The following is a 57,671-nucleotide window of genomic DNA, read 5'->3' on the forward strand; positions in this document are numbered from 1 at the left end:
CAACGCCGGAGCCATGGTTTATCGCTGGCGCTGGCCGCCGGATGTAAAGAATACGAGTCTTGATGCTGATGCTGATGCTGATGCTGATGCTGATGCTGATGCTGATGCTGATGCTGATGCTGATGCTGATGCTGAAATTTTTACATGGAGTTTTCTATGAGTGACACCTTTTTATCTGAAACGCTGCTAACCCTGTTAGATGGTTCACTGCCCCACAGCCATCTGCATCAGGCGATTCGCCTCTCCAGCGTTGGCAGCAACGGCTGGCCCTATGCGGCTCAGCTCAGCGTGGGGGAAATCATCGCCCTTTCACCGCAGCAGTTGCGTTTTGCCATCTGGCCCGGCTCGACCACCACCGCCAATCTGGCCCACGACGGTAAAATGACGCTGGCGCTGGTGGATGACGGCGCGGTGATTGAGATTCAGGCGCTGGCGAAGAAGCGCGAGGAAACGATTACCGATCTTCAGCTAACGGTATTTGATGCTGCCGTACAGCAGGTAGTGATTCACCGCGCGCCCTATGCGACGGTGACCAGCGGGGTGACGTTCAGTCTGAAGGATGAGGCAGCGGCGATTACACGCTGGCAGCAGCAGATTGCGCAGTTGAAGGCGCTGCCGGGTGGTTGATCATTGCGGGTAATGAAATAGTGAAATCTGTAGCTTGTTAAGTCGCGGGTTAATCCGCGCCCGGTTCCCAGCCTCTGCCGGGGATACCGGACGGTCCTCGCGTCACGCGTTGCGTGATACCTTCGGTTAAAGCATCCGGCCGGTCGGAACGGCTAAGACGTGTCATCCCTGACCCGACCTAGCCTGACGCCAACGTCCCTGTTGGCGTCTCCTGGCCAGCTGCTTTCACCTCAGCGCTGCGGATTGTCCGGTATCCCCGGCAGAGGCTGCGCACCTTCATTTCACTGTTATCGCTGCCCGTTAAACGGTTCAGACTGCAATGTATCGCCTGAAGACCACACCAGAGTTACGGCGCTGACGGGTTACTGCCACGCCGGGCAATCCGCAGCGCTGAACGGAGAGAGGAAGCCAGGATAAGCCCGAAGGACGCGGGCGCAAGGCTCGGTCGGCACACGGATGTGCCGTCTGAGCCGGTCCGACCGGCTGATGAACGACGTGAAGGGACCACGCAGCGCGTGGCGTGAGGACCGCCCGGCGTGGCAGTAACCCGTCCGCGCAGTCACCGCTGCAACAGTCAGCACTGTCACAATGGCACCAGCCAACACAGTCATAGCGATCGCGGCAGATAAAAAAAGGCGGCCGTAAAAACGGCCGCCCTCAACGCTATATCAGAAGCGAACCCTCAGGCCCGCCCCAAATTAAACTAACGCTTACTTACTGTCCGGCAAAGCATAAGCAATCACATGATCGCCCATCTTAGTACCGAAGGAACCGTGACCACCGGCCACGATAACCACGTACTGCTTACCGTTCACTTCATACGTCATCGGCGTTGCCTGACCACCTGCTGGCAGACGCGCCTGCCACAGCTGCTCGCCGTTAGACACGTTAAACGCACGCAGATAGTTGTCGGCAGTCGCCGCGATGAAGAACACGTTACCGGCAGTAGAAACCGGGCCGCCCAGCATTGGCATACCCATTTTGAACGGCAGCGGAACCGGTGAACTGTCGCGCACCGTACCGATACGTTTTTTCCACACGATATCGTTAGTTTTCAGGTCAATCGCTGAAATGTAGCCCCATGAAGGCTGCTTGCACGGGAAGCCCAGCGGAGACAGGAACGGATTCAGCGTCACGCCATACGGCACGCCGTACTGTGGCTGAATACCAGACTCGCTGCCGGTGCCGCCTTTATCGTTCTCGTCCGGTTCCATCGGATTACCCGGACCACGCGGTACCAGGCGGGAAACGAACGGCAGCGCCATTGGGTTAGCCACGGCAACCTGACGGTCGGTGTCAACGGAAATACCGCCCCACTCGAACATACCCAGGTTACCCGGGAACACCAGCGTACCCTGCTCGGATGGCGGGGTGAACGGGCCTTCATAACGCAGCTGATGGAACATCACGCGGCAGATCAGCTGATCGTAGATCGTGGCACCCCACATATCTTTACCGGCCAGATGCTCTTTCGGACGGAAGCTCAGCTCAGAGTATGGCTGGGTAGGAGAAAGGCGATCGCCCTTCGCCGGGCCACCCGGCACCTTCATCTCAGGAGCAGGAACCACCGGCTTACCGCTGCGGCGATCCAGTACGAACAGGTCACCGGTTTTGGTCGGAACGTAGATAACCGGAACCTTGTTACCGTTCTTATCATCAATGTCCGCCAGCGTTGGCTGAGCCGGAACGTCCATATCCCACAGGTCGTGATGCACGGTCTGGTAGAACCAGGCCAGCTTGCCGGTGGTCGCATTCAGCGCCAGCAGGCCGGTAGCAAAACGCTCCATCTCTGGCGTACGGTTGCCGCCCCAGATATCCGGAGTCGACACGCCAATCGGCAGATACACCAGGTCCAGCGAGGCATCATATGCCGCTGGTGCCCAGGAGTTCGGCGAGTTCGGCGTGTAGTGCTGATCCGCTTCCGGCAGCAGGTTTGGATCTTTAGCGCCGGTATCGAAGGCCCACAGCAGCTTACCGGTCTTCACGTCAAAACCACGGACAACGCCGGACGGTTCTTTCGTGGAGTAGTTATCGGTCACTGCGCCAGCCATCACGATGGTGGTCGGGGTGACAATCGGTGGTGAGGTTGGCTCATAGCCGCCCACCTTGTTGAACGGCATATTGCTCTGCAGGTTCAGCTTGCCGTTATCACCAAATTCCGCACACAGCTCACCGGTTTCGGCATCCAGCGCGTACAGGTTACCGTCGTTCACCGGCAGCAGGATGCGGCGTGCGCACAGCGCAGGCTTGGCACCCGCTGGCAGCGCGGCGGCTTCCGGGGTCTGGTAGTAAGACACACCGCGACAGGTCACGTGCTGGAACGTCGGGTCGGTCTTCATTTTCGGATCAAAACGCCATTTCTCTTTACCGGTCGCGGCATCCAGCGCAAACAGCTTCTGGTGCGCCGTACACAGGTAAAGGGCATCACCGATTTTAATCGGCGTTGCTTCGTTAGTGATTTCACCCGGATCGGTTGCGGTTTTCAAATCGCCGGTCTGGAAGTCCCACGCCTGCTGCAGCTCGCCGACGTTCTTATCGGTGATCTGCTTCAGCGGAGAGTAACGGGTACCGCCCTGGGTGCGGCCATAGGCAGGCCAGTCACCGGCAGCAACGCCGTCAGCAGAAGGCGCAGGCTGTTCAACCTGGTCGGTGCTCAGGGTACCGTTCACTTCCTGCGGGTCGTTAAATACCGAGTAAGCCAGTACGATAACCACAAATACCAGCACGCCGGCCAGCGCCGTGCGCGGGAAAGCGCCTTTGCTGGTCAGGCCACGCCAGATAAATGGCAGTACCAGCCACAGGCCGAAGAAGAAGGTCACATCCAGACGCGGAGTCAGCGCCCAGAAATCAGATCCCACTTCCCACAGCGACCAGATAGTGGTGCCGAGCAGGAACAGTGCGTAGAGCAGTAACGCTGCGCCACGACGGCGGAACAGCAAAAAGGCGGTGATCAGTTGAATCACACCGGCAATAATGTAGTAGAGCGAACCGCCCAGTTTAGCTAACCAGATACCGCCAATTAACAGATACAGGCCGCTGAGTACGGCAAATATCGTCGTCAACAGGATCAGGATCCTTGATGCTTTACTTTGCATAATTTGAACCTTACCAATATTTAAAGTCGTCGATTAAGCGTAAGCCTAATCTTTAAAAACACCCGGTTATTGTTTAGCCATCCATCCGGTGTGTTCTGACCCGCCGCTGCCGGTGGCGTGAGCGGGCCGTTTTGGATCCGTTGCCGTTAAAAGACCGGCATAAAAATCAGAACTGATAGGCCAGCGTCGCGCCGCCGCCCCAGTTACGTCCCGGGGCCGGTTCGAAGTAGCGACCGTTGCCTTCGTTAACAATTACCGAGCCGACGTACTGGCGATCGAACAGATTGTCCACGCGTCCGAACAGGTCCAGCGACCAGCGGCTCCAGTTAAAGCGATAGCCGGTGTTCAGGCTGGTCACCGCATAGGACGGGGCCTGGGCGTCGTTGGCGTCATCGGCCTGAATGCTGCTTAAATAGCGAATGTCCGCGCCGGCGTGCCAGCCGGTTTCCGGTGCATACTCCAGCGAGGCGTAGCCCATATTGCGGGCGATACCCGGAAGACGGTTGCCCGCAGGGGTGCAGCTGCCGCTGGCTGAGCAGGTCTCATTGCGGTAGGTGGCATCCAGCAGCGTCCACGCCATTTTCAGGCGCCAGTCCTGGGCGAACTGCTGATCGAAGCCCAGCTCCAGGCCACGGCGGCGGGTTTCACCCGCGTTTTTATAAACCGCGCGACCGTACTGGCTCTTATCCACTACCAGCTCGTTGTCGGTGTTGGTCTGGAAGATGGCGGCGGTCAGCAGGCCGTAACCAATGCGGGTTTTGCTGCCGATTTCAAAGGTATCGCTGGTCGCCGGTTTCAGGCCAAGATTCAGCCCGGTTTCGCTACCGGACGTTGAGCGATAGGACAGCTCGTTGATGGTCGGCGTTTCAAAACCGCGACCGGCGGAGGCGTAAAGATTCCACGCATCGGTCACCGCATAGTTGATCGAGCCCATCGGCAGCAGCTTGTGGTAGCGCGCGCTGCCGCTGTCATCACCGTTGCCCTGAGTAACATAGTAGTCGGTTGAATCAAAACTGACCGTGCTGTAGCGCAAACCGGCATCCAGCGTCCACGCGGAAGAGAGCTGCCAGCTGGTTTGCAGATAAGGGTCGAGATTCCACATCGTGTTCTTCTCGTTGCGGCGCTGATCCCCTTTCTCACCGAACTGCGGTACGTTATTCACCAGGTTATAGTTCTGGAAGCCCTGACGGCGCTCGGTCATGGTTTCATAATCCAGGCCGGCAATCAGCGAAACCGGCATCGATCCCAGCTGGTCATCATGCTTCCAGCGGGTATCAATCCCCTGGTATTTACGCTCCAGCACGATCACGCCGCCGGGATAGGCCGCATTCTGCTGTGTCGCGTAAGGGATAGACTGATACTGGGTGGTGTGGCGCTCGCCGTGCCAGGTGGTCAACGTCAGCTCGTCGTTGTCGCTCATCTGGCGCTGGTAGCGCAGGCCTATCTGCGTCTGGTCAAGGCTCTTACGCGTGTTGTACTGATCCCCGCGCGGAGACTGCTTCGGATTGGCCTTATATTCGGCCTCGCTCAGGCCGCCGGGATCGTTGGCATCCACCGATACGCTGTTAAACATCAGCGTCAGGGTGCTGACGTCATCCAGCCGTACGCCGAGTTTACCGTTGCCGAGGCTCTTCTGCGTCCCGCTGTGATCGCGGAAGCCGTGGGTGGTAAAGCGGGAGCCGGAAATCGTGTAGTTTACGTCCCCGGCCTGGGTACCGTCGCCGGTTGCACCGCTGGCCTTAACGCTGTTGCGCCAGGTGCCGTAGCTGCCGAAGTAAGTGCCCGCTTCCAGCGTGGTAGGCTGGCTACCGCTGGTAGTGTCAATATTCACCACGCCGCCGGAGGCGTTGCCGTAAAGCGCCGAATACGGGCCGCGCAGCACTTCTACTTTGCCAACGGAATTGATATCGATATTCGAGGTCTGGCCCTGGCCGTCCGGCATGGTAGCGGGAATGCCGTCAACGTAGATGCGCACGCCGCGCACGCCGTACATCGAGCGGCTGCCGAAGCCACGCACCGACAGCTGCAGATCCTGCGCGTAGTTCTGGCGGTTCTGAATTTGCAGGCCCGGCACGCTGCCGAGGCTTTCGGACAGGTTCACCTGTGCCGCGCTGTGGCGCAGATCGTCGCCTTCCACCACGCTGACGGCGGCAGGCGTATCCAGCTCGGACAGGCCATTACGGTGTTTGATAACCATCAGGGTAGAATCCTGTCCCTGAGCGGCGGTTGCAGAGGTTTGCGCAAAACTGACGGAGACAGGGGCGATGAAAAACATCGGCGTCAGAAGTAGTACAGAGGTTTTATTTTTATTCACTGGAAAGATTCGGAGTTAAAAAGCACCAAAAAAACGCTCTATCCCATACCAGAATCCCCGCGCCGCAAATCGACTGCGACAAATGAGATTAACCCGGTATTCCCGGAATAAGCACCTGCCTTCCCTGACGAGCTGATGCACAGTCACCGCAGGGCAGACTCGCCAAAAGTATACAACCCCTTGCGCAATTTGCCCGTAAACCGTGCCGTACTGCTTTCCCTGCTCCCCCGCTCTGGGGAATCGTGACGATAAAGAGCGCGTTAAAAAACACTTCAATGTGATATGCGTCACAAAAATCGCAAGGATTGTAGCACTCATTAATTCGTTTGCGAACTATTGTTAACAAAATCACAGAATCGAACCCGCATATTGTTACATAGTGCAGGGTTATTCAGCGGAAAGTGTAAATTTACCGTCGTGCGCAATGGCTTCCGTCCGACATAACCGCCGCGCTATACTCGCGCTATACTCAGGATCCCCCAACCGACAGGATGCGTAATGCCGTACTCATGTCTCAGGCTGATGCCACCGCGCCTATCCGCTGTCTCGTTTATACGGCCACTGTCTGCCGTGCTGGTTCTGCTGCTTGCGGCCTGCTCCTCCGACTATAAAGGGGTGGAATGTAACGGCCAGCGTCAGAGCCTTGAAGGCCAGCCGCTGGGTAACGTGCAGGGGTTAGTCGTTGACCGCTTCAACTCGTTTTCCGTCACCCTGCCCGATTTGACGCTGGACAGCGGCACACTGCAGACCACCAATCGCGAACTGTATATTCCCTCCGCCGTCACCCGCGACGGCTGGCTGGCACAGCGCGTTTCCGATCGGCAGTTCAGTATTATCAACTCACCGCAAAACCAGATGATCACCTTCAGCTGCCCGGCTCCCGGCCAGCTGTAAACCTGAAGGCCATAGTCCGTTTATGAATACCAGCCACTTGATCGCCAATCGCCAGACCTTTTTCGGCAGCGGCAGCCTGCAACAGCTACCGCGTCTGCTGACAGAAACGCCCTTACCGACCCTGCTGTTCTGCGGCAGTTCGCTGCTGCGCAGCGCCGCGTGGGAAACGTTGGAACCGCAGCTACAACCTCTGCTGGTCGGGATTGAAATTGTGCCGCACGAAGCGTCACCCGCTGAAATCGACAGATGGGTGGCGCGCTGGCGTGGCAAAATCCAGCGCGTCGTCGCCATTGGCGGCGGCAGCGTACTGGATGCGGCGAAAGCGGTGGCGGCGCTAAGTCAGCATCCGCTGAACACGCTGCGTTATCTGGAGAAAGTCGGTGACACGGCGGTGAGCGGCGCCACCCTGCCGCTGATTGCCGTGCCGACCACGGCGGGGACCGGCAGCGAAGTCACGCAGAATGCGGTGATCACCGATAAAGCCGAGATCAAGATAAAGGCCTCACTGCGCCATCCTGAATTTGTCCCGCAGATCGCTATTCTGGATCCTGACCTGCTGCGCGGCGCGCCCGATTGGGTGCTGGTCTGCTGCGCGGTAGATGCCTTTACTCACCTGTTCGAGGCCTATTTGTCATCGAAGGGCAATGCGTTTACCCGTCAAACCGCCATCAGCGGTATGCAGGCCTTCGTACGCGGCTGGCCAATGCTGACCGAAAGCGGTTCGCGGGGGGATAACGCGCGTGAGCAAATGATGCTGGCTTCATGGCTTGGCGGGCAGAGCCTGAGTATGGCCGGGCTGGGGGTCATTCACGGCATTGCCGGCGAGCTGGGTGCCATCAAGGATTATCATCACGGCGAGGTCTGCGGCCGCCTGCTGCTGCCGTTCCTCACCCTGCTGGATGAAAGTCCGCATCCACAGCAGGCGCAGCTGATGCAGGAACTGAACATCGCGCTGTTCCGGCAGGCCAGCGATCGTCCGGCAGAGCAGCTAAAGCAGTGGCTGATGGATCACGCCGGTCTGGCCTTCTGGCAGGATCCGCAGCCCCTCTCAGTGGATGAAACAGAGTGGATCCTCGCGCGTTCCAACAGTAAAAACTCACTGGTCAGCTACAGCCGGGAGCAACAGCGCGGGATGCTGGAACAGGCTTATCGCATCGACTAATCCCCAGCGCCGCTGAATCGTGTCTACACTTATTCACCTGACCTAACCGCACAGGAGAATGTGATGAAGATTGATGTAAGCGGCAAAACTGCCATCGTCACCGGTTCCACGAAAGGTATCGGCAAAGGGATCGCGCAGGGGCTGGCCGCAGCCGGTGCGCGGGTCGTTGTTACCGGGCGCAGTCAGCAGCAGGTGGACGCGATGGTAAATGAACTGGGCCACGGCGCGCGAGGCCACGCGCTGGACCTGGGGACCGCCGACGGCTGCAGCGCCCTGCTGGAAGCCGAACCGCAGTGCGATATCCTAGTCAACAACGTCGGCATTTTCCCCGGCGGCGACTTCTTTGAAACCGACGATGCGCTGTGGCAGAGCATCTGGGATATTAACGTCATGTCCGCAGTGCGCCTGAGCCGGGCCTATATGCCGCAGATGATCAAATCTGGCTGGGGTCGCGTAGTGTTCCTTTCCTCTGAATCCGCCATCAATATTCCGGCGGATATGATCCACTATGGCGTCAGTAAAACCGCCCTGCTGGCGCTGTCCCGGGGCCTGGCTAAAGCCGCAGCCGGTACGGGCGTGACGGTTAACGCGGTGCTGCCAGGACCGACGCTGTCCGACGGCTTTGCCGAGATGTTTAAGCAGGAAGTGGCGAACGGCGCGAAGCTGGAAGACCTGGGCGTGGAATTTGTTAAAGCCAATCGCCCGACCTCGGTGATCCAGCGCGCAGCCAGCGTAGAAGAAGTCAGCAATATGGTGGTATACGTCTGCTCACCGCTCTCCTCCGCCACCTCCGGTGCCGCTTTACGGGTAGACGGCGGCGTAGTGGAAACCCCTTTCTGATCCCCAGAGCAACGCTGCCGGTGGTGGCGTTGCAGTTTTTCGTAAAGACCAATTAAAAAAAACGTTAAACCTGCACTCTTCAGATTTTTACCCTTGTTAGCGCCCCGCCCGGAGGCCACATTCCTTCTGTCTGAACACTGATTCAACCGTAAGGAATAACAAGATGAAAAAGACCCTGGTTATGGCTTTATCCGCAATGATGATTGCCACCGGCAGCCTGAGCGCATTTGCCCAGGGGCCGGACAACGGCCGCGACGTACAGCAGCAGCCGATTAAGCACCCGCAGCAGAAACAACAGCAGGGCAACGGCGGGCAGCCGCAGCAAAACCAGCACGCGTACGGCGGCCAGCCGCAGCGCGAAAACAACGCGCGACCGCAGCAGGCATCGCATCAGCAGGCCCACGCGAATAAGCAGGATCGCCAGCAGCCTGACTTCCGTAAAGGACGCCCGCTGCCGCAGCAGTATCGCGGCGCAGGCTATCAGGTTAACGACTGGAAAAAACACGGACTGAAAGCACCGCCGTCGGGCCATCGCTGGATGAACGTGAACGGCAACTACGTGCTGATCGCGATCGCCAGCGGCGTGATTGCTTCGGTGATTGCACACCAGTAAATGCCAGGCAGTGAACTACGCCACTGCCCCGGCTTCTTCCAGCCATCCTACGCGCATTTCAGGCACCGCCCGCAGCAGCCGGGCGGTGTACTCGTCCAGCGGCGCGTTAAACACCTGATCCAGCCGCCCCTGACGCACCACCTTGCCATGGCGCAGCACCATCACCTCATCCGCGACCGCCTGAACCACGTGCAGATCGTGGGTGATAAACAGCATCGACACGCCAGTTTCTTCCTGTAGCGATTTCAGCAGGGCCAGCACTTCACGACCAACCAGCGGATCGAGCGCGGAGGTCGGCTCATCGCAGACAATCAGTTTCGGATCGACGGCAAGCGCACGAGCAATGCAGACGCGCTGTTTCTGGCCGCCGGACAGCGCGTGCGGGTAACGATCCGCCAACTGCGGCGGCAGGCCAACTTTTTCCAGCAGTTCGCTGACCCGCGCCTGCTGCTGTAACGGCGTCAGCGTGGTCAGACAAACCATCGAGCGCGCAATCTGTACGCCAATAGTTAACCGTGGATTCAGCGCGGTATCCGGGTGCTGATGGATCATCTGTACCGACTGAAGCTGCTGGCGAGTACGCTGGCGCAGCGCGGCAGGCAGCAGCTGGCCGTTAAAACGCACGCTGCCGTGCGCGGGGGAAACCAGCCCGCAAATTAACCTGCCCAGGGTCGACTTCCCGGCACCCGACTCGCCGATCAGCGCGAGGGTACGGCCCCGCCCGATGGTCAGCGAGACGTCGTCCAGTACGCGGTTGGCCTGATAGTCCACGGATATCTGTTCGGCGGTGAGCAGCGGCAGCGTGGTGCTGCGCGGCTGATGCGGCTCGCCGTGGCTGTGCAGCAGATCGCGGGTATAGGCCTCCTGCGGAGCAGCCAGCAGCTCGGCGGTGTTACCGCACTCAACTTCCCGTCCGTGGCGCAGCACCATAATGCGCTGGCTGATCTGCGCGACAACCGCCAGGTCGTGGCTGATATACAGCGCAGCCACCCCGGTCAGGCGGATCACTTCGCGGATCGCCTTCAGCACTTCCAGCTGGGTGGTCACATCCAGCGCGGTGGTCGGTTCATCAAAGATAATCAGCTCGGGACCGGCGCAGATCGCCATGGCGATCATCGCGCGCTGCAGCTGTCCACCTGAGACCTGATGCGGATAGCGCTGGAAAAAGTCCTGCGGGTCCGGCAGCTGGAGCTGACTGAAAATCTCAATCGCCCGCACGATGGCCTGCTGGCGGTTCAGGATCCGGTGGCGAATGGCCGCTTCGATGACCTGTTCGCCGATCTTTTTCGCCGGGTTAAACGCCGCGCTCGCAGACTGTGCCACATAGGCAATTTTCGCACCGCGCACGCCGCGCAGCTGGCGTTCGGAAAGCCCGGTCAGCTCGCGCCCGGCAAAGTGGATTTTGCCGCCGCCGAGCTTCATGCCAAAACGGAAATGACCGAGGATCGCCTGACCGATGGTGGATTTCCCCGCGCCGGACTCACCGATCAGCCCCAGCACCTCGCCCTTTTTCAGGGTGAAGGAGATATCCTGCACCAGCACAGCATTACCGGCGGTCACCCGCAGCTGCTCAACGCGTAACAGTGGTTGTTGGCTCATGATTTACTCCTGCCAGCTGCGGGTGTGATGGCTTAACAGCCAGTCGGCAACGCTGTTCAGGGCGATCGCCAGCAGCGCAATGGCCGCACCGGGGATTAGCGCCGCCCAGACGCCAAACAGAATGCCGTCCTTGTTATCGCGCGCCAGCCCGCCCCAGTCGGCGGTCGGTGGCTGAATACCCATGCCCAGGAACGACAGCGCCGACAGGAACAGCAGGATAAAGATAAAGCGCAGGGCAAATTCAGCGATAAGCGTAGTGAGGGCATTTGGCAGGATCTCGCGCCACAGCACCCAGCTCAGGCGCTCGCCGCGCAGCCGGGCAACCTCAATAAATTCCTGCGCCGCAATATCCACCGCCAGCGAACGCGCCACGCGCAGCACCCGGGTGGACTCAAGAATGCCCAGCACCAGTACGATCACCGGGATAGTTTTCGGCAGCATCGCCAGCACCACCAGCGCAAAAATCAGCGTCGGGATCGCCATCAAAATATCGTTGAGCCGGGAGATAAGCTGGTCAACCCAGCCACGGCAGAAGCCGGCCAGGAAGCCGAGAAACGTCCCGACTGCGAAGGCCAGCAGCGTGGCGACGGCGCTGACGCTCAGCGAAGTACGGGTACCCCAGATCAGGCGGGAAAGCAGATCGCGCCCCAGGTTGTCGGTTCCCAGCCAGTTCTCGGCCGTCACCCCGCTCCAGGCGCTGCCTACCACCTGGTCCGGCGCATACGGCGACAGCCAGGGCGCGAATACCGCCACCAGAATAAACAGGCCCAGCCCGGTCACGCCGGGCAGCACCGCAAGTTTCAACCTAAACATCCACATCAATTCCTGGTTAGTCCCGACAGTGTCTACGTTGCCGCACCGCCGGGGTAAAAATCATGCCCACCGATTAGCGGCTGTGACGCAGGCGCGGGTTAGCCAGCAGCGCGACGACATCGGCCAGCAGATTCAGCAAAATATAGATCCCCGCCAGCAGCAGGGCACAGTCCTGAATCACCGGGATATCGCGCTTGCTGATGCTGTCGACCATATACTGACCCAGACCGGGATAAACAAAGACGTTCTCAACAATCACCACGCCGACCATCAGCCAGGCGAGGTTCAGCACAATCACGTTAATAATCGGCCCCCACGCGTTGGGCAGAACGTGCCGGAACAGGATGGCCGAAGGCGACAGCCCCTTCATCAACGCGGTATCCACCCAGGCGGCGTTCTGCGCACTGACCAGCGCGGCGCGGGTCATATTACTCATATGGCCGAGGATCGCCAGAATCAGCGTCATGCACGGCAAAGCGATTGCCAGCAGTCTGTCACCGAGCGGCATATCGTCGGAGATACTGCTGTTGCTGGGCAGCCAGAACAGGGTGATGGAAAACACCAGAATCAGCAGATAACCGGAGAAAAACTCCGGCAGCGAGACGGCAGCGCGGGTAAACAGGCTCAGCAGACGATCCAGCCAGCTGCCCTGATAACGGGCAGAAAGGAAGCCAATCACCAGCGCCAACGGCACGGCCACGATGGCAGTAAAGAAAGCCAGCGACAGCGTATTACCCAGCCGATCCAGCAGCACCGGCGCTATCGCTTCACGGCTGGTAAAGCTGTGGCCGAAATCGCCGTGCAGCACGCCGCCCAGCCAGCCCAGATAGCGGCTCAGCGCAGGCTGGTCGAGGCCCAGCTGAGCATTGAGCGCCGCCACCGCCTGCGGCGTCGCGGTCTGGCCGAGAATGGCTGTTGCCGCGTTACCCGGCAGCAGCTGGATGCCGATAAAGATCAGCGCCGATACCACCAGCAGCATCACCACACCGGCCAGTAGGCGAAGCCCGATTAGTTTTAACAGAGGAAGGTGACCCTTCCCCTTTGTTTCACGCAAATTACTCAAAAGATATCCTGCAAACTGACGCTAAACCGGGCAGCCGTTAGGCGAACCACACTTTTTCCGCAGCGCGGTTGCCGCTCATGGTGAAGCCCGGGATCGCGACAAACCCGTTGATTTTTTTGCTGCTGGCATCCAGCGAGTCGGCATACAACGGAATGATTTCGCTGCCCTGCTCCACCAGCATCAGCTGGATGTCGTGGTAAATCTGACGGCGCTTCTGCTCATCCTGCTCGCCACGGGCAGCGTTAACCAGTTGGTCAAACTTAGGCTCTTTCCACTGCGACTCATTCCACGGCGCGTTACTGGTAAACACCAATGACAACAGCGCATCCGCCGTCGGGCGCAGCGACCAGTTTGAAGAAACAAACGGCTTCTTCATCCAGACGTTATCCCAGAAGGCATCATCCGGCACGCGCTCAACCTTCAGCGGAATGCCGGCGCGGGTGGCCGAGTTCTGATACAGCTGACCAGCATCCACCGCGCCCGGGAAGCCGGATTCAGCGACCGACAGCACCAGCGGGCCGGAGAAACCGGTTTTCTGCCAGTGGAATTTGGCTTTTTCTGGGTCGTAAGGGCGCTGAGGAATGTCTTTCGCAAAGTACGGGCTGGACGGGAAGATCGGGTTGTCGTTAGCCACGGTGCCGTAGCCGCCCAGCACGGTTTTAATAATCTGCTCGCGGTCGATGGCGTATTTCAGCGCCAGACGGCCGTCAAGGGTATTAAACGGTGCCGCCGTTGCCAGCCCCGGGAAGGTGAAAATCTGACTGTCGCGCGAGCGCTGCAGCTGGATATTCGGCATATTCTTCAAGCGGTCAACAATACGCGGGTTAACGCGGTTTATGATATGCGCCGATCCGCTGGCCAGTGCCGCAACGCGCGCGGTGGAGTCATTCATCGCCAGCGTTTCAACGGAATCCACGTGACCACGGGCCGAATTCCAGTGGTTTGGATTGCGCTTCACCAGCGTACGCACGCCCGGTTTGAAGCTTTCCAGAATAAAGGCGCCGGTACCGATGCCTTTATCAAAGTTTTCATTTTCTGCGGTAATGGCGAAATGCACGTCGCTGAGCAGAGCAATAAACTCGACGTTCGGCTCGTTCAGCTTGATCGTCACCTGATTTGGGCTGGTGGCTTCCAGTGACACAACCGGGTCGAGATATCCCTTCACCGACGAGCTGGATTTCTCATCGCGGTGGTGGTTCAGCGAGTAAACCACATCTTTCGCCGTCAGCGTGCGGCCATCGTGGAACTGCACGCCCTGACGAATATTGAGCACCCAGGTTTTGCTGCCGTCGCTGGTTTCCCAGCTTTCAGCCAGGGAAGGAACGATTTTGCCGTTTTCATCCACTTCCGCCAGGCAGTTAAACAGCTGGGAGCCAACGAAATACATATAGGATTCGAACCAGAACGCCGGATCGAGGCGGTCGGTGCTTGAAGCGTTATCCATGCCAACAATCAGATGCCCGCCCTTTTTCGGCGTGGTGGATGGCGCTTCTGCCGCCGTTGCAGCAGTAAATGGCCAACTGGTGCAGGCCGCTGCCACCGAAAGTGCGCCGGTGGTTTTAATAAAGTCGCGACGATTCATGATGTGTTTCCTGATTTTAATTTGTTTTTTTAGTTTTATCTGTCAGTAGCCGGGAGATTACTTCAGCTCTGCCGCCAGCCGCCCGATATGTTCTGGGCCGATACCGCAGCAGCCGCCGACCAGCGTAGCGCCTGCCGCCACCCACTCCTGCGCCCAGTTCAGGTAGCCTTCCGGGTGCGTATCCTTGCGCAGATCGCTCAGCCCTTCGTTGGCCCCGCCGCTGTTGCTGCCGTGGTCAAAGGCGTTAGCGTAAACGCCGATGCCGATTTCCACCCCAAGTTGTTCACGCACGGCGGCGGCCTGTTTCACCGCAGACGACATCACCTCCGGGTGACTGCAGTTAAACAACACATTTTCAACGCCCAGCTCAATCGCGCGAGTTACCGCCGCGCCCACGCTCTCACCGGAACGCAGAGTACTGACGGCATCGTACAGTTCAGGCTCGTCCTGCAGGGTAAATGAAAGCCACAGCGGCTGCGGCTGACCGGCGAGCACGGCGTGAATGGATTCCGCTTCCGCAATCGAACTGGTGGTTTCGCCCAGCCAGAAATCTACGAACGGTGCCTGAGCCGCAACCAGCACGCGGTGGATTGCCTGCGCCTGCTGTTCGTTAAACAGATCGGGGCGATAGGAACCCAGCGCGGGAGGAAGGCTCCCGGCCACGCGTACCGGTGAATTCGCTGCATCGGCGGCCTCGCGGGCGAGTCTGCCAGCCAGTGCGGCAAGGCGCGCGCCGTCGGCGGCAAAACGTTCGTCGCCAATATGGAACGGCACAACCGCGTAGCTGTTGGTGGTGATCGTTTCAGCGCCAGCAGCAATATAGCTGTCGTGGACTTCACGGACGCGCTCCGGTGCTTCATACAGCGCCAGGGCAGACCATTCCGGCTGGCGGAAAGGTGCACCGATACGTGCCAGTTCACGCCCCATGCCCCCGTCCAGAATTTTTACCTGCTGTGCCATTCGGTTGTTCCCGTTAACGAATTTCGAATGACAGCATGCTACATAAGTTGATGGCTATATGTCCAGACGTCTATATGCTAATGAACGGCAAAGTTAAGCAGAAAATGAGTTGCAAGCCGATCTCTGGCTATATTTCTCAATTTAATCAAAACAGGAGCTTCGCCAGCCCCAACCCCAGACCAAGTACGCCCATCTGTGAGGCAAAAACCCACTTAGTTTGCAGCGCCAGCGACCGGTGAAGCTCCGTGCGCAACCCTTCAAATTTAATATCAAACTTGTTTTCCAGGCTCAGCAGATCCGCTTTGGTGGTGTAATTGGATTTAATCACCGCCACATCCGATTTTAATTCCGCCATATCCGTCTGCAGCACGGTGACATCCGCCTGCAGCAGACCAACGTCTTTCTTCAGACCCGTCATATCCGTCTGCAGCACGGCCACTTCCGTTTTTAATCCAGTCATATCTGCCTGCAGCACGCCAACATCTTTCTTCAAGCCCGTCATATCCGTTTGCAGCACGGCGACATCCGTTTTTAGCCCGGTCACGTCCGCCTGCAGCACACCAACGTCTTTCTTCAGCCCGGTCACATCCGTCTGCAGCACGGCCACATCCGTTTTTAATCCGGTCACCTCCGTCTTTAACTCTTTTACATCCTCCTTCAGCACATTCACGTCACCTTTTAACGTGGTGACATCCGCCTTAATGACCGTGACCTCGCCTTTTAACGTGGTGACATCCGCCTTAATGACCGTGACCTCGCCTTTTAACGTGGTGATATCCGCCTTAATGACCGTGATATCCTCTTTCACCGCTGTCACATCCTGCCACAGCGTATCGGCGTTTTTTTCCAACTTAACGACGCGCTCAACCATGTCATGTCCCTTTTCGGTTGGTGATAATTTCATCTGTAGGGATCGTAAGGTAAGCAAATACCGGCTGGCAACACCTTAAAGGGGGCTTTTCTGCGGACCGTCTCGGGAAAAAGGGATGTAACGATATGCAAGCCATCGTTTTGAAAAATAGGGATTAGATGACCCGGTAATGTGTTGCTTTATCAAGTGTGCCAGACGTTTTTTGTCGTCGGTTCGGGATGAAAGGCTGGGGTTGGGGATAATGCAAAACGTCTTTTGTCACAGAAGTGATGTCCAGGAAGTAAAAAACCGGCGGCAGCGACCGCCGGTCAGAATCAGCTTAGTAGTGGCCTAACGCACTGCCCAGAATAATCGAGGTGATTACGCCGGTGGCCGCGGCAATCAGCACATAGTTGCCGTCGATGTAGCCCCAGTACGCACCGCGCGGCGGCTCATACAGACCACGGCGGTTCCAGTCGTTAACCCGGTAGTCGTTGCCGCGGAAATGCGGAGGCAGCGGCTGGCCGCGGCGGAAGTCGTGGCCGTTCCAGGCAAAGCGATCGCGTTCGGCTGGGCGGAAACGCTCATGGCGATCGCGATCGGGTCCGCGATTATCATGACGATCCGGGCCGCCGCGATCGCTGCGATCGTGACGATCGCCCCGGTCAGGCTGCCCGCCGCCCTGCTGATGCCACTGACGTTCCGGACCATTTCCCGGGCCGTCAGCGTGCGAGAAGGTGGAAAAGAAGCTGCTTGCGGTTAATACGCTAAGAACCAGTGCCAGTGTTGCTTTTTTCATCTTGATGCCCTCAATTTGCTCACGACCTGCATACTGTCGTTACCCAGCAATATCGGGCATCCGTCAACACTTCCCTATCTCCCGGACTCCTAATTCCGCCGGATTAGCGGAACTTTTTCTCCGGCCTTACGTATTCTTAACACTGTGGGCGAATTATGGAGCAACGTCGCATACCGCTTAGCTTTCCAGCTGGTAGTCGAGGGTAATTTCGGTGCTCAGCAGCTTGGATATCGGGCAGCCCGCTTTGGCCTGCTGGATGATTTTATCGAACTCATCCTTCGCGATACCCGGCAGCTTCACCTTGCTTTGCAGCGCCACTTTGGTGATGCCAAAGCCGCCATCGACTTTGTCCAGCGAAACGTCCGCCACGGTATCAATACTCTCCGGCGTGAATCCGGCCTCGCCCAGCATCAGCGACAGCGCCATTGAAAAGCACGCCGAGTGCGCCGCACCAATCAGCTCTTCGGGGTTGGTGCCGGGCTTGCCTTCGAAACGGGTATTAAAACCATAGGGCTGATTATCCAGCGCCCCACTCTCCGTGGAGATGGTGCCTTTACCGCGCTTAATATCGCCTTCCCAGTGCGCCTGTCCTTTCTTATGAATGGTCATCGTTATCCTCCGGTTGGTTTTCACAGCTACCAGTATAGTCACTGGCTCAGCGCCCGCAGGAAATCGGCCTGCTTACAGAACATTCTGGTACGTAGAATCGCGTTTTTTTAAACATCATCTGACGGTTACCGTTCACGACTGCTCCTGCCATAGCCGCTGATAAATCCCGCCCTGCGCCAGCAGCTGCTGATGCGTGCCGCGTTCAGCGATCCGGCCATTTCCCAGCACCAGAATCTGACTCGCGTATTCCACGGTGCGCAGTCGATGAGCAATCATCAACACGGTTCTCCCCCGTGCCAGCCGGGTCAGCGCCTGCTGGATATTCGCCTGCGAAAGCGGATCAAGCAGCGCGGTCACCTCATCCAGCAGAATAATCGGAGGATCCTTCAGCATCATCCGGGCAATAGAGAGGCGCTGCCGTTCACCGCCTGACAAACGCTGCGCTCCCTCTCCCAGCGGCGTGTGGTAGCCCTGCGGCAGCTGGCGGATAAATTCGTCGCAGCATGCTTCGCGGCAGGCGGCAACAACCTCGGCCTCCGTGGCATCCGGCCTGCCGAGGCGGACGTTGTCCAGCACCGTGCCATCGAACAGCTGCACATCCTGGAAAACGTAGCCAATACGCTGATACAGCGCCCGGGTACCGATCTGCGCCAGCGGCACGCCGCCCAGCGCGATCTCTCCCTGCTGCGGCTGATAAAAATGGCCCAACAGGTGCAGCAGCGTGCTTTTACCGCTGCCCGACGGGCCAACCAGCGCGGTGACGCTGCCCTCCGGCACCGTAAAAGAGACGCCCTGAATGGTCGGCTGCCGATCGTAGCAAAAATGCACATCGGTAAAGCGGATCTCGTTATTTTCCGGCAGCGGCATGCTGTTCTCATCATTCAGCACCGGCTCGGCCATCAGCGCGCTCAGACGCTGCTGCGACTGGCGCATCACGCTCATCAACGTGAAGTAAGCGGCAGCATCCAGCAGCGGTTCCAGCACCTTGATGGCAACCAGCACAAAGAGCAGCCAGGTCAGAGGATCCAGCGCCTGCTGTTGCAGCAGCACGCCCGCGACGATAAACAGCACCACCAGCCCCAGCTCGGTAAACAGGCGGAACAGCTGCACCGCCCCGGCTCCCCAGGCTTCCAGGCCCATGCTGGCGCGGCGGATCTCACCAAACGCGTCATCAAGCTTTGCCAGCATCCCCTGATGGCGATGGAACAGCCGCAGGGTTTTAATGCCGCCGATAAACTCGATCAGCAGCCCGGACACCCGCAGCAGCCGCTCGCTCTGCCGATGCGTACCGCGCAGTAAAAAACGCGATCCGCCCCACAGCAGCCCGATCGCCAGCGGCAGCGGGGCAATCAGCGCCAGCGTCAGCGGTACATTGATCGCCAGCAGGATCAGCACAAAAATCAGCGCGGTGCCTATCCCGGTCACTACTTCCGGCAGCAGATGAGAGAAAATCTGCTCAACCCGCATCATATGGTCGGTCAGCAGCTGGGTGGTGGCACCCAGCCGGTGGCGCTGAAAGTAGCCCAGCGGCAGCCGCCGCAGCTGCTCTGCCGCCGCTTCACGGTAGCGCTGCATCACCTCGTAGCTGCCGACAAAACAGTAAAGCTGACCGAAGTGCGAACAGAGCAACTGCACCGACAGACAGGCCAGCAGCGCCCCCAGCAGCAGCGGCCAGTGCAACCAGCTTCCGGCACCCGGCGTGATGTCGCCGATCGCCAGCCAGGCAATAAACAGCGGCGCTACGGTGCACAGCTGGGCCATCAGCCGCAGGACCATTCCGATCAACACCTGACGGCGGCCTTCGGCGCTGCGCTGAAGCGGGCTAAGCATTGACATCGATATCTTCCTCTCGGCGGATTTGCCACTGCGCCAGCTGAGACTGGCTGTGCCACATCTGCTGATACAGCGGGTGATCGTTTAACAGCTGCTGATGTGTTCCGCACCCGGTCAGTTTTCCGGCATCCATTACTAGCAGGCAGTCGGCCTGCTGTACGGCAAACAGCCGGTGGGCGATGGTCAGCACGGTCGTGTCCGGACGCTGCTGGCGCAGTGCGCGGTAGAACGCCGCCTCCGTCAACAGATCGGCAAAGGCGGTGGCCTCATCGAGGATCAGCAGCGCCGTCTCCGCCAGCAGGGCGCGGGCGATGGCAATACGTTGCCGTTCACCGCCGGAGAGTCGCGCACCGCCCTCACCGATTTTTGTCGCCAGCGCCTGCGGTAATGCCTCAACAAATGCGCGCCCCTGGGCGATTTCCAGCGCCTGCCACAACTGCTCATCGCTGGCCTGCGGCTGCGCCAGCCGCAGGTTGTCGGCCAGCGTGCCTTTGAACAGAAACACCTGCTGGCTGACCACCGCCAGCAGCGAAGCACGGGTAGCATCATCTATCTCGGCCAGCGCCGTGCCGCCCAGGGTGATTGTCCCGGCCGTCGGCAGCAGCATCCCGGACAGCAGCCCGGCCAGGGTCGACTTCCCGGCGCCGGATGGCCCCACCAGCGCATAAAACCCGCCGGGCTCAAGGGTGATATCCAGCGCATCAATCACCGTGCGCTGCTCATAGCTGAAGCTCAAGTTGCGGGCGATCAAGTTACTGTCACTATGCGAAATGAGAGATACGGCTGGATCGTTAGAGACGACGGACAAAGAAGTTCCCTCTGGGACATCATCAAGAAACGGCACCATTCGGCTCAGACCGGCGAACAGCTCACGGATCAGCGAGCCGAAAAAGGTCACGCGCAGCAGCGGCTTCAGCAGCCCGCTGCCGAGCATCAGGATCAGCAACAGCGCGGACACCGACAGGGTTCCCTGGCTGACGCGCCACAATCCCAGCGGCAGCAGAATAAAGATGCTGGCGTTCAGCACCACCACAAACAGCGACCAGGCCGGAACCGCCCGGCGGGTAAAGCGCATCACCAGCTGATGATAGTCACGCAGGGCATCGTCCAGCAGGCGGAAAGAACGCGCATCCTGGCTGAATGCCTTCATCACCGGAATACCGCGCACGTACTCGACGATCGCCGAATTCAGCCGCTCGGTGGCGAGGTTATAATCCCGCGTGCGTTCGGCCATGCCGCGCAGGCACAGCCGCTGGGCGATAATAGCCAGCGGCACGGTCAACAGCGCCGCCAGCGCCATTTCCCCGTCCAGCCAGAACAGAAACAGCGCGGCAATCAGCGGGCTGAACACTGCAGAGATCAGATCGACGGTGTGGTGGGCAACAAAGTCCTCCAGCCGCTGCACGTCGTTCATGACGATCTTGCGCAGGCTGCCCGCGCTGTAGGGGGCCAGCTGCATCAGCGGCAGCCGGGTCAGGGCCTGGGCAATGCGCAGCCGGGTGTGGTGCAGCACGCGGAACGCCGCCAGATGACTGAAATACCCTGCCAGTGACGCCAGCAGATATTTGCCCACCAGCGCCAGCGCCAGCCAGCCGCCCAGATGCAGCAGCGAACCGCCCTGCTCTACCACGCCCACCGCCCGCCACAGCAGATACCAGGGCAGTAATTCCAGCAATACGCTGCTGGCGGAAATCGTCAGCGCCAGCAGCAGCGTTGATTTTTCCGCAGCAAGAAGCCGCCGCAGCGTCAGCAGCGGTGAAATCGTTTTAACCGTCATAATGTGTCCGCAGTGGAGTTAGCTAAGATCCTGCAGCCAGCGTTGCGCCTGCTGTTCAGCCTGCTGCCCGCTGGCAACAACCTCGTAGGGGTAGGGGATCGTGCGGGTGGTCAGATAGCGCAGCGCTTTGCGCCACAGCGAGCGTCGCTTTGCCTCATCCGGCTCTATCCGAACCGCGCCCCGGCAGAAGCGCTGCTGCGCGGCGCGCGTTTTGCTGCCCCATTTTTTATACAGGCGAAAGAAGTGAGCGGAATCTTTCGGCAGCTCCACGCCGCTGAAAATCAGCACGAACGGCTGCTGGCGATCGAGCACCGCCTGCAGCGCCGCAATGTGCTGCGGCGCATCCTCATCGGCCACACGCTCGGGCATCATATAGTGCACCAGCGGCCAGGCGCGGGTATCAATAACGTGTTCAGACATCTCAGACCTCAGCAGCTAACGAAAAGAAGAAGGATCGTAACGGGCAACAAACAACCGCTGACCGGCGAACGCCATCGGCGAATCCACCTGCGGCCAGCTTTGCAGCAGCGCAAACCCTGCCCGGTCCAGCATCTCCCGACAGCGATGCTCGCAGTGTGCTTCCAGCTGCCCGACGCGCGCATGGGCCTGAACCGCCGCGGGCGTCACCCAGTGCAGCGGCCGTTCAGCGGTATTTTGCAGCAGCATCAGCACCGCACCAGGAGCCAGCCACGGCCGCAGTTCGGCCAGCAGATAATGAGGATCCGGCTGATTAAGCAAATCAATCAGCACAACCGCATCATGCAGGCTGTCGCCGGGCAGCTGGGCGGCCAGCGAACGATCGGTGTCCAGCGGCACCACTGAAGCGGCGACGCGGGCGAGACAGTCCTGCAGCCGCGGCGGCGTCTGGCCCAGCGCCAGCAGGCTGGGAACGTCGCGGCGGGCCTCGTCAAGCAGCAGGGGCAGCACGCTGACGGCGATCCCGGCAAAATAGTCGCTGATGATGCCCGGCAGATGCAGCAGCTGATGCAGATTCAGATCCGGCCGCCGATCCTGCGCCAGCGACGGCGCGCGCAGCCACTCTTCCATCTGCTGCGAACGGCTGAACAGCGCGTCCGCCAGCGGCGTAGCATCATCCAGCCAGTTCATCAACTGGCGCAGTCGGTGGCGTGCGTCGTCGATGCGCTGTTCCAGCTGGTGCTCTGCAGGCGCGCATTGCGCGAGCGTCCAGAAGTCATCGTCGTGGCTGTCCAGCAGCCCTTCATCCAGCAGATGCAGATGCCAGCGCTCAAGCAGATCGTCGAAGCAGGCGGCAAGCCGCAGCTGCTGGCGGCGGTCAGCAATCTGCCAGCGATCCTCTGCACAAAACTCCAGCCGCATCAGGCTGTGCAGCATCAGCAGCGGGGCCAGGCTGGCGCTTTCGGCGAGAAAGGCCGCCAGCGCGGCGCGGCGGCGATCGTCCGGCAGCTGTGAGGCTGCGTTGATTCCGGCACGCAGCCACGCGGGCTGCGGTTGATTGACGTTGCTGTTCATCTTGACTCCCGTGCGGCTAAACGTGTCGTGTCGTGGCGGTTCAGCCCGCCATGCGGACCTGCTGACAGCTGCTGCGATAGCGACCCGGCGGCTGGCCATACTGGCGCTGGAAGAACCGCGTCAGATGGCTGGCATGGGCGAAACCGCAGCGCAGGGCGATATCGCTCAGCGGCAGCGCGCTTTCTTCCAGCAGGTTTTGCGCCAGCTTCAGCCGACACTCAATCACATAATTCCATGGCGTGATGCCAAACATGGCGCGGAAGCCGCGCTTAAACGCCATCAGGCTAAGCCCGGCGGTGCGCGCCATTTCTTCAATCGACAGCGGCTCGCTGGCCTGCTGGCGGATCACATCGCGGGCGGCAATCAGCCGCTTGCGCTCGCGGCTTGGCAACCGGGATGCCGTCGGTTGCGGCCGCGCCTCCTGCTGCGTTTGCAGCTGTCCCAGCGCCAGCCACAGCGCGTTCAGCGCCAGGCTTTCAAGATGCAGGGCCGCCAGTGGCGAGGCTTCATTCCACCCCTGCTGAATCTCCAGCATCGCCGCCTTCAGCGGTTCGGCAAGCGCCGCGCTAAACACCTTTGGCTCATCGCCGGGCACCCGCAGGCCGCACTCTTCCACCAGCGTCAATAGCTCAGGGGAGAAGTCGACGATCAGCAGGTGATAAAAGTGATGCCGCGGGAAAAAATCGTAGCCCTGGCAGCGGCCGCTGGCGCATGAAAGCCAGAAGCTGTCCGCGCAGTAGTGCTGTATCGCCTGCCGGTTGAGGCGGAACCATCCGGCACCCTCACACATAATCACCAGCGACAGGTGGGCATCGCCCTCCCCGCGCAGCTCCAGATCGTCGGCCAGCGTGGCCTGCACCGAAGTTAGGCGGATTTTCGGCGTCAGCTGCCAGCGCCGCATTCCCGACGTTGGCAGTTTAGCCAGCTGTGAATCAGACACAAGGCCCTCCGAGTGATAATGATTTTTATTTAGCTTTATCGTGCAATGTTCGTCCGTCCTGTGCAACCGTTTTCCACCCGTGCTCACGTAAGCTCGGTTTTTTCTTTCCTCACCGGGATGCTCCTATGCTTATCTTGCGCCTCACTCCTCTGGTCATTAGCAGCCTGCTGCTCAGCCCCGTCGCCCTGGCCGCAGCGGCCAATGACTCAACATCAGACACCATGCTGGTTAACGCCAGTAAACAGTCGCCGGACTCTGCCTCCGCGAAGAACGTTTCCTCGGTGAAAGTCAGCGCGGAAGAGCTGACACAGGCCAACGTGACGCGCACCGACGAACTGCCAAAAGTGCTGCCGGGTCTGACGATGGGCAACAGCGGCAGCCTGATTTTCCAGTCGGTTTCGCTGCGCGGCATCTCCTCGGCACAGGACTTCTATAATCCGGCGGTCAGTATCTACGTTGACGGCGTACCGCAGCTGTCGACCTATGCCATGCAGGCGCTGGGCGATGTGGAGAGCGTAGAAATGCTGCGCGGCCCGCAGGGGACGCTGTACGGCAAAAGTGCCCAGGGCGGGATTATTAACATCGTCACGCGGAAACCCGATGACACCGTGCGTGGCTACGTGGAAGGCGGCATTGCCAGCCGGGAAGGCTACCACAGCAAGATTAATCTCAGCGGCCCGCTGGCTCCCGGACTGCTTTACGGCAGCGCGACCCTGCTGCGTCAGGTCGATAGCGGCTCAATGACCAATCCGGCTACCGGTAGCGATAATCTGGGCGGCTCACGCACCAATCTTGGCGATGTCCGTCTGCGTCTGGCGCCGGACGGCCAGCCGTGGGAAGCCAGCGTCGCGGTCAGCGAAGAGTGCACCCACGCCACCCAGGACACCTATCTGCCGTACGATAATGAAAAGAGCCGCACGCTGGAAATCAGCGACGGTAGCGGCGATCCCTATCTGCGCCGCTGCACCCACAGCCAGTCGCTGAGCACCCAGTATCGCACCGACGGCTGGCTGTTCAGCCTGATCGGCGCCTGGCAGCAGCAGAATTATCAGCGTGAGTTCCCGTATTCGGCCTATAACGCCAGTCTGCCGGAACGCTGGAATCAGGATACTCAGGAGCTGCGCGCGGCGACCTTTGGCGGCAACACGCCGGTGGATATGGTCTTTGGTCTTTACCGCCAGAACAGCCGTGAAACGGTGGACTCCGCCTATACCTGGAGCGGGATCCCGATCAGCAGTACCCGTGGCTGGACCGCCAACGAAACGCTCGCCGCTTACAGCGATCTGACCTGGCATCTGACCGATCGCTTCGATCTTGGCGGCGGCCTGCGTTACTCCCACGACAAGTCCAAAACTGACTACAACGGCAGCAGCATGGGCTACGGCTGGGGCGACAAAGGCAAAACCCGCGACGACAATCTGCTCGGTCAGCTGTCGGCGGGCTGGCAGTTTACACCTGAGCTGCGCGGCTATGTGCGCGTGGCTCAGGGCTACAAGCCTGCCGGATTCAGCATTCAGCCGACGCCGATGGTCAGCGCCGCGCCGTACGATGCGGAGAAGTCGATTAACTATGAGATCGGTTCCCGCTATGAGGGCGACGCACTGCGCGTTCAGGGTGCCCTGTTCTACACCCATACTAAAAACCTGCAGCTCTATTCCGGCCCGGTGGGCTATCAGAGCCTGAGCAACGCCGGTGCCGCCGATGCCACGGGGGCAGAACTCAGCGCCAGCTGGACGTTCACGCCGGGCTGGTCATGGGATGTTAACGGCAACTGGGTACGCTCCGAGTTTACCGGCGACAGCGAACTGTATGCCGATAACCGCGTGCCGTTCGTTCCTCGTTTCAGTGCCGGAACCAGCCTGAACGGTATTGTTGATACGCCGTGGGGTGCGCTGACGCCGCGCCTGGCGCTGAATCTGGTCGGAGAGCACTATTTTGACGGTGACAACACCCTGCGCCAGGGCAGCTACGCCACCACCGATATCCGCCTCGGCTGGCAGGCAACGGAGCGGGTGAATATTGCCGCTTACGTCGATAATCTGATGGATCGCCGCTACCGCACCTACGGCATCGTGCAGAACGGCGCGGCCTACGCGCAGGTGAATAACGGACGTACCGCAGGGCTGGACGTGCGGGTCGATCTCTTCTGATCCTGATTAACGGGTCGGCGGTCGTATCGCCGCCCCGTATTAGCGACGCTCAATATTGTGCTATAGAAATAATTCACACGCCACTCCCCATCCAACCACACATAACTATCCCTGAACGCCATTTCACGACAAGTAAATAATCATCTGACGGATATGATCACCGGGACTGTCTGTACATAAAGGGAGAAAAATATGCCCGGACTATCCGAAGAATTATCCCATTTCGTCGTTTCACCACCGCAGTTAATTTGCCACGAAGGCGAGCCTGATAATATGCGTTGCTGTTTTATTTTTACGGCAGATTTTTCCGGCTTCCACGGCCATTTCCCCGGTAACCCGGTGCTTCCGGGCATCGTGCAAATTATGCTGGCCCGCTATACCGCCGCCGCCGGAAAACGTGCCCGACTGATCGGCGTCAGGCGTTGCAAGTTTCTTCATTCCATTAAGCCCGGTGACACGGTGTCCGTTGACGTCAAGCCCGGTCGCCATACCGGAGAATACCAGGCGGCGATTGCCTGTAATCATATCCCCTGCACCCGTATTGTTTTCGAACTGGAACACACCGGGGCATGGCAATGATGCGTTATCCCTATTTTGCTTCATCGCTCTGCCTGGACGGCAGCGCGGCCCCGGCGCCCATTGAGTACAGCGTGCAGCGAATTGTTCGTTTTGACGAAGTAGATGTGCTGGAGATCGTCTGGCACGGACACTACGCCAGCTACTTTGAAGACGCACGTGTGGCGCTGGGTGAACATCTGGGAATCGGCTACAGCACCCTCTACCGCGAACGTGTCCCCGCACCGATTAAACAGCTGTTTGTTAACTACCATCGTCCGCTGGTATTCGCTGAGCGCTGCCGGATTATCGCCCGCCTGCACTGGTGCGAGTCGGCACGGATGAATATGTCTTATAAAATTCTCAATGCGCAGGGGGCTACCGTCGCCACCGGGTTCAGCGTGCAGATGTTCATGCAGACAACGGGAGAGTATCTGACCCGGCAGCCCGACTTTTATGCCGCATTCTGCCAGCGCTGGAAGCAGGGCCAGATCCCTCCCTCCGCATCAGCCGGTAAATAACCCACCGTTAACGCCAAGCACCTGGCCAGTCATATAGCTGGCCCCTTCTGAGGCGAGGAAGCTGACCACCGATGCCACCTCTTCCGGTTTACCCACGCGGCGCAGCGGGATGGTGTTGGCGATCGTTTCCAGCGGCAGCACAGCGGTCATATCGCTGGTAATAAAGCCCGGAGCCACCGCGTTAACCAGAATATTGCGGCGGGCCAGTTCCACCGCCAGCGAACGGGTGGCGCCGATCAGCCCCGCCTTCGCCGCCGAATAGTTGACCTGTCCCGCCACCCCGGTTTGCCCGGCGGTGGAGGCGATATTGATAATGCGTCCACTGCGCCTGCGCTGCATGGCGGGCACGACCGTCGAAGTGACGTTATAAAAGCCCCCAAGATGGACCTGGATCACACGCTCCCACTCCTCCAGCGTCATCATCGCCAGCACCTTATCGCAGGCAAAACCGGCATTGTTCACCAGCACCGCAGGTGGCCCCTGTTGCTCAATCAGCGGCTCCAGCACTTCGCGGCAGCGTGCGGCATCGGTGACGTCAAAGGGCAGCAGCCTGCACTGCCCGCCGGCGGCGACGATCTCATCGCGCACCGCTTCGGCCGCCGCGCGCTCACGGCGATAGTTCAGCCACAGGGAAAACCCATCCCCTGCCAGCCTGCGGGCAACCGCAGCCCCAATTCCCCTGCTTGCCCCGGTCACCAGAGCAACGTTGCCAACCGGCCTCTGCGGCGTAGTTGCCGTCGTATCCATGTCAATTCTCTCCGTCATATTTAGGGTTCGGCCTAATAAGCTACGCGATAATCATTTAAACCCGGATTAAGATTAAAAAATAATTACACCAGAGGCGTGATATTCATTGAATAAAAACATCAGAAACAAAACAAAATACATTTAACACAATGAGACTCGATCATTTAAAATAAAAACAGCACCAAACAGCAAGATAAACAGACAATAACTCGCAATGACAAAGTGCTTTTAAAAACAGCCGCCCAGGAGGGATTTTTATATTTACCGCCATGGGAATATATTGATAAAGTAAAACGCTATACAAACAGACTTTATCCTCTCGCAGGAAAGCAGGAATTCCATTGTAAAAAAAACGATGCCATTGCGCACCGAATGACTATTTCATCCAAACGGACAGGGAGTGGATATGTTACACCGGGTGGCGATTACAGGATTAGGGATTATTTCCAGCATTGGAACGTCGACAGAGGAAGTCACGAACGCGCTGTATCAGGGGCATTCAGGGATCGTTATCGATCCGCTCCGCCAGGAATTAGGTTTTAACTCGCCGCTGACAGGCGCAATAAACGCGTTTTCCCGTCGCTTTCCGCTAAGTCGTAAACAGCGTAAAACCACTCCGCTTTTTGTTGAGTGGGCGGCTGAAGCGGCCCTTTGTGCGCTGAACGATTCCGGCCTGTCGCCTGACGATATCCGTAACGATCGCAGCGGCCTGATCTTTGGCTGTGACTCCAGCGTACTGGCCGGAATTGAACAGGCCAGGCGGCTGGAAGAAGTGCGACAAACTTCGCTGCTGGGCAGCGGTCTGGTGTTCCAGGCAATGACCTCCACCACCACCATCAACCTCAACGCGATTCTGGGCACCCAGGGAGCCAGCTGGTCAATCAGCGGGGCCTGTGCCAGCAGCGGGCACGCCATCGGTCAGGCGGCGGACCTGATTATGCTCGGGCGTCAGGACCGGATGATCTGCGGCGGTGCGCAGGAGATTAACTGGCAGGCGACCTGCAGTTTTGACGGTCTGGGTGCGTTTTCAACCCGCGTTGATAACCCGCAGTCCGCCAGCCGCCCCTTTGCCAAAAGCCGCGATGGTCTGATCCCAAGTGGCGGTGCAGCCGTAGTGATGTTGGAGCGCTACGATCTTGCCGTTGCGCGCGGGGCGCAGATCTGGGGCGAAATACTCGGCTACGGCTTCTCATCGGATGGGGAAAATATCGTCGCGCCCAGCCGCACGGGACTGGGTCGCGCGATGCGAATGGCGCTGAACAATGCCCGGCTGATGCCGCAGGATATTTCCTATCTCTGTGCGCATGCCACGTCGACCCCGCTAGGCGATGCAATGGAAGCCGGGAATATTCTCGATATTTACGGTGAACGGGGCGTGCCGGTCTCCTCAACCAAATCGATGACCGGCCACGAACTGTGGATGAGCGGTGCCGCCCAGGTGGTGTACAGCTGTCTAATGGCACGCAACGGTTTTATGGCCGCCAACATCAACTTTGACGGCCCGGATGACGCCACATCGCACCTGGATATCATCACCGAAACCCGTCAGCAGCCGCTGACCGCCGCGCAGTGTAATTCGGCAGGCTTTGGTGGAACCAACTCCAGCCTGGTCATCGGTTTTTAACATGGCAACCCAACCTTCAGCCGTGGTCATCGGGGCGGGTGCTTCCGGCATGGCCTCGGCGCTGCTGCTCGCCATGCACGGCTACCGCGTTTCACTGGTCGAACGGGCAAAAGAGCCGGGCGTGACCCTGCGGGGCTTTCTGAAAAGCCGTCTCTACTTCGACAGCGGCGTTCATTTTGTTGGTGAACTGTCACCGCACGGCCTGTTAACCGCCTATCTTCGCTACCTCGGTATCGACGATCTGCCCAGCGTCGAATTCGATCGCCACCACTTTGAAACCGTGCGTTTTTCCGATCGCCGTGAGTTTTCGCTGGCCGCCGACTTTGAGATGATGCTGGCCGGGCTGTCCGCCGATTTTCCGACCGAAAAGGACGGGATCCAGCACTATATGGCCGATGTGAAAGCGGCCTATGATTCTTCCGTCTTTCACAGCCTGCAGGGCATACCCGGCAGGGACGAAACCGATCCGCGCTGGCACATACCGCTGCAGGACTATATCGCCCGCTACACCCGCAATCCCTGGCTGCAGACCCTGCTGGCGATCCCCTGCCTGTATCACGGCGTTTCCCCGAATAACGTCTCCTTCCTGCAGCACGCTCGCGTCGCCGGCACGCACTTTGACGGCGTCCGCACCTTTGCAAAGGGCGGACTGTCACTGGCTAACGCGTTTGAACAGCGGCTGGCGGAAGAGGACGTTGCGCTGCACTGCAGCTGCAGCGCGGTGCAGATCCACTGCCGGTCCGACGGCTCGCTGAGCGAGGTGGAGCTGGATAACGGGGAACGGCTGGCCTGTTCCGCGGTGATCTACACCGGGCACCCGCGTTTTCTGCCGCAGATGCTGCCGGAAAAAGCGCTGCGCCCGGCGGCGGTGAATCGCCTGCACCAGCTGTACGACGGCATGTCAGCGCACCTGCTGTATCTCTCTGGCGGAGCCGAACCGCCGCTGCTGCTGAACAAAAAGAACCTCCTCTACTGTCGGCACGATCGCCCCTTTAGCGACGCTTTTCAGCCGAGCCATCGGGGGCATGAAGGGCCGTTTTACGTAATGCCTGGGCCATCGATACTCAACCGCAATAGTGGGCTCTATCACTCGGCTGACTGCGTCGCGGTGATCCCCTGCGGCGCGGCGGAATACCGCGCGTTTTATGGCACCGGTAACGATAAACGCCCCGCCGCCTATCGCGCGCTGAAAAAACAGCGGCTGGCGGCGCTTTATGATGCATTACGCCGCGCCATACCGGAAACCGAGGGAATGAGGCTGGTTGACGGCGCCACCCCGGTGACGTTGCAAAAGTATCTCTATTCGCCGGAGTGCGGGATGTACGGCGCGGCACACGATGTAACGCAGTTCAATCCGCTGCCGGTCACTCGCGTTGCCGGACTGTATATCGCAGGCCAGGCGGTTACCGGGCCGGGGGTCATCGGTGCCACGATCTCCGCCTTTCTCGCCTGCGGTTATTTACTGGGTCACCAGAATCTGCTGAGCGCAGTCAGAGCCTGTCGTTAAGGCGTCTGGGGCATTATTTTAACGCTGATATTAAGGAAAATAGGATGGATAAGAACGCACTGAAGGAAAAAGTTAATCAGGTCCTGGCCGGGGAGTTTGAACTGGAGCAGAACGATCTGCTGCCTGAGGCAAAGCTCTATGAGGATTTAGGCCTGGACAGCCTGGATGCGGTCGATATGGTCGTCGCCTTTGAAAAAGCCTTTGCTATTCACTTAGGTAAAAATACCGAGCTGGTGAGCATCAAAACGCTCGGTGAGCTGCAGGAGTTCATCATCAAAACCACCATCGCTCAGGCGGTCCGATAGTGCAAAACGTCAGGATGACATTCCCCCTACCCGCGCGGAGCCTGATCCCCCATCGCGAAGGGATGTGCTGCATCGACAGTATTCTCAGCGCGGAGGGCCAGCAGGTGCAGGCGTCCGTCACGCTGCATGCCCATCATCTGTTACTCGGCGAAGACGGCCTGCTGGACCGCTGCGGTTATATCGAACTGGCCGCGCAGGCCGCCTGTGGGTTAAAGGGAGTCGATACCTGTGCAGGCCGCGCATCCGCAACCGCGCTGCTGGCTTCGGTCGATCATTACCGGGTCGTTGATGATGCAAAAATGGGTGAAACGCTGCTGATTGGCGTGGCCATCACCACGGAGCTTGCGGGTCTCAGCATGCTGGAATTCAACGTCTCCTGCGGGCAACGCTTACTGGCCAGAGGACAGCTAAAAGTGTTCTATCAGACGGATAATTAACGGAGTATGACTGCACCATGACCACTGCTATTTTTCACCGGGGAAGCCGCATCGCCGTGCTGTTAATTCACGGGCTGACCGGTACACCAAAGGAGATGGACTCCATTGGAATGCGTCTACACCGCTACGGATTTACCGTTTCCATTCCCGTGCTGCCGGGCCACTGCGCGGATATGAACGCGCTGTTGCAAACCAATCGGCTGGACTGGCTGCAGGCAATTGCGACGGAATACCGAAGGCTGACCGGCGAGGGCTATGTAGTATTCGCCGGAGGTCTGTCGGCGGGGGCCTCGATGGGGATTATCCTCGCCCACCACTTCCCGGATATGCGCGGACTGGCGCTCTATGCCATTACGCTGAAATGTAACGGTTGGGCGGTATCAAAGTTCTCGTTTATGCTGCCGCTGCTGCTAAAAATCCCGCTGTTTCGCAATCACTATCACTTTAAGGAAGCGCCGCCGTACGGCATTAAAAACGAGCAGCTGCGCGAGCGTATCGTCATGAGGCTGCAAAGCGGCGACAGCTCGGCGGCGGGCCACACCAACACGCCGGGCGTGATGCTGCGCGAAGTGCTGCGGCTGGCAGGGGAGGCAAAAAGGGTGATGCCCACCACCCGGGTTCCGGCCCTGCTGATTCACGCGCGTGAGGACGACGTCACGGATATTGCCAATTCCCGCTACGTTGAACGCCACTACGGCGGCAAAACGGCGTTTATTCAGCTGGAGGAGAGCTACCATCTGGTGACTATCGATCAGGAACGCCAGCAGGTGGCGGAAGCGACCGCCCGCTTCTTTTATCAACAGCTGGACGAGCGCGAACGCCAGCTGCTGGCCGCATCCGCACGCAAAAAAATCCCGGGTATTGATGCCCAGCCGGAACCGGGAGGACAGCAGAAAAAGTAAACGACCGGGCTGCATTTCTGCGATCGCCAGCGCCTGTGCTATTATCGCCATCAACGCGCCGCTTCATCGAACGGCGCACCTCTTTTCAACCCCTTAAGGTATGCAGCCGTGAATAAAAGAGCGATAGCTCCTACCGTTATCTTTATTGCCGCCGTGGCGTTTTTGGTGTGGTTTATCGCTTCCGGCGCGGCGATGCCCGGCAGCCAGTAAGGATGGCCGGTTAACTGGTTGGACCAATATTGAATGGCACAAATCTGATAACGCCATTATTTAACACAATATATCCGCGTTGATACCTGTACGTATTGATCATTGCGTGTATAAATTGCATAATTTTTTCATCTTCAATTATGCATTCCTGAATGCATTTACGCATTTTTTTACCCAATAACGTCGATTAGCTCCGGTACTGCAACTGTCGAATCGCGACACTGATGCTTATCAGGTGCAGATTGCCCCGCTAACAAGGCGGCTGGCGCTTACGGGTCGTTATAATTACGTCTGTCATTACCTGCTGTCTTATAACAAAACTTACTGAATTTAGTGAATTTAATAACGTGAGTCGCTTCCGCTTATTCATATATTTAGCGAGAAGGCTGCCCGTTAGTTATTTGTAAATTTAGCCTCTGCTTTCAGGGGCGAAGCTTGACCTCACTACCAGGAAAAAGATCTATGTCCGAAAACTTGATTGAACGTATTTCAACGGCGCTGGGATCGGAAAAAACGCTGGAAGGATTTGTACGCCAGCTGCTGGAAATGCTTGAACTGGTTACCGATATGGAATCAACCTACCTGACGCATATTGATGATGCCGAAGGGCTTCAGCATATCCTCTATGCCCGCAATACGCATAAAATGCAGATCCCCGAGGGGCTATCGGTGCCGTGGCAGGACACGCTGTGCAAGCGCGCGATGGAAGATGGCCGCAGCTTCACCAACGATGTACCTGCCGTCTGGCCCGATTCTGACGCGGCTAAAGCGCTCGGCATCACTACCTACCTCAGTACCCCGGTGATGCTGGGCGACGGCATGCTGTACGGCACGCTCTGCGCCGCCAGCGCTCAGAGCCACCCGCTGTCGGGGCGTGCGGAACAGATCATCAATTTGTTTGCCGAACTAATCGGCCAGTACATCCGTAAAGAACAACTGCTGCAGGAACTGCGCGAGGCCAATGATGCGCTGACCGCCGTCAGCATGACCGATGAACTGACCGGGTTGCCTAACCGCCGCTCGGTGTTCAACTACCTGCCGAAGCTGTTTGTCGCTGCGGCAATAGAGGAGCGTTCGGTACTGGTTGCCTTTGTCGATCTTGACGGCTTCAAAGCGATTAATGACAGCTACGGCCATGAAAGCGGCGACCGCTTCCTGCAGTCGATTGCCCAGCGGCTGCGTCAGTTCGCAGGCCCGGAAGATATTATCGGCCGCCTGGGCGGGGATGAATTTATTATCGCCAGCCTGGGCCCGCAGCTCGATACCGTCAGCGACGATCACGTGCAGACGTTCAAGGCACAGCTGGCAGATAAGCTGATGGGAAGGTATGAACTGCGCGGCAATCTGATTGAGTACGGGGGGGCGAGTCTGGGTGTGATCGCGGCCAATCCACTGCTCTGCACGCCGGACCTCGCGGTCAACGATGCGGACAGCAGCATGTATCAGGATAAAATTCGCCGCAGGCATCTGCAGCATTAAAAAACCGGCGATAAATTGCCGCCTGCTGAGGCCTGAACTGAACCACGAATGCCAGAATGCAGGCTGGATGTGCCCCCGAGCGGGCAATCCGCAGCGCTGAACGGAGAGAGGAAGCCAGGATTCGGCCGCATCGACGCGGCCGGAAGTCACAGCCGCGCAGGACGCGCGTCTGCAGCGGTCCGACAGGCATAAAAAAACCGCCATCTCAAAGAGACAGCGGTTTTTTATTAGTCCAATAAGTCGATCGACTTATTTATCCAGCGCGTAGGCAATCACGTAGTCACCGCGATCCGGAGACTGACGCGCACCGCCCGCCGAAATCAGGATGTACTGCTTACCTGTTTTCGGCGACTTGTAGCTCATTGGGCCACCCTGGCTGCCAACCGGCAGACGGGCTTTCCACACTTCTTTACCGGTTGAGGTATCGAAAGCACGCAGGTAGTAATCCTGAGTACCTGCGATAAACACCAGGCCGCCCTGAGTTGCCAGCGTACCGCCCAGCGTTGGCATGCCCACCGGCATCTGCGCCTTCATCTTAATACCAAACGGACCGGTATCCTGCACCGTACCCACCGGCACCTGCCACACAATTTTCTGTGTTTTCAGGTCGATAGCTGACAGCGTACCGAACGGTGGTTTCTGGCAAGGAATGCCCAGCGGCGACATGAAGCGGTTTTTGTTCACGGCAAACGGGGTGCCTTTCAGCGGAACGGCGCCCATGCCGGTATTCACCGATTCACCACCGTTGCTGGCAGGACCAGAGGTGGTTTGTGCAGGGATCATCTGCACCCACAGTCCAAGACGCATATCGTTAGCGAAGATGTAATGGTTGTTCGGATCGGTCGACAGGCTGCCCCAGTTCATACCGCCCAGTGAGCCCGGGAAGCTGAGGGACAGGTCGGTACCCGGAACGGTGAACAGACCATCGTAACGCATAGATTTAAAGCCGATACGGCAGGCCAGCTGATCGAACGGCGTAGCGCCCCACATATCAGATTCGGTCATCGTATCCGCACCGATCTGCGGCATACCAACGGACTTCGGCTGGGTTGGCGTGTACTGCTCGTTAGGAATGTTGCCAGGCTTAACCGGCACTTCTTTCACTTCGGTCAGCGGTTTACCGGTCAGACGATCCAGCACGAAGATCTGGCCCGCTTTGGTACCAAAGACCACCGCAGGTTTGCTGCTACCGTCTTTTTGCGGGAAGTCGATCAGGCTTGGCTGCATTGGGATATCGAAGTCCCACAGATCGTTATGAACGGTCTGATACACCCATTTTTCTTTACCGGTCGTCGCATCCAGTGCCAGAATAGAGGCACCATATTTATGGTCCAGCGCGTTACGGTTTGCGCCCCACAGGTCAACGGACGAGCTACCCATCGGCAGGAACACGGTGTTCATCGCCGGATCGTAGGACATCGGAGCCCAGGAGTTCGGCGTGCTGCGAACGAAGGTTTTACCCGCTTCCAGCTTCGCCGTTGGATCCGGATTGCCCGGGTCAAACGCCCAGCGCATTTCACCGGTGATCACATCAAAACCGCGCAGTACGCCACCAGGCATATCGGTCTGCACGTTATCAGCTACGCGTCCACCCACCACGACGGTCGTGCCCGCCAGCGTTGGTGCGGAGGTCAGCTGATACTTAGGATCGCCCGCATCCCCCAGACCGGCTTTCAGGTCAACAAAACCTTTATCACCGAAGTTCTGACACATTTCACCGTTATCGGCGTTGATCGCCACCAGGCGCGCGTCGATGGTGTTCATCAACAGACGGCGCTGACAGGTATCACCGGCAGCCAGAGCAACCGAGGTTACCGGCGTTGAATCCGGCACGCTTGGCTGCTGCAGCGGTTTAGTGGCATCAAAGTAAGCCAGGCCACGGCAGCGGTTCCATACCTGGGACTGCGCGTTGATTTCGGTTTTCCAGATCTGTTTACCGGTATCCGCATCCACGGCAATCACGTTGTTATGCGGCGTACAGAGGTACAGACGGTCACCGATCTGCAGCGGGGTTTGCTGATCTTCAGCACCGTTGCCGGTTGGGCTTTCCGGGATATCACCGGTATGGAAGGTCCAGACGGGTTTCAGATCCTTCACGTTATCACGCGTGATCTGGTCCAGCGCCACAAAGCGGCTGCCTCCGGTCGTGTTGCCGTAGTTATCCCAGTTTTTCTGTTCGGTTGATTTATCCACCGGCACCAGCGGCAGTTCCTGCCCGCTCGATGCAACCGGCGGATGCGGCTGGAACATTTCAAACGCCGTTACCAGCAGGCCAACCACGGTCACCGCGCTCAGACCATAGGAAAGCTTCGCTGCTGAAGGTTTGCCTTCACGCTTGCGCAGCGCCGGCCAGGTAATCAGCGCCAGCAACAGCATACCGGCGAAGAACACCACGCGGGAAACCAGCGGCCAGAAATCAATACCGGCATCCTGAATGGCCCAGATAACGGTACCAATAAACACCAGAGCAAAAATCAGCACTGCGGATGATTTACGACGGAAGAACTGGATTGCTGAAATGGCGGTAACAATACCGGCAATCGCAAAGTACCAGCTACCACCCAGTGAAATCAGTTTGACACCACCAATGACGAAATACAGGCCTGCTGCCAGCAGAATTAACCCTAGCAGGAAACACCACAAGCCCAGCCATTTTGATGACCCGGCATTTGTATGAGACATACAAAAACACTCCTGGAGAGAATAAGACGCCATTATTGCTGGCAGATGCCGCCGTGTGTGGCGGTTGCCATCCCGCTCATAACGATGAGCTACAATAAGTATAGATGTCTTATTTTTATTAACATTATTACGCGGGACCAGCCCGTCCGGTGTTAACCGCTGAAGCTCACACACCCGCCAAACCTGGGCTGACGGACATAAGCTCCCGCAACTAACGCCAAAATTGTACCACCAGGTTCATTCTGTGATAAACAAAAAGTTAACATCCAACTAAAAAATTATCCATATGGTTCATTTTTTACACCACGGCTCACCGGTAAAGAATTGAGACTATGGCCGAGTATGCTTATCGCCTTAGCGAGGTTGACTCGCTGTTCTTTCCCACTGTCACGATCGTAAATAGCAACGTCGGTAGCGGTTCCGCCATGAGGAACCACGATAATAAATCGCCCGCCCTGCCGTCTGGCATTACGCACGCAGGCATTGACCCGCATATGGGAAAAGTCATTGGCGATGCTCATCTGCGGAAAGGTTTTTCTGAGCGAACGGCCCAGGTTCAGCGCTTCGGTACTGGCCGCTGGCGAATCGGGGATAATGACCACATCCGTCACCTGCTGCTTCAACAGGTGTTTATCGGTCAAACGCACTAAACGCATAATCGGGTCCAGCATCAGGGCAAAGCCGCAGGCCTGAATCGGGGCTTCGATCACGGTACTGGCGCAGTCATCATAACGCCCACCGCGGCAAAGCAAACGGTGTTCCATCAGCGCCTCGCAGTGCCATTCGAAATAGGTGTGGCAGTAAGCATGAGGGGGATAAAGCCACCGATCCACCACAAACGGCACGTGGGCCTTCGTCAGGGATGCCAGTAAGAAATCAAAGCGCTGTCGCGAGTCTGTCCCAAGATAGTCGCTGATTTCCGGCGCGAGAGAACGTAGCTTAGCCAGCAAAGGATGGCCTGAACACAGCAGTTTTTCCGGTTGGATTGCCAGACAGTCCAGCCATTGCGATTCGAACAGGCCGGTGAACGGCTGGTAGAAAGCACATAGCGCTGCGCGGAAAGCGGCGAACTCCTGCGGAGTTCCCGTGCTGTTAATTTTCAACTCCACATTTTCCTGCAGGCCCAGCGATCTAAAGAAATCATACTGCAGGACCAGCTGCTCCACTTCGATATCCACCGCCGCGTAGCCGAAAGCTTCCACGCCAAGTTGCTGATACTGTTCGATATGTTCCCCTTTATTTTCTGCACTTCGAAACATCGCTCCCTGGTACCACAGTTTGCTCGTGGACTGCAGATGCGGATGCTGAGTGAGCATTTGCAGGCACCCCATCGTTCCCTCTCCGCGCAGCAGGGCGCTGCGGTTACCCGTCAGGAGAGACGTCATATTTTGCGCAGTAAAAACTGCCTCATTGCCTTCGCTCTCAAGGAGCGGCAGCCGAACTTCCTGATAGCAGTAACGGGACAGCAGGCAGGCCGCCTGATTCTCCAGCCACACCCAGTCGGTGACCTGGTTGTGAAAATATTTACGCGGTCGCCCGGCCTGCCTCGGCTGTACCGGCCGATGCAACTGCCTTTCCAGGCGCTGGCAATACTGCGGTGTACCCAGCAAACGATTCTGATTCAGGCAATCCTGCAGACGTTTTTCTATCGAAGGGCTAAGAGGGGACTGGATAAAACGTGCATACTGTCTGGCACGTTCTTCAGGTGTATTGCCAAGCCGAAAATACTGTTCATGCGGGGTAATCATTTGCAGTTGCTGCTCACCGATATTATGCCGGTAGCTGCTCCACGGCAGTCGTTCCCCCTCGACATATTCCCGTTCCCGAAGGCGGGTATCAACAAATTTTTGCGCAATAAGCAGATAGGCTTCGGGTTCAATCAGCGAGCTGTTATATCTTCCCTCCCACAGGCTTCCGCTACGATGATACTTCTGATTAAAACAGGGAACATAGCTTCTGCCGATATGCTGAACCAGCCGACTCAGATCCTCTTTTGTCTGCGGCGTTAATAACAACATAAGTTGATGGGGTAGCAGGGTAAAAGCATGCAAAGCGAAGTCAAATATTTCGCCCGCTCGTCTTAAACAGTTAAGGAACGTTAAATAATCATCCTCATCATTAAAGACGATATCATTATTATGTCCCTTAAGCTGAATGAGTTGCGGCAACCCCTGAACATACACTCTCGACGTTCTGGACATGGGTAGCTCCCATATAATTTCGGAAATTTAATTAAAAACAGGAACGGCCATTAAACAAGAATACGGACTCTTTCACGCCAGAATAGTCCTTCATATTCACAATCATTGTCAAGCAAACAAAACCCTGACCAAGGAAACGGGCAGAATAGGCTTACGCGTACAGCTAACGAAAAGAGGTAAATAAAAAAGGGGACGGAACGCGTTTTTAATCTTTTCATCACCCCATGCCGCGCTGACCTACAGAAAAAAAACAAAGGCCAATATTAAATGATCTAAATCATCTTTCCCCTCCTCCCCATTTTTAAACTCCGTACATCACCGCAAATTCAATCGACCTTTTTATTATTAATGGCACCACGTTACAGGATAGATAAAATGGATAAAATCAGCGCAAAGTCAGCCCATAAAATGGGCGTTGTGGCTCTGACACTTGTCACCGCCTCGAACATGATGGGGTCAGGGGTATTTATGCTACCGACTAACCTGGCCGGTATTGGTTATATTTCCCTGTGGGGATGGCTGTTTACTATTATCGGGGTCATCGCCATCGCTCTGGTCTTCGCAAAAACCAGCCTGCTCACACCGCGTAACGGCGGGATCGTGGCCTATGCCAGCGATGCTTTTGGTCCCTTCGTGGGATTTCAAACCACCGTCTGCTACTGGATTAGCGCCTGGATCGGCAACGTAGCGTTGCTGGTCGCGGGTATTGGCTATCTCAGCTACTTCTTCCCGCAGCTCAAAGACCCAACCGTTGGCTGTGTGACGGCTATCGTGATCCTCTGGGGTTTTATCGGCCTCGGCAGTCTGGGCGCACGCGTAGCGGGTCGCGCTCAGTCCTTTACCGCCAGCTGTATGCTGGTTGTGGTACTGGGTATCGGCGTTGTCGGCTGGTTCTGGTTCGATCCAACGATGTTCAGCCAGGTCTATAACGGCACGGGGAAAAGCGACAGCTCGGCGATTATCTCTGCCGCCTCCATTGCGCTGTGGGGATTTCTCGGGGTGGAGTCCGCCGTGGTTTCGACAGGCCAGGTCGATAACCCGGAGCGCACGGTACCGAAAGCCACGGTGATGGGCTTGCTGATCGCGTCTGTCTGCTACGTCGGCAGCTGCACGGTGATCATGGGTCTGGTGCCTCACGCCGAACTGGTGAATTCCTCTGCACCTTTCGCCGATGCAGCACGCTATATGTTTGGTCCTACCGCGGGCAATATCGCCTCGGCGCTCAGTATTATCGCCTGCTTCGGCTCAATCTCCGGCTGGCTGATCCTGCAGTCCGAGGGGCCACGCGCGGGTGCCCAGCAGGGGCTGTTCCCGCAATTCTTTGCCGATGTGAATAAAAATGATGTCCCGATGAAAAGCCTGGTTTTCACCGGCGTGCTGATGAGTATCGTCCTGATGATGACCGCCTCGCCTAATCTGGCAAAACAGTTTGAAGTCGTCATTTTAATGTCCGTCTTTGCCTCCCTTTTGCCTTACATGTACGCGTTAATCTCTCTGCCCATCATTATGATGTCCAAAAAAATGAATCGCGGCCCCACCTTTATGTTCTACGCCGTCATGGTGGCGATTGGCATGATCTACAGTATTTTCGCACTGCTGGGCTCAGGAACTGATTCAATATTCTGGGGGATCGTCATGATGATGTTCACCATTCCGTTATTCTCCTTCGTCGCCGCAGGCCGCAATAAAAAAGGGGATGACATTCTTTATCTCGATAAAAAATCCTGATCCGACCTTTCTTTCATCCATTAAAAAGGAATTAACACGATGACTCTGTCTATTGAAAGCCAAAATAAACTTGATGCATTCTGGTCACACTGCGTTAAAAATCAATATTTCAACCTGGGTTATCCCGAGTCCGCAGATTTTGATTACACTAATCTTGAACGTTTTATGCGTTTCTCCATTAATAACTGCGGTGACTGGGGCGAATACTGTAATTACCTGTTGAACTCTTTCGAGTTTGAAAAAGAAGTTATGGAATACTTCGCCAGTCTGTTCAAAATTCCTTTCGCCGAAAGCTGGGGATATATCACCAACGGCGGCACCGAGAGCAATATGTTTGGCTGCTATCTTGGCAGGGAAATCTTCCCGGATGGCACGCTGTACTACTCTAAAGATACGCACTATTCCGTAGCAAAAATCGTTAAGCTGCTGAGGATCAAATCTAGTGTGGTGGAATCGCTGCCGAACGGCGAGGTCGACTACGACGACCTGCTGAATAAAATCGCCCGGGACAATGAAAAGCATCCGATTATTTTTGCCAACGTCGGTACGACCGTGCGTGGGGCGATTGATGATATCGCGCTGATTCAGCAACGGCTGAAGGAGGCCGGCTTTAAGCGTGAGGATTATTACCTGCACGCCGATGCCGCGCTGAGCGGCATGATCCTGCCTTTCGTTGACGAACCACAGGCCTATTCTTTTGCTGACGGTATTGATTCTATTGGCGTTTCCGGCCACAAAATGATCGGTTCGCCCATTCCCTGCGGCATTGTGGTTGCGAAGAAGAAAAACGTCGACCGCATCTCCGTTGAGATCGATTACATCTCTGCCCACGATAAAACTATCTCGGGCTCCCGCAACGGGCATACCCCGCTGATGATGTGGGAAGCCGTGCGCAGTCATAGCCATGAAAGCTGGGTACGCCGTATTGAACGCTGCCTGAACCTGGCCGAATATGCCGTTGAGCGTTTCCAGAAGGCGGGAATCAATGCGTGGCGCAACAGAAACTCCATCACCGTCGTCTTCCCCTGCCCTTCAGAAGCCGTCTGGAAAAAACACTGTCTGGCTACCTCCGGCGATATCGCTCACCTGATCGTCACCGCGCATCATCTGGACTCCAGCCAAATCGATCGGCTGATTGATGATGTTATCGCTGACCGACAGGTTAACGCCGCGTAAAAAACGGTCACCAGGTAAGGAGTGAAAATGAGTAAAATTCAGGCCATCCGGGGAATGCGCACCATTCTTCCCGAAGAAACGCCCGTCTGGCAATGGCTGGAAAGTCAGGTCAGAAACATCACCTGGCGCTACGGCTATCAGGAAATTCGCCTCCCCATTCTGGAACCCGTCTCGCTCTTTGAGCGAGCGATCGGTGAATCTACCGATATTGTGTCGAAGGAAATGTATAACTTCCTGGATAAAAGCGGCGAGCACATCACTCTCCGCCCGGAGGGCACCAGCGGCTGCGTAAGAACCATCATTGAAAACAATATGTGTTACAACAGCACGCAGCGTTTGTGGTACCAGGGGCCGATGTTTCGCTATGAGCGGCCACAAAAAGGCAGGTTGCGCCAGTTTACCCAGTTTGGGGTGGAAACTTTTGGCATGCCCGGTGCGGACATCGACGCCGAGCTGATTTATATGGCCAGCGATATTTTTAAGGCATTAAAGGTAGAGCGCTACGTGCGGCTGGAGATCAATTCACTCGGCACCCTGCCGGAACGCCATGAGCATCGCCAACAGCTGGTGAGTTATTTTGAACAGCACCGCGAGATTCTGGACGAGGATAGTCTGCTGCGTTTGCAAAACAATCCGCTGCGTATTCTCGACAGTAAGAATCCGGATATGCAGAGCATGATCGAGGGTGCCCCAAAACTTCTCGACTATCTGGGACATGAATCACGCCAGCACTTTGAAGAACTGTGTGGACTGCTGGATAGCGCCGGTATTGGCTACACCATTAATCCTCGTCTTGTTCGGGGGCTGGATTATTACACGCGCACGGTATTTGAGTGGATAACCGACGAGCTGGGATCGCAGGGCACACTCTGCGGCGGTGGGCGTTATGACGGGCTGGTTGAGCTGTTCAGTCATAAAACATTACCCGCTTCCGGCTTCGCGATTGGCGTTGAACGACTGCTACTGCTGCTGGAAACCGTGGGGGCTAAGGGGAGTGTCAGCAATCATCCCGATATTGTTGTCACCTGTGAAGATCCCGCTCGCAGCATCGATGCCCTGCTTCTGGCGGACCAGCTTCGACGGCATCTGCCTGATTTTAAAGTCCTGAGTGATTTCACGGGCGCCAAAATCAAACGCCAGCACGCGAACGCCCTGAAAAGCGGTTGCCGGTATATTGTGACGTTAAACGGTGACAGTCGAACGGGGCTCTGGGACCTGAAGGCAAATTCGCAGGAAACAATGAGACCGGATGATATCTGGAAAAAACTGTCTCACCGACCTGCCAACACGACGGCAGACTGAGTGAAAAAAAAGGGAGCCATCAGGCTCCCTTACAGATTAACGCTTGTTCTTCTTCAAATGGCTGAGCAGGCGCTTACGCTTGCGCAGCTGATTTGGCGTCAGCAAGTTACGCTTGCCTTCAAACGGGTTCTCACCCTCTTTGAACTGAATACGGATCGGCGTCCCCATCACTTCCAGTGAACGACGGAAGTAGTTCATCAGGTAGCGCTTATAGGAGTCCGGCAGGTCTTTGACCTGGTTACCGTGGATGACCACGATCGGCGGGTTATAGCCACCGGCATGAGCATACTTCAGCTTAACGCGACGGCCGCGCACCATCGGCGGTTGGTGATCGTCAGCGGCCATATTCATAATGCGCGTCAGCATTGAGGTGTTCACGCGACGAGTCGAGCAGTCATAGGCTTCGGTGACGGATTCAAACAGATTGCCGACGCCGCTGCCATGCAGCGCAGAAATAAAGTGAATGCGCGCGAAGTCGATAAAGCCCAGACGGAAGTCCAGCGTCTCTTTCACTTCATCACGGACTTCCTGGCTCAGGCCGTCCCACTTGTTCACCACAATCACCAGCGAACGACCGCTGTTGAGGATAAAGCCCAGCAGCGACAGATCCTGATCCGAGATCCCCAGATGGGCATCAATCACCAGCATCACGACGTTGGCATCTTCAATGGCCTGCAGCGTCTTGATTACCGAGAACTTCTCAACCGTATCGGTCACTTTACCGCGCTTGCGCACACCCGCAGTGTCGATCAGGATGTATTCGCGTCCATCGCGCTCCATCGGGATATAGATACTGTCGCGGGTGGTACCCGGCATATCGTAAACCACGACGCGATCTTCACCGAGGATGCGGTTAGTCAGCGTTGACTTACCGACGTTAGGACGACCCACAATCGCCAGCTTGATCGGCAGATCCAGCGGGTTAAAGTCATCTTCCTCTTCTTTTTCTTCTTCTACCGTTTCGCCGCGCGCTTTGGCTTCTTTGCGCTCCAGCTCGGCCCAGTAGGCGGCGTTTTCTTCTTCTTCGGTCACTTCGCGGGGATCGACTTTATCCATCCACGGCAGTAGAACCATTTCCAGCAGGCTGGTCACACCGCGACCGTGCGAGGCGGCGATCGGATGAATTTCACCCAGACCCAGCGACCAGAAGTCCAGCACCGCCGCATCCGCATCCAGACCATCGGTTTTGTTAGCGACGAGGAACGTCGGCTTTTCACGCGAACGCAGGTGGTTAGCGATAGCCGTGTCAGCAGGCATTAACCCGGCACGGGCATCAACCATAAACAGGACAACGTCAGCTTCTTCAATCGCCAGAAGCGACTGCTCCGCCATACGCGTTTCCACGCCCTCTTCGGTACCATCAATACCACCGGTATCGATGCAAATATATTCGCGACCTTCGATTTCGGCACGACCATATTTGCGATCCCGGGTAAGTCCGGGGAAATCCGCCACCAGCGCATCTCGCGTGCGCGTTAAACGGTTAAAAAGGGTGGATTTTCCCACATTGGGACGCCCGACCAGCGCGACCACAGGTACCATATTGAAGCCTCATAACTGAAAATTACGCCTGGCTGCGAATACTATTCTCTGCGTCAGACAGATTTTTCCGCCGCAGGGCTCAGGACAATGGCGTAAGGATAACACGCCAGGAGAAAAACGAAACGGCCCCTGAATCATCAGGAGCCGCTATATAACGTAAACCGGGGAGATATTAGCGCGTAAACGCGTAAACCTCACCGTCTTTGGTCTGAATCAGCAGTTTATCGCTGGCCACCACCGGTTCGGTCTGGAAGCCTGAGCTGTCAACTTTCTGCTGAGCAACAAAGCGACCGTCGTCGGTATTGAGCCAGTGCAGGTAGCCTTCGCTGTCGCCCACAACCAGATAGCCGTTGTACAGAACCGGCGCGGTCAGGTTACGGTGCAGCAGATCGCTCTGACGCCAGATAGACACGCCGCCGTCGGTGCTCAGGGCGATAACGCGATCGTCCTGATCGACCAGGTAAATACGACCACCGTCAACGATCATATCGTGAACGGAGCCGATTTCGCGTTTCCACAGGATCTGGCCGGAACGCAGATCCAGCGCGGTCAGGTTACCGTTGTAGGCCAGTGCGTAAACAACGCCGTTCACGATGACCGGCGTGGTATCCACATCGGACAGGCGGTCGATTTCAGTCGCGCCGCTCGGCTGGGAAATACGCTGCTGCCAGATAATCTGGCCCTGGTTCATGATAACCGCGCTGACGCGACCGTTATCACCCCCCACAATCGCGGCACCAAAAGCGGTAGCCGGAGCAGATTCTCCGCGCAGGCTCAGGGCCGGCACGTCGAGGTTGACTGACCACTTCACGACACCGCTGGACTGATCCAGACCCTGCAGCATGCCGTTGCTGGTATGCACCAGAACCAGACCGTCGCTGATCACCGGACGGGACAGCACTTCACCGGCGGCTTTCGTCTGCCAGGCAACGCTGCCATCGTTGGTGTTTAATGCGTAAACCTGTCCGCGCTCGCTACCGACATAAACGTGGGCGCCATCAACGGTCAGACCACCGGAGAGCAGTGCAGGCAGGTTGCTGGAGAAGAAACCGGTCTTTTCTGACAGGTCAACTTTCCACTGCTCTTTGCCATCGCCCGAATTCAGTGCTTTAACAATACCGTGGCGATCGGCCGCATAAACGGTGCTGTCAGCCCAGGCCGGGTGCAGGTTAGAGTAAAAATCACCAACGCCATCACCGACCGAAGTGCTCCAGACTTTTTCCGGAGTGAACTGGTTTTGAACGGTCGGCAGTGGTGACATTTTAACCACGTCTTCTTCGCCGCTAAACCATGAACATCCGCTGAGTAAAGTGACTGAAATCAGTCCCGGCAGAAGTATCTTACGCAATTCCATGAAGTCCCTCTTGTGCCCTGTTCAGGCCAAATATTGGAGCCTTATACACGTATAACCAGAGCCGCGGCCGCGCAAAACGCCGCCAGCGGTGGGCCAAAACGTGATTAACCCGGCAGATTATTCATTTTCATTTGCAGCATTTCTTTCAGCGTCGAAGACGCATCAGAAGCCACACCCTTGCTCCACGCTTCGCGTGCGCCCTGGGTATCGCCTTTGCTTAACAGCGCTTCGCCGCGGATATCCGCCACGATGGCCGTCCAGCCGTCACCTTTGATGCTTTCCAGCGTTTTCAGCGCCACATCAGGCTGCTTCTGCTGCAGCTGAATGCGTGCCAGACGCAGATTCAGCACAGCCTGAAGGTTGGCGTCTTTTGCATCCTGCAGGCCGCTCTGCAGCTGTGTGGCTGCTTTATCCAGCTGGTTGTTATCAATGTAACGCTTCGCCAGATCGAGAGAGGCCAGAGCACCGTAGGTATTGTTGTTGTCGCTGGCAAACTTTGCCGCCGCTTCAAGCGTTGCGGGTTTGCTGGCATCCAGCGCAGAAGATACCTGCTGATAGACGGCAGATACTTCACGCGATGCGCCATCCTGGTGATTGCTCCAGTAACGCCAGCCGACCAGCGCGCCGGCGCCCAGTACCACGCCAACCACCAGAGCTTTACCATTCTGGGCAAAGAAATTCTTCAGCGCGTCTACCTGCTCGTTTTCGTTGCTATACACTTCCACGCAGTCCTACTCCTTTAAATCGTGCTTTTGCTCAGGCTCAGCGCTCCAGCATTGAAGCCAGCAGAGTTGCAGCATCACGCTGCGCCAGAGTTTGTTGTTCGCCGTTACGTAAATCTTTCACCACGACCTGGCCATTGGCAACTTCATCTTCACCAAGAACCAGAGCAACGCGTGCGCCCCACTTGTCAGCGCGGGCAAACTGCTTCTTAAAGTTGCCGCCGCCAAAGTTGGTCATGAGCTTCAGCTCGGGCAGCTCATCTCGCAGCTGCTCGGCCAGCAGCATCGCGGCTGACTGCACGCCCTGACCCGAAGCGATAACATAGACATCAACAATTCGCGTCGGTTCAAATTCTGGATTAACTGCCTGTACCAGCAGGACAAGACGCTCCAGGCCCATGGCAAATCCAACCGCTGGCGTGGCACGCCCGCCCAGTTGCTCAACCAGGCCGTCATAGCGCCCACCGGCACAGACCGTACCCTGTGAACCCAGGCTGGTCGTCACCCACTCGAACACGGTACGGTTATAGTAGTCCAGACCGCGCACCAGACGCTGGTTGACCGTATAAGCGATGCCGGCCGCATCCAGCAGCGCGCACAGGCCGCTGAAGTGCTCACGAGAATCATTGTCCAGATAGTCGCCCAGCGTTGGCGCATCGTTCAGCAGCGCCTGCACGTCCGGGTTTTTACTGTCCAGCACGCGCAGCGGGTTAGTATACATACGGCGCTTGCAGTCTTCATCGAGCACATCGATATGCTGCTCAAGGAACGCGACCAGGGCATCACGGTAGTTTGCACGCGCTTCCAGCGAACCGATCGAGTTCAGCTCCAGCTTAACGTGCTCGGCAATACCCAGCGCTTTCCACCAGCGCGCGGTCATCATGATCAGCTCGGCATCAATATCCGGGCCCTGCAGGCCAAAGACTTCTGCGCCAATCTGATGGAACTGGCGATAGCGGCCCTTTTGTGGGCGCTCATAGCGGAACATCGGTCCGATGTACCACAGACGCTGTTCCTGGTTGTACAGCAAACCGTGTTCGATACCGGCACGCACGCAGCCTGCGGTCCCTTCCGGACGCAGGGTCAGGCTTTCGCCGTTACGATCGTCGAAGGTATACATCTCTTTTTCAACCACGTCGGTCACTTCACCGATGGCGCGTTTGAATAACGGGGTTTGCTCTACAATCGGCAGACGTATTTCACTGAAGCCATAGCTGCCCAGCACCTGCTTCAGGATCTGCTCAATGCGCTGCCACACTACGGTGTCAGCCGGCAGGTAATCGTTCATGCCACGGATGGCCTGGATATTCTTCGCCACTGTTTTTTCCATTTTTTGTGTCTGGCAGCATGCTGATAAGCTTATCAACTCGCTATATTAGCCTCGGCCAGACGCGATAAATTTATTTCTCGACCTGATGAACATCGATACGGCGCGATTCATCCAGGATTGTCGCCTTGGCACGGATACGCGCTTCCAGCTGGTCGATCATATTATTGTTATCCAAGCGGTCGCGCTGGCGAACGCCGTCTTCATAAAAGCCGCTTTTCTTGTTGCCGCCGGTGACGCCCATGGTGGAGACCGTTGCCTCACCGGGGCCGTTCACCACACAGCCGATAATGGAGATATCCATCGGCGTGATGATATCTTCCAGCCGCTCTTCCAGCGCATTCACCGTACCGATCACGTCAAACTCCTGACGGGAACAGGTCGGGCAGGCGATAAAGTTGATACCGCGAGCGCGAATACGCAGGGATTTCAGAATATCGAAACCGACTTTCACTTCCTCAATCGGATCGGCCGCCAGCGAAATACGCAGCGTATCGCCAATCCCTTCGGACAGCAGTAAGCCGAGGCCGATAGCAGATTTAACCGCACCGGCACGCGCACCGCCCGCCTCGGTAATCCCGAGGTGCAGTGGCTGATCGATCTGCTTTGCCAGCAGGCGATAGGATTCAACGGCAAGGAAAACGTCAGAGGCTTTTACGCTGACTTTAAACTGATCGAAATTGAGACGATCGAGGTGATCCACATGGCGCATGGCCGATTCCAGCAGCGCCTGCGGCGTTGGCTCGCCGTATTTTTCCTGCAGATCCTTTTCCAGCGATCCGCCGTTTACGCCGATACGGATCGGAATATTGTAGTGCCGCGCGCAGTCAACGACCTGGCGGATACGCTCTTCGTTACCGATGTTACCGGGGTTGATACGCAGGCAGTCCACGCCATATTCAGCGACCTTTAAAGCAATGCGGTAGTCAAAATGAATATCGGCAACCAGAGGAACGTTAACCTGCTGTTTGATCAGGCGGAACGCTTCCGCCGCATCCATGGTCGGCACGGACACGCGAACGATATCAACACCGACGCGCTCCAGTGCTCTGATCTGAGCAACGGTGGCAGCAACGTCGGTGGTCTTGGTATTGGTCATAGACTGGACGGCGATAGGTGCTCCGTCGCCCACGGGCACCTTGCCGACGTAAATGCGCTTCGATTTGCGACGGGTAATGGGTGCTTCATTATGCATATTCTTTCTCCACAATTGCTCGCGCCCAGAGAAGATGCGTTATGGCGCACCAACTGTCAGACGAGCAACCTGGTTAGTACGGATAAAACGACTCAGATCGACAGGATTGCCCTGATACTGGATCTGTACTGCGGCTGGCGCACCAATTTTCAAACGATAAGGCGCGGTGCCAGCAAGGCTAAGTTTACCACCGCTGCGCTGGATCCCGCTGAACAGTTTTTTCCCTGCGGAATCGGTGACTTCCAGCCAGCAGTCTTTCGTGAAGCTCATCACCAGCGCATTTGGATCGGCGGCAGGCTGGCTGACGCCAGCGCTGGCGGTTGGCAGCGGGCTGCCGGTGGTGCTATCAACCGGAGCCTGGCTTGGCGAAACCACGGCAGGCTGATTCTGGCTGGTTTGAGCCGAAGCGGCGGGCGCAGAAGCAACGGGAGCGGTAGCCGCTGGAGCCGCCGCATTTCCGCTATTTTCTACCGGTTCGACGGGTGTAGTCTGAGCCGAAGCCCCCTCTTCAGGGGACTGTGGCTGAGCGGAGGCGTCCGGGGAACTGCCTTCGCTACTACCTTCCAACTGGATAGACTGGCTGTTGTCATCGCTAACGGAGCTGTTCTGATCGGACAATGAGACCAGATCGTCCTGTGCGGCTTTATGATTCTGCCACCACCAGGCACCGGTCAGGCCGACCACCACGAACACCACCAGCCAGGTGAAGATCATTAACCAGCCGTCCCGCTTTTTGCGACGTTTACCCAGAGCAAAACTCTGCATGGGCTCAACTTTCGCCGCCCTGATCGGAGCCTGTTTTGCCATCATCGGCAGCAGGTCCTCTTCTGGTATACGAACCAGACGGGCATACGAACGGATATAGCCGCGTAAGAAGGTCGATGCCAGATCGGCCGGGGTCTTATCTTCTTCAAGGTCGCGAACGGTGGAAAGTTTCAGGCAGAGGCGCTCAGCAATGTTCTGCTGAGTCAGGCCCATTTGTTCACGGGCGCTACGCAGGCGCTCGCCTGTTGAATTTACGTTAGATTTTTCTTGAGTGGCTTCAGTATTCATTAGCTAGAAAGTGCTGGTACTGTATCGATTGTGGAAAAATTCGCGCAAGTTGGCCCCCAAAATGTTTAACGTCAGCAGTGCGGCCTTCCTGCACGGCGAAGCGAATCTCTAGCCACAAACTTTCCGCTGAAACAGGAAAGCTGTGTTGATAAATGTCTAACAGGATCCGCGAATCCTCACGTCTCCCCTTTCCAAATCGCCTTTCGGCTTCTGCCAGCATGGGCATTCCCTTAGCAGGATCGGCTGTCACCGCTTCTGCCAGCGCATCACGCGCTTTGTCTTGCTGCCCGGCATTCAGATAACAGTAGCCTGAATTTTCAACGCTGTCGGCACGAGTCCCATTTGCTGAATCTTCAGCAGCCTGAATGAAATGCCGTTGTGCCGCATCATACTGCCCTAATCTGCAAAGAAACGCACCGTAATTATTAAGCACATACCCGTTTTGCGGTGCCAGCGTCAGCGCACGATGATAGTGCTTTGCAGCCAGCCTATCGTCGCCCGCCCGATGCTGATAGCGGGCTTCCGCCAGCTGTGTACGATAATCATTCGGTGCCAGCATCAACGCCCGCTGCAGATTTCTCTGCGCGGCATCTAATTCGCCGCGCGCCAGATACGCCAGACCCAGCTGCAGCCGGGTTTCAACCAGTGCCCTGTTCTGCTGTGACGTCTGGCATCCCACCAGCAGCAACGCTGCCGCGGCCATCATCCTGATGCGCATTCTGCCTCTCCCTGGACTGTGACATAACCGTCAGGGTACGCCAATCAGCCCGGGGCCAACAGCCCGCGGCGGCAGATGATTACCGGAAAAAACCGGCTTTCAGAGCGCCTTCACAGATATGGCCTCTCCGGCCATTTTCTTTCTCAGAGTACGCTTGGTTCTGTCGATCACATCACCAGCCAGCTGACCGCAGGCGGCATCGATGTCGTCGCCGCGCGTCTTACGGACAATAGTCGTAAAGCCGTATTCCATCAACACCTTAGAGAAGCGGTCAATGCGGCTGTTAGAGCTACGGCCGTACGGTGCACCCGGGAACGGGTTCCATGGGATCAGGTTAATCTTACACGGCGTATCTTTCAGCAACGCGGCCAACTCATGGGCGTTGTCGGTGCTGTCATTGATGTGATCGAGCATCACGTACTCAATGGTCACCCGCCCCTGGTTGGCGTTAGATTTACCGATATAGCGGCTGACGGCGGCCAAAAACGTTTCAATATTGTACTTTTTATTGATCGGAACAATTTCGTCACGAATTGTGTCATTCGGGGCGTGAAGCGAAATAGCCAGCGCCACGTCGATCATATCGCCCAGCTTATCCAGCGCGGGAACCACACCCGACGTCGACAGCGTTACGCGGCGCTTGGACAGACCAAAGCCGAAGTCGTCCAGCATGATTTCCATCGCCGGAACCACGTTAGTCAGGTTCAGCAGCGGTTCACCCATTCCCATCATCACCACGTTGGTGATTGGACGCGAGCCGGTGACTTTCGTTGCGCCGATGATTTTAGCGGCACGCCAGACCTGACCAATAATTTCCGAAACGCGCAGGTTGCGGTTGAAGCCCTGCTGCGCGGTAGAGCAGAATTTACATTCCAGCGCACAGCCAACCTGGGAGGAAACACACAGCGTGGCGCGATCTTTTTCTGGAATATAAACGGTTTCGACCTGCTGGCCGCCTACCTGAATAGCCCACTTGATGGTGCCATCCGCAGAGCGCTGTTCTTCAGCCACTTCCGGCGCGCGAATTTCCGCCAGCTCTTTCAGCTTGTTGCGAAAGACCTTGTTGATATCGGTCATTTCATCGAAATCATCGCAGCAGTAGTGGTAAATCCACTTCATGACCTGATCGGCACGAAACGGCTTTTCACCCAGGCTGGCGAAAAACTCGCGCATTTGCTGGCGATTCAGGTCGAGCAGGTTGATTTTGTCTTTTTTTGGCAGGACGGTTACAGGCGATGCGGACGACGGCGTCACAATAGTATCTGACATAATGTTCTCTGGCCTCGTTATTACACGTTATGGCGCTGTTTCGGTGAATTCAGGTGAATAGAATAAGAAGCGCCCCGGAGAGCAAGCTCTACCGGGGCGCATAATTGTACTCGCGACTAACGTAAGGTTAAAGCGGCAGACAAAAATAAATTGTAAACCGCAGGGTTATTCACCGTACCTGACGCCAGTCTGGCAGCCGCTAGTTAGCGAGTGCGTGGGCAGATTTCGCCTTCGCCGAAGAAGTAGGCGATTTCACGTGCAGCAGATTCAGCAGAGTCAGAACCGTGGGTGGCATTCTCGGTGAAGCTGTCAGCGTAGTCAGCACGCAGAGTACCCGCCAGAGCGTTAGCTGGGTTAGTTGCGCCCATCAGATCGCGGTGACGCTGAACGGCGTTTTCGCCTTCCAGTACGGAAACAACTACCGGACCAGAAGTCATGAACTCTACCAGACCATCAAAGAACGGCTTACCCTGGTGCTCAGCATAGAAACCTTCGGCCTGTTCTTTGCTCAGGTGCAGCATTTTGCTACCAACGATTTTGAAGCCAGCGCTTTCAAAACGGTTGAAGATGGCACCGATCACGTTTTTTGCAACAGCGTTAGGTTTTACGATGGAAAAGGTACGCTCAATAGTCATGTTGACCCCTGTTTTATACGTCGAGTTTAGCCGTGAAAAGTGTCCCGGCCGGGAAAATGGCCGCAGATTATAAGGGTGCATAAGCGGAAATGCCTATCGGAGTTTCAAGAAAATGTTGAAAAACACGATCGGCGTCGCGGCTTTTTTCGCCACCTGCCGCCATTTTACCCAGCCGTTGGCTGATTAACCACCCAACGGCGGTAAAACCGCATAAATCAGTTAATGATGGCAATCCTAACCGCACGGCTGTCGGCGCGGCCGCGATCGTCAATCGCGCGTATTCTGTACACTCCGGAGCGCGATGGCTGCCAGTCCAGCGGCGTTTTGCTGGCGCTGCTGCCGAGATAGATATCATCAACGAACCAGTAAACGGTGCGGCTGTCGGCATCGGTCACCGCGCTGAAACTGATATGCTCGCGCCCGCGCTGCGACTGACGCAGCGTGTAGGTGGTATTTTTCAGCGGTGAGGTAATTCGCGGTGCGGAACCGCTTTGTGCCTCCGGCTGGCATTCCCCGGCGGGCGGCGGCCGTTTTGGCAGACCCGCGCTGGCAAAAACGTTCGCCAGATCCGAGGGCCAGAATTCGAAGACCTCAACATGGCTGTTTTGTTCGTCCCACGGCGCACAGGCCACCCTGCCGGTCAGGTTATCAATCCTCAGCGGACGATAAACGGTATCAACGGTGATGGGAGATTTACCGGGAATAAACCAGCTGCTGCCGCGCTGCTGGCACCATTGAGTCGGCAGGTTGCCGCTGGGCAGGCAGATATCCACCTTTTTCAGCTGCGGGGGAAAGCGGTGCCGCGGCTCCTGAATCCGCGGATAGCTGGCGACCACGCTGTCGATAATATTAAAGAACAGCGGCGCGGCGGCTTCCACGCCGATAAAGGCGTTATTGCCCTGGCCGGAAAAATTCCCTTCCCAGACAACCAGCACGTAAGGCCCAAAAATTCCTACGCTCCATGCATCGCGGAATCCCCATGAGGTGCCGGTTTTCCAGTAAACCGGCAGCGAGGAAGGCCGCTGGGCCAGCGTATCGCCGGGGCGACGATGCTGGCGCAGAATATCGAGGGTCATAAAGCTGGCTTCTTCACTCAGCAGCCGGACGCCGGCATCAGCCGGGTCGCCTTCACGCATCCGCAGCGGACGCAGCTCACCCCGGTTAGCCAACATGGCATACAGCCTGGCCAGTTCCTGAGCGGTAACCTCGCCGCCGCCCAGCACCAGCGAAAGTCCGTAATGCTTTTCGCTGGCCATATTGCTGATGCCCGCCAGTCGTAAAAACTGGTAGAAGCCCGGCTGGCGCAGCTGCGCTGCTATTGCCACGGCGGGAATATTGCGGCTGAAGTTGAGCGCATCGGTTGCGGTCACCGGTCCGAGAAAGCGGCGGTCAAAGTTTTCCGGCGCATAGCTGCCGAAGGTGGACGGCACATCCTTCAGCACGGTCATCGGATGCAAAACGCCCTGCTCCATGCCCAGCGCATAGATAAAGGGTTTAAGCGTAGAGCCGGGGGAACGTTTTGCCGTTGTGCCGTTAACCTGCCCCTGGATCTGCCGATTGAAATAACCCGCCGATCCGACCAGCGCGCGCACGCCCATATCGCGGCTGTCCACCAGCATCACCGCCGCGTTATGAATTCCCCGGTTTTGATTGCGCAGGATAAAGGCACGCACCTGCCGCTCAACCAGCGTTTGCAGCGTGGCATCCAGCGTTGTATCAACCTTATGCGCACGTTCTCCCGGCTGGAGCTGCTCGATAAAATGCGGCGCAGTAAACGGCAGCGCCTGCGGCTGGCGCAGGGTCATCGGCAGGCGAAACAACGCCTGCTGCCCCTCATCGGTGGGCCAGGTTTTTTGCCAGCGGGCAAACAGGCGATTGCGCGCCTGCATCAGCGCCGGGCTGAGTTCACCGCTGCGCGGGTCGATCCGTAAGCTAGGTGACTGCGGCAGCACGGCCAGCGTTAATGCTTCCGCCAGCGTCAGCTGCGCAGGGGGTTTATTAAAGTAAATCAGGCTGGCAGCGCCCAGGCTTTCAATGTTGCGGCCGTAAGGGGCGTAGTTTAGATAGGCTTCCAGAATGTCGTGCTTGGAGTAATTCAGCTCAAGCTGCACGGCACGCAGCAGCTGCACCAGCTTTCCACCGGGGGTTCGCGTATTCAGCTGCCACTTCATGCGCGCCAGCTGCATGGTGATGGTCGATCCCCCTTGCTTGCTGCCGCCGGAAATATAGCTGCGCCAGAATCCGCGCAGCAGGCTGACCGGATTAAAGCCGGGATTCGCGTAAAACCAGCGGTCCTCATGCAGCAGGATACCGTCGATCGCCAGCGGCGACATCTCCGTCAGCGGCGTCCACTGACGGTAGCGATCGTCGCGGGCGAGCTGTAAGCGCAGTAACTGACCATGGCGATCGTACCAGGCCGTCGACAGCGGCAGTCCCTGCGACAGCGGTGGGTGCGGCCACAGCCGCCAGCCCAGTAAAAACAGGGCCAGCAGTATCACCACCGCGACCGCATTTTGCAGCAGCCGCCTGATCCCGGGCCAGTCCGTAAACGTCATCTGCCGCGTTACGGCGCGGCTGACGGTTCAGCCGCCACCACCTGAATTTTCCCCTGCGCGGCGGACATCGCCTGAATATCGCGATCGTACATCGCCTCACCGTAGGCCGGTGGGATCACGAAGCTGCCGGTATTGGTGGCTTTAATCTGATAGACAAACTCCTGAACTTCACGCGTGGCACTGCCATAGACGATCACCCGATCTTCACGGATATCGCTGTAATCCACCGACCAGGTTGAGCCATCGGCAGCCAGCGGCGAGGTCCATCCGCCACGGTTTTCGCTCTCGCCCTCCTCTTCACTGCTTTCCGGCGGCGGTGGCGTCTGCTGTACGACCTCAAATCCCCCCGGCAGCAGATCGACCACGGCAAGGTTACTCAGCGCCTGCTGTGAATTCGCCCTGACCTTCAGATGAACCGAAATCGTCTGGCCCAGCGTCACTTTATCGATGGGTTTTCCGGCGGCATCAGTATAGTCACGGGTAATTTCCAGCCCGCGCGAGATCGCTTTCTGCGGCGCGGCAAGGTCGTATCCGGCCTGCGTCACCACGTACCATGCCGGTGCGCTGTTCGGATTGCTGAACTGAACCGAGCGGGCAGCGGAACTGAACTCGCCCTGGCTGAACTGGCCTTTAATGGAGGAAATGAGCTGTGGAACCTTACCGTCACCGCTCAGCTGATTAATCTTCAGGCCCTGCACATCATTCTGCTGCGCGACCTGCCCGGCATAGCTTTCCAGCGCCAGAATGCTCATCGCCGAGGAGAAAGTGGTATAGCGCTCTTCACGCAGCGCCTGCACCATATTCTCCAGCACCTGTGGTGGGATCGCGGACACTTTCTCCGGGAAGTGGCGCACGATCAGATACAGCCGCGTCGCATCCGTCACCAGCGGATCGTAATAGTTCTGCGTCCACCAGCTCTTACCATAGGCCTGACTCAGTGCCTGCCAGCTGGGCTTCAGCAGTCGTTCAGCTTCATCGTCCGCCTTGAGCAATTTCCAGGAAGAGGCCAGATACAGCGCTGCCAGGTCGTTTTTCCAGCCGTCAGGGAAGCGGTTTTGCAGCGTTTCCTGCACCGAGGCCAGGGCGTTAGTGGTGATTTCACCCTGCCTCGTCAGCAGGTAAATCGCCCAGGCGCGCAGGCGCAGATGATACAGGTCCTCATAGCCGCTGCTGGCGAGGGTTCGCAGCGCCACGTTGGCCTCATCCAGCATATCGGCAGGCAGCGGATACCCCGCCGCTCTGGCCTCCAGCAGGTACTGAACAACGTACGGTGTTACGAACGGATCGGCCTGCGGTGAAGCTGTCCACAACCCGAAAGCCCCGTCGCCGTTTTGCCGCGAGCGCAGTACGTCAAGAATGCCTTTGAGCTGCTGACGCACTTTATCGTTCGACAGGCTGCCCCTCAGTTCAGGATGTTCGCTCTGCAACAGCAGCGGGATTGACTGGCTGACGATTTGTTCGGAGCAGTAATACGGATAATCGGCCAGATACTGCGCCAGCCCGCTGGTCAGCACCAGCGGCGAATAGGAAACCGCCGTCTGCCGCTGCGCATAGGCATCAAACATCTGGCGCAGATTATCCACCTGCTGCTGGCTGCCGTTCATCCGTCCCATTACCGACTGGGTGCGATACGGCATCGCCGGGCGCACCGAGGTGCTCAGCGTCCGCTGGCTGGTTTTATCGCCGTAGACGGCGCGGAACACCAGCGGGGCGTCGCCGAGCGCGGCTTTTGCCCGCAGGCGGAAAGTCACCACACCTTCATGCTTCGCCGCCAGCGGCAGGGACTGCTCTGCGCTCCCAACCACCTCCAGCTGCGCCGGTGGCGTTACGCTGAGCGTGACGGGCAGCGCTTCACTGCCCTGCCCTTCAAGGTTGTTGCTGACGCCAACGCTGACATCAAACTCATCACCCGGC

General features: G+C 57.4%; 48 protein-coding genes (1 of these 48 only partly in view). 19 read left to right on the forward strand and 29 right to left on the reverse strand.

The window, feature by feature from the left end:
* Nucleotides 1–13: 13 nt before the first annotated feature.
* Both EC836_RS24755 and EC836_RS20965 read left to right on the forward strand, forming a co-directional pair.
* Entirely contained in the window at nt 14–160 is a 147-nt protein-coding gene (locus EC836_RS24755; protein ID WP_158612807.1) for a hypothetical protein, read from the forward strand.
* The gene (locus EC836_RS20965) at nt 157–627 is read left to right on the forward strand and encodes a pyridoxamine 5-phosphate oxidase (RefSeq protein WP_123336727.1); all 471 of its coding nucleotides are present in this window, start codon (nt 157–159) and stop codon (nt 625–627) included. The genes EC836_RS24755 and EC836_RS20965 overlap by 4 nt, the downstream gene beginning before the upstream one ends.
* Before the next feature lie 710 nt (nt 628–1,337).
* Here EC836_RS20965 and EC836_RS20970 read toward each other — a convergent pair.
* Nucleotides 1,338–3,722, reverse strand: a complete 2,385-nt coding sequence (locus EC836_RS20970) for a glucose/quinate/shikimate family membrane-bound PQQ-dependent dehydrogenase (RefSeq protein WP_123336729.1) — start codon at nt 3,720–3,722, stop codon at nt 1,338–1,340.
* Nucleotides 3,723–3,888: 166 nt separating this feature from the next.
* Nucleotides 3,889–5,997, reverse strand: coding sequence for a TonB-dependent receptor PqqU (gene pqqU, locus EC836_RS20975; protein ID WP_199735262.1), 2,109 nt, complete (start codon nt 5,995–5,997; stop codon nt 3,889–3,891).
* A 537-nt stretch (nt 5,998–6,534) separates the two neighbouring features.
* Here pqqU and EC836_RS20980 point away from each other — a divergent pair.
* The 4 genes from EC836_RS20980 (at nt 6,535) to EC836_RS20995 (ending at nt 9,545) form a co-directional block, all read left to right on the forward strand.
* Nucleotides 6,535–6,930 carry a hypothetical protein gene (locus EC836_RS20980; protein WP_233599382.1) on the forward strand — a complete coding sequence of 132 codons (396 nt, stop codon included), beginning with the start codon at nt 6,535–6,537 and terminating at the stop codon, nt 6,928–6,930.
* Between the two features lie 22 nt (nt 6,931–6,952).
* Entirely contained in the window at nt 6,953–8,092 is a 1,140-nt protein-coding gene (locus tag EC836_RS20985) for an iron-containing alcohol dehydrogenase (protein ID WP_123336733.1), read from the forward strand.
* 63 nt (nt 8,093–8,155) lie between these two features.
* On the forward strand, nt 8,156–8,932 hold the full coding sequence (locus EC836_RS20990; protein ID WP_123336735.1) for an SDR family NAD(P)-dependent oxidoreductase: 777 nt from the start codon (nt 8,156–8,158) through the stop codon (nt 8,930–8,932).
* Between the two features lie 163 nt (nt 8,933–9,095).
* The gene (locus EC836_RS20995; protein ID WP_123336738.1) at nt 9,096–9,545 is read left to right on the forward strand and encodes an RcnB family protein; all 450 of its coding nucleotides are present in this window, start codon (nt 9,096–9,098) and stop codon (nt 9,543–9,545) included.
* Between the two features lie 15 nt (nt 9,546–9,560).
* Here EC836_RS20995 and EC836_RS21000 read toward each other — a convergent pair whose 3' ends face one another.
* The 13 genes from EC836_RS21000 to EC836_RS21060 form a co-directional block, all read right to left on the reverse strand.
* Complete coding sequence (locus EC836_RS21000) at nt 9,561–11,144, reverse strand: ABC transporter ATP-binding protein (RefSeq protein WP_123336740.1); 1,584 nt, start codon at nt 11,142–11,144, stop codon at nt 9,561–9,563.
* A 3-nt stretch (nt 11,145–11,147) separates the two neighbouring features.
* The gene (locus EC836_RS21005; protein ID WP_123336742.1) at nt 11,148–11,957 is read right to left on the reverse strand and encodes an ABC transporter permease; all 810 of its coding nucleotides are present in this window, start codon (nt 11,955–11,957) and stop codon (nt 11,148–11,150) included.
* Between the two features lie 73 nt (nt 11,958–12,030).
* Nucleotides 12,031–13,020 carry an ABC transporter permease gene (locus tag EC836_RS21010; RefSeq protein WP_123336745.1) on the reverse strand — a complete coding sequence of 330 codons (990 nt, stop codon included), beginning with the start codon at nt 13,018–13,020 and terminating at the stop codon, nt 12,031–12,033.
* 37 nt (nt 13,021–13,057) lie between these two features.
* Nucleotides 13,058–14,602 (reverse strand): ABC transporter substrate-binding protein, encoded by a 1,545-nt coding sequence (locus tag EC836_RS21015; RefSeq protein WP_123336747.1) that lies wholly within the window; start codon nt 14,600–14,602, stop codon nt 13,058–13,060.
* 57 nt (nt 14,603–14,659) lie between these two features.
* Nucleotides 14,660–15,562, reverse strand: coding sequence for a homocysteine S-methyltransferase family protein (locus EC836_RS21020; protein ID WP_123336749.1), 903 nt, complete (start codon nt 15,560–15,562; stop codon nt 14,660–14,662).
* Nucleotides 15,563–15,707: 145 nt separating this feature from the next.
* Entirely contained in the window at nt 15,708–16,433 is a 726-nt protein-coding gene (locus EC836_RS21025; RefSeq protein ID WP_123336751.1) for a DUF1640 domain-containing protein, read from the reverse strand.
* 319 nt (nt 16,434–16,752) lie between these two features.
* Nucleotides 16,753–17,211 carry an RcnB family protein gene (locus tag EC836_RS21030; RefSeq protein ID WP_123336753.1) on the reverse strand — a complete coding sequence of 153 codons (459 nt, stop codon included), beginning with the start codon at nt 17,209–17,211 and terminating at the stop codon, nt 16,753–16,755.
* Between the two features lie 177 nt (nt 17,212–17,388).
* Nucleotides 17,389–17,820, reverse strand: coding sequence for an OsmC family protein (locus EC836_RS21035; protein ID WP_123336755.1), 432 nt, complete (start codon nt 17,818–17,820; stop codon nt 17,389–17,391).
* A gap of 132 nt (nt 17,821–17,952) precedes the next feature.
* Complete coding sequence (locus tag EC836_RS21040; RefSeq protein ID WP_123336757.1) at nt 17,953–19,656, reverse strand: ABC transporter ATP-binding protein; 1,704 nt, start codon at nt 19,654–19,656, stop codon at nt 17,953–17,955.
* Nucleotides 19,643–21,430 (reverse strand): ABC transporter ATP-binding protein, encoded by a 1,788-nt coding sequence (locus EC836_RS21045; RefSeq protein ID WP_199735257.1) that lies wholly within the window; start codon nt 21,428–21,430, stop codon nt 19,643–19,645. Before EC836_RS21045 ends, EC836_RS21040 begins: the two co-directional genes overlap by 14 nt.
* A gap of 18 nt (nt 21,431–21,448) precedes the next feature.
* On the reverse strand, nt 21,449–21,850 hold the full coding sequence (locus EC836_RS21050) for a hypothetical protein (RefSeq protein ID WP_123336759.1): 402 nt from the start codon (nt 21,848–21,850) through the stop codon (nt 21,449–21,451).
* A 15-nt stretch (nt 21,851–21,865) separates the two neighbouring features.
* The gene (locus tag EC836_RS21055; RefSeq protein WP_123336761.1) at nt 21,866–22,921 is read right to left on the reverse strand and encodes a hypothetical protein; all 1,056 of its coding nucleotides are present in this window, start codon (nt 22,919–22,921) and stop codon (nt 21,866–21,868) included.
* A gap of 40 nt (nt 22,922–22,961) precedes the next feature.
* Complete coding sequence (locus EC836_RS21060) at nt 22,962–23,861, reverse strand: AraC family transcriptional regulator (protein WP_148050395.1); 900 nt, start codon at nt 23,859–23,861, stop codon at nt 22,962–22,964.
* Nucleotides 23,862–23,986: 125 nt separating this feature from the next.
* Here EC836_RS21060 and EC836_RS21065 point away from each other — a divergent pair, with 125 nt between their 5' ends.
* From EC836_RS21065 to EC836_RS21075, 3 genes are all read left to right on the forward strand, one after another.
* Entirely contained in the window at nt 23,987–26,011 is a 2,025-nt protein-coding gene (locus EC836_RS21065; protein WP_123336765.1) for a TonB-dependent siderophore receptor, read from the forward strand.
* A gap of 192 nt (nt 26,012–26,203) precedes the next feature.
* Nucleotides 26,204–26,590 carry a hypothetical protein gene (locus EC836_RS24675; RefSeq protein WP_148050396.1) on the forward strand — a complete coding sequence of 129 codons (387 nt, stop codon included), beginning with the start codon at nt 26,204–26,206 and terminating at the stop codon, nt 26,588–26,590.
* Complete coding sequence (locus EC836_RS21075) at nt 26,581–27,087, forward strand: acyl-CoA thioesterase (RefSeq protein WP_199735258.1); 507 nt, start codon at nt 26,581–26,583, stop codon at nt 27,085–27,087. Before EC836_RS24675 ends, EC836_RS21075 begins: the two co-directional genes overlap by 10 nt.
* Here EC836_RS21075 and fabG read toward each other — a convergent pair.
* Complete coding sequence (fabG, locus tag EC836_RS21080; protein WP_123336769.1) at nt 27,073–27,834, reverse strand: 3-oxoacyl-ACP reductase FabG; 762 nt, start codon at nt 27,832–27,834, stop codon at nt 27,073–27,075. The two genes, EC836_RS21075 and fabG, sit on opposite strands and share 15 nt — an antisense overlap.
* 406 nt (nt 27,835–28,240) lie before the next feature.
* Between fabG and EC836_RS21085 the strand changes: the two genes are divergently transcribed.
* From EC836_RS21085 to EC836_RS21110, 7 genes are all read left to right on the forward strand, one after another.
* Nucleotides 28,241–29,458 (forward strand): beta-ketoacyl synthase, encoded by a 1,218-nt coding sequence (locus tag EC836_RS21085; protein ID WP_123336771.1) that lies wholly within the window; start codon nt 28,241–28,243, stop codon nt 29,456–29,458.
* Nucleotide 29,459: 1 nt separating this feature from the next.
* On the forward strand, nt 29,460–30,965 hold the full coding sequence (locus EC836_RS21090) for an NAD(P)/FAD-dependent oxidoreductase (protein ID WP_123336773.1): 1,506 nt from the start codon (nt 29,460–29,462) through the stop codon (nt 30,963–30,965).
* Between the two features lie 44 nt (nt 30,966–31,009).
* Nucleotides 31,010–31,270, forward strand: a complete 261-nt coding sequence (locus EC836_RS21095; protein WP_123336775.1) for an acyl carrier protein — start codon at nt 31,010–31,012, stop codon at nt 31,268–31,270.
* 14 nt (nt 31,271–31,284) lie between these two features.
* Complete coding sequence (locus tag EC836_RS21100; protein WP_148050397.1) at nt 31,285–31,707, forward strand: hypothetical protein; 423 nt, start codon at nt 31,285–31,287, stop codon at nt 31,705–31,707.
* 17 nt (nt 31,708–31,724) lie between these two features.
* Nucleotides 31,725–32,609 carry a carboxylesterase gene (locus EC836_RS21105; protein ID WP_123336779.1) on the forward strand — a complete coding sequence of 295 codons (885 nt, stop codon included), beginning with the start codon at nt 31,725–31,727 and terminating at the stop codon, nt 32,607–32,609.
* A gap of 108 nt (nt 32,610–32,717) precedes the next feature.
* Nucleotides 32,718–32,819: a YoaK family small membrane protein gene (locus tag EC836_RS24680; RefSeq protein WP_148050398.1), complete on the forward strand. Its 102-nt coding sequence runs from the start codon at nt 32,718–32,720 to the stop codon at nt 32,817–32,819.
* Between the two features lie 462 nt (nt 32,820–33,281).
* Nucleotides 33,282–34,298 (forward strand): sensor domain-containing diguanylate cyclase, encoded by a 1,017-nt coding sequence (locus tag EC836_RS21110; protein ID WP_123336781.1) that lies wholly within the window; start codon nt 33,282–33,284, stop codon nt 34,296–34,298.
* Nucleotides 34,299–34,547: 249 nt separating this feature from the next.
* Here the strand turns inward: EC836_RS21110 and EC836_RS21115 are convergent, their stop codons facing one another.
* Nucleotides 34,548–36,980 carry a glucose/quinate/shikimate family membrane-bound PQQ-dependent dehydrogenase gene (locus EC836_RS21115; RefSeq protein ID WP_123336783.1) on the reverse strand — a complete coding sequence of 811 codons (2,433 nt, stop codon included), beginning with the start codon at nt 36,978–36,980 and terminating at the stop codon, nt 34,548–34,550.
* Nucleotides 36,981–37,258: 278 nt separating this feature from the next.
* A complete protein-coding gene (locus EC836_RS21120; protein WP_233599383.1) occupies nt 37,259–38,998 on the reverse strand; it encodes an ATP phosphoribosyltransferase regulatory subunit in 1,740 nt (579 codons plus the stop codon).
* A 558-nt stretch (nt 38,999–39,556) separates the two neighbouring features.
* On the opposite strand from EC836_RS21120, the gene hdcC reads away from it, so the two are divergent.
* The 3 genes from hdcC to hisS (EC836_RS21135) are packed head-to-tail and all read left to right on the forward strand — an operon-like array spanning nt 39,557 to nt 43,387.
* The gene (gene hdcC, locus EC836_RS21125) at nt 39,557–40,909 is read left to right on the forward strand and encodes a histidine-histamine antiporter (RefSeq protein WP_123336788.1); all 1,353 of its coding nucleotides are present in this window, start codon (nt 39,557–39,559) and stop codon (nt 40,907–40,909) included.
* A gap of 39 nt (nt 40,910–40,948) precedes the next feature.
* Nucleotides 40,949–42,085, forward strand: coding sequence for a histidine decarboxylase (locus EC836_RS21130; protein WP_123336790.1), 1,137 nt, complete (start codon nt 40,949–40,951; stop codon nt 42,083–42,085).
* A gap of 27 nt (nt 42,086–42,112) precedes the next feature.
* The gene (gene hisS, locus EC836_RS21135; protein ID WP_123336792.1) at nt 42,113–43,387 is read left to right on the forward strand and encodes a histidine--tRNA ligase; all 1,275 of its coding nucleotides are present in this window, start codon (nt 42,113–42,115) and stop codon (nt 43,385–43,387) included.
* A 36-nt stretch (nt 43,388–43,423) separates the two neighbouring features.
* On the opposite strand, the gene der is transcribed toward hisS (EC836_RS21135), so the two are convergent.
* The 11 genes from der to EC836_RS21190 form a co-directional block, all read right to left on the reverse strand.
* On the reverse strand, nt 43,424–44,929 hold the full coding sequence (der, locus tag EC836_RS21140; RefSeq protein WP_123336794.1) for a ribosome biogenesis GTPase Der: 1,506 nt from the start codon (nt 44,927–44,929) through the stop codon (nt 43,424–43,426).
* A gap of 172 nt (nt 44,930–45,101) precedes the next feature.
* The gene (bamB, locus tag EC836_RS21145) at nt 45,102–46,283 is read right to left on the reverse strand and encodes an outer membrane protein assembly factor BamB (protein WP_123336797.1); all 1,182 of its coding nucleotides are present in this window, start codon (nt 46,281–46,283) and stop codon (nt 45,102–45,104) included.
* Nucleotides 46,284–46,387: 104 nt separating this feature from the next.
* Nucleotides 46,388–47,008, reverse strand: coding sequence for a YfgM family protein (locus EC836_RS21150; RefSeq protein ID WP_123336799.1), 621 nt, complete (start codon nt 47,006–47,008; stop codon nt 46,388–46,390).
* Nucleotides 47,009–47,045: 37 nt separating this feature from the next.
* Entirely contained in the window at nt 47,046–48,323 is a 1,278-nt protein-coding gene (gene hisS, locus EC836_RS21155; RefSeq protein ID WP_123336983.1) for a histidine--tRNA ligase, read from the reverse strand.
* 82 nt (nt 48,324–48,405) lie between these two features.
* Complete coding sequence (gene ispG / locus EC836_RS21160; protein ID WP_123336801.1) at nt 48,406–49,527, reverse strand: flavodoxin-dependent (E)-4-hydroxy-3-methylbut-2-enyl-diphosphate synthase; 1,122 nt, start codon at nt 49,525–49,527, stop codon at nt 48,406–48,408.
* A gap of 39 nt (nt 49,528–49,566) precedes the next feature.
* On the reverse strand, nt 49,567–50,580 hold the full coding sequence (gene rodZ, locus EC836_RS21165; RefSeq protein WP_123336803.1) for a cytoskeleton protein RodZ: 1,014 nt from the start codon (nt 50,578–50,580) through the stop codon (nt 49,567–49,569).
* Entirely contained in the window at nt 50,570–51,298 is a 729-nt protein-coding gene (gene pilW / locus EC836_RS21170) for a type IV pilus biogenesis/stability protein PilW (protein WP_123336805.1), read from the reverse strand. Before pilW ends, rodZ begins: the two co-directional genes overlap by 11 nt.
* A 99-nt stretch (nt 51,299–51,397) precedes the next feature.
* Nucleotides 51,398–52,567, reverse strand: coding sequence for a bifunctional tRNA (adenosine(37)-C2)-methyltransferase TrmG/ribosomal RNA large subunit methyltransferase RlmN (locus tag EC836_RS21175; protein WP_123336807.1), 1,170 nt, complete (start codon nt 52,565–52,567; stop codon nt 51,398–51,400).
* A gap of 203 nt (nt 52,568–52,770) precedes the next feature.
* Nucleotides 52,771–53,202: a nucleoside-diphosphate kinase gene (ndk, locus tag EC836_RS21180; protein WP_062744669.1), complete on the reverse strand. Its 432-nt coding sequence runs from the start codon at nt 53,200–53,202 to the stop codon at nt 52,771–52,773.
* A 215-nt stretch (nt 53,203–53,417) separates the two neighbouring features.
* A complete protein-coding gene (gene pbpC / locus EC836_RS21185) occupies nt 53,418–55,757 on the reverse strand; it encodes a penicillin-binding protein 1C (protein WP_123336809.1) in 2,340 nt (779 codons plus the stop codon).
* Between the two features lie 8 nt (nt 55,758–55,765).
* A protein-coding gene (locus EC836_RS21190; RefSeq protein ID WP_123336985.1) for an alpha-2-macroglobulin crosses the window boundary here: on the reverse strand, nt 55,766–57,671 show its 3' end. The gene runs 4,064 nt beyond the window's last position; 1,906 of the gene's 5,970 nt are visible here — the last part of the coding sequence; its start codon lies beyond the right edge, outside the window; it ends in the stop codon at nt 55,766–55,768.

Origin of the sequence: Erwinia sp. JUb26 (genome assembly GCF_003751505.1) — a bacterium.
Lineage (GTDB): Bacteria > Pseudomonadota > Gammaproteobacteria > Enterobacterales > Enterobacteriaceae > Erwinia.

Coding starts and splice junctions, on each gene's coding strand:
- EC836_RS21120 (WP_233599383.1), bottom strand. CDS start 38,998: ATGTTGTTATTAACGCCGCAGACAAAAGAGGATCTGAGTCGGCTGGTT.
- EC836_RS21020 (WP_123336749.1), bottom strand. CDS start 15,562: ATGGCACAGCAGGTAAAAATTCTGGACGGGGGCATGGGGCGTGAACTG.
- bamB (WP_123336797.1), bottom strand. CDS start 46,283: ATGGAATTGCGTAAGATACTTCTGCCGGGACTGATTTCAGTCACTTTA.
- EC836_RS20980 (WP_233599382.1), top strand. CDS start 6,535: ATGCCGTACTCATGTCTCAGGCTGATGCCACCGCGCCTATCCGCTGTC.
- EC836_RS24675 (WP_148050396.1), top strand. CDS start 26,204: ATGCCCGGACTATCCGAAGAATTATCCCATTTCGTCGTTTCACCACCG.
- EC836_RS21065 (WP_123336765.1), top strand. CDS start 23,987: ATGCTTATCTTGCGCCTCACTCCTCTGGTCATTAGCAGCCTGCTGCTC.
- EC836_RS21055 (WP_123336761.1), bottom strand. CDS start 22,921: ATGAACAGCAACGTCAATCAACCGCAGCCCGCGTGGCTGCGTGCCGGA.
- EC836_RS20990 (WP_123336735.1), top strand. CDS start 8,156: ATGAAGATTGATGTAAGCGGCAAAACTGCCATCGTCACCGGTTCCACG.
- EC836_RS21110 (WP_123336781.1), top strand. CDS start 33,282: ATGTCCGAAAACTTGATTGAACGTATTTCAACGGCGCTGGGATCGGAA.
- pqqU (WP_199735262.1), bottom strand. CDS start 5,997: ATGTTTTTCATCGCCCCTGTCTCCGTCAGTTTTGCGCAAACCTCTGCA.
- EC836_RS20995 (WP_123336738.1), top strand. CDS start 9,096: ATGAAAAAGACCCTGGTTATGGCTTTATCCGCAATGATGATTGCCACC.
- EC836_RS21050 (WP_123336759.1), bottom strand. CDS start 21,850: ATGTCTGAACACGTTATTGATACCCGCGCCTGGCCGCTGGTGCACTAT.
- EC836_RS21015 (WP_123336747.1), bottom strand. CDS start 14,602: ATGAATCGTCGCGACTTTATTAAAACCACCGGCGCACTTTCGGTGGCA.
- EC836_RS21075 (WP_199735258.1), top strand. CDS start 26,581: ATGGCAATGATGCGTTATCCCTATTTTGCTTCATCGCTCTGCCTGGAC.
- EC836_RS24755 (WP_158612807.1), top strand. CDS start 14: ATGGTTTATCGCTGGCGCTGGCCGCCGGATGTAAAGAATACGAGTCTT.
- EC836_RS21095 (WP_123336775.1), top strand. CDS start 31,010: ATGGATAAGAACGCACTGAAGGAAAAAGTTAATCAGGTCCTGGCCGGG.
- pbpC (WP_123336809.1), bottom strand. CDS start 55,757: ATGACGTTTACGGACTGGCCCGGGATCAGGCGGCTGCTGCAAAATGCG.
- hisS (WP_123336792.1), top strand. CDS start 42,113: ATGAGTAAAATTCAGGCCATCCGGGGAATGCGCACCATTCTTCCCGAA.
- EC836_RS21100 (WP_148050397.1), top strand. CDS start 31,285: ATGACATTCCCCCTACCCGCGCGGAGCCTGATCCCCCATCGCGAAGGG.
- pilW (WP_123336805.1), bottom strand. CDS start 51,298: ATGCGCATCAGGATGATGGCCGCGGCAGCGTTGCTGCTGGTGGGATGC.
- EC836_RS21030 (WP_123336753.1), bottom strand. CDS start 17,211: ATGAAAAAAGCAACACTGGCACTGGTTCTTAGCGTATTAACCGCAAGC.
- EC836_RS21090 (WP_123336773.1), top strand. CDS start 29,460: ATGGCAACCCAACCTTCAGCCGTGGTCATCGGGGCGGGTGCTTCCGGC.
- EC836_RS21105 (WP_123336779.1), top strand. CDS start 31,725: ATGACCACTGCTATTTTTCACCGGGGAAGCCGCATCGCCGTGCTGTTA.
- EC836_RS21025 (WP_123336751.1), bottom strand. CDS start 16,433: ATGGTTGAGCGCGTCGTTAAGTTGGAAAAAAACGCCGATACGCTGTGG.
- EC836_RS21005 (WP_123336742.1), bottom strand. CDS start 11,957: ATGTTTAGGTTGAAACTTGCGGTGCTGCCCGGCGTGACCGGGCTGGGC.
- EC836_RS20970 (WP_123336729.1), bottom strand. CDS start 3,722: ATGCAAAGTAAAGCATCAAGGATCCTGATCCTGTTGACGACGATATTT.
- rodZ (WP_123336803.1), bottom strand. CDS start 50,580: ATGAATACTGAAGCCACTCAAGAAAAATCTAACGTAAATTCAACAGGC.
- hdcC (WP_123336788.1), top strand. CDS start 39,557: ATGGATAAAATCAGCGCAAAGTCAGCCCATAAAATGGGCGTTGTGGCT.
- EC836_RS20965 (WP_123336727.1), top strand. CDS start 157: ATGAGTGACACCTTTTTATCTGAAACGCTGCTAACCCTGTTAGATGGT.
- EC836_RS21045 (WP_199735257.1), bottom strand. CDS start 21,430: ATGACGGTTAAAACGATTTCACCGCTGCTGACGCTGCGGCGGCTTCTT.
- EC836_RS21175 (WP_123336807.1), bottom strand. CDS start 52,567: ATGTCAGATACTATTGTGACGCCGTCGTCCGCATCGCCTGTAACCGTC.
- EC836_RS21035 (WP_123336755.1), bottom strand. CDS start 17,820: ATGACCATTCATAAGAAAGGACAGGCGCACTGGGAAGGCGATATTAAG.
- fabG (WP_123336769.1), bottom strand. CDS start 27,834: ATGGATACGACGGCAACTACGCCGCAGAGGCCGGTTGGCAACGTTGCT.
- EC836_RS20985 (WP_123336733.1), top strand. CDS start 6,953: ATGAATACCAGCCACTTGATCGCCAATCGCCAGACCTTTTTCGGCAGC.
- EC836_RS21115 (WP_123336783.1), bottom strand. CDS start 36,980: ATGTCTCATACAAATGCCGGGTCATCAAAATGGCTGGGCTTGTGGTGT.
- ispG (WP_123336801.1), bottom strand. CDS start 49,527: ATGCATAATGAAGCACCCATTACCCGTCGCAAATCGAAGCGCATTTAC.
- ndk (WP_062744669.1), bottom strand. CDS start 53,202: ATGACTATTGAGCGTACCTTTTCCATCGTAAAACCTAACGCTGTTGCA.
- EC836_RS21130 (WP_123336790.1), top strand. CDS start 40,949: ATGACTCTGTCTATTGAAAGCCAAAATAAACTTGATGCATTCTGGTCA.
- der (WP_123336794.1), bottom strand. CDS start 44,929: ATGGTACCTGTGGTCGCGCTGGTCGGGCGTCCCAATGTGGGAAAATCC.
- EC836_RS21040 (WP_123336757.1), bottom strand. CDS start 19,656: ATGTCAATGCTTAGCCCGCTTCAGCGCAGCGCCGAAGGCCGCCGTCAG.
- EC836_RS21085 (WP_123336771.1), top strand. CDS start 28,241: ATGTTACACCGGGTGGCGATTACAGGATTAGGGATTATTTCCAGCATT.
- EC836_RS21000 (WP_123336740.1), bottom strand. CDS start 11,144: ATGAGCCAACAACCACTGTTACGCGTTGAGCAGCTGCGGGTGACCGCC.